Raw genomic sequence first — 49,930 nt, forward strand, 5'->3', positions numbered from 1 at the left:
CTCAAGCTCGACACCCACCGACGCCTGCTCGATGAATACGGCGGCTGCCAGGACCTGGCCCGCCAGGTGCAAATGGCCGCGCAGCGCTGGCGCCAGACCCGACAGACGCTTGAGCGACTGAGCAACAGCAGCGATGAGCAGCGCGCACGCCATCAGCTCCTGAGCTATCAGCTCGAAGAGCTGGAAACCCTGGCGCTTGGCGAAGAAGAGCTGGAGCAACTGGAAAGCGAGCATAAGAATCTCGCCAACGCTGAGCACCTGCTCGGCGCTTGCCGCCAGGTTATCGACCTGTGCAGCGAGAGCGATGCAGGTAACGTGTTATCGGCACTGACCTCGAGCCTGCAGCGCCTCACCGGATTCCAGAACCAGCCCGGAGCGCTTGGCGAAGCGGTCAACCTGCTTTCCAGCGCGCAGATCCAGGTGGAAGAAGCGGTTGGCGAACTGAACCGTTTCCTCGACCACTTCGACTCCGATCCGCAGCGTCAGCAGGCGCTGGAAGAACGCCTGGACAGCATCTATACCCTGGCGCGCAAACACCGAGTGCAGCCACAGGAGCTTCCAACACTGCAACAGAGCCTGTTCGAAGAACTGGAAAGCTTGAATGCAGACGACGATGCTCTGGAGCAGCTGAGTGAAGAGCTTGAAGCCTATACGCGCCACTATCAGGAAAAAGCTGGAGAGCTGAGCAGCGCTCGCCAGCAAGCGGCCGAATCCCTTGCCACCGCAGTCGAAGCAGAGATACAGCGGCTGGGCATGCCTGGCGGCAAGTTCAGCGTGGTACTCAAACCCTCATCGGCTGGCGATCTTATGCCGCACGGGCTGGAACAGGTGGAGTTTCTCGTCAGCGCCAACCCGGGGCAACCACTGCGCCCGTTGGCGAAGGTCGCGTCCGGCGGTGAATTGTCGCGTATCAGCCTGGCGATCCAGGTCATCACAGCGCAGACCTCGCGAACACCGACACTGGTATTCGACGAGGTGGATGTTGGCATTGGCGGGCCGACGGCCGAAGTGGTCGGACAGTTGCTGCGCCGTCTCGGTGAGCGGGGCCAGGTGCTTACCGTGACTCACCTGCCCCAAGTGGCCGCGCAGGGGCATCACCATTTATTCGTGCACAAAGCACGCGGCAGTGACGAGACGCACACGGCAGTGGCAGCCCTGGAAGGAGGCGAACGGGTAGAAGAAATCGCCCGGATGCTCGGCGGCGTCGATCTGACTGAGCAAGCCCTGGCCCACGCTAGACAGATGATAGGCTCGGCCCAGACTTCTTAAGCAGACAAAAAAGGCGACCCACGGGTCGCCTTTTTGTTTCGGTGCCGACAGTCAGTCGGTCTTCTTGCGCACGTAGAGCACCAAGTTATGGTCGACCAGCTCATAACCGTGGCGTTTGACGATTTCTTTCTGAAGCTTTTCGATTTCGGAGTCGAAAAACTCGATCACATCGCCACTGTCGACGCAGACCATGTGATCGTGATGGCCGCTATCAGCCAGCTCGAATACCGCATGACCGCCATCGAAATTGTGCCGAACCACAAGACCGGCCGCCTCGAATTGAGTCAACACTCGGTAGACCGTCGCCAGGCCGACATCCTCGCCGGCCTCCATCAGGGCCTTATAGACATCCTCGGCGCTCATGTGGCGCTGATCAGTGGTATCCAGCATCTGCAGGATCTTGACCCGCGGCAGGGTTACTTTGAGGCCAGCTTTGCGTAGTTCGCTATTTTCAACCATGGTTGGCTTTCTCGCTGCTGCTGTTTCGCAGCCTCCTTCAATACGGGTATGATCCGGGCTTTGCCCAGCCAAGATAGTGGAAGTCACCTACCGATGCAAAACACCAAGCTCATGCTGTCCAGTCTCACCCTCGTGGGCCTGTTCGCACTCGCCGGTTGTTCATTCCCCGGGGTTTACAAGGTCGATATTCAACAGGGCAATGTCGTTACGCAGGACATGATAGACCAGTTACGCCCGGGAATGACCCGTTCGCAAGTACGGTTTATCATGGGCAACCCGCTAATCACCGATACCTTCCACGCTAATCGCTGGGATTACCTGTACAGCATCCAGCCAGGCGGCAGCCAGCGCCAGCAGGAGCGGGTCAGCCTGGTCTTCAACGCCAACGACCAACTGGCCGGCCTCGCTGGCGATTTCAAGCCAGGCGTGAGTCGCGACGAAGCCATTCTCGGCACCGATCGCCCAACTAGCGAGACGCCGGTCCGTACCGAACCAGAGACGCCCGAACCCGGCTCACTGCTCGAAGAGATCCAGCGCGACGTCGATGCCGCCGAGCCTGTCCCGGTCCCGACTCCGGGCCGACTGGAAACCGACTAGCGAATACATTGACCACACATGAAAAAGCCCGGCGTGCCGGGCTTTTTGCTATCCGCGATGGTTATTCAGCCGACCCGGCGGCCTTGCTCTGCGCCGCCTTTGCCGCACGCTGCTTGCGCACTTCCTTGGGATCGGCGATCAACGGGCGGTAAATTTCCACTCGCTCGCCCTCTTCAAGCACACGCTCTTCGGCTTTGGGCACCGCCTTGCCGAAGATGCCAAGCGGGGCGTTCGCCAAATCCAGGCCGGGAAAAAAACTATCCATCTTCGAGCGCAACGCGGCCTGGCGCACCGTTGTGCCCTGCGGAACCGTCAGACGCAGCAACTTCTGCTTGTCGGCCAGGGCATAGACCACCTCGACCGCTATGACCGACTCCGGTTTATCCATAAAGCTGCTTCGCCCTGTCACAGAATGCATCGACCAAGGTGTTGGCGGCCTGATTGAACAACGGCCCCAGGGTGGCGCGGACCAGGGGCCCGGCGTAATCGAAGGTCAGATCGAGGCTGATTTTGCAGGCCTTTTCGCCCAGTGCCTTGAACTCCCACACACCGTGCAGGTGACTGAACGGGCCCTCTTTGAGCGTCATCTCGATGCGCTTGCCCGCCTGCAGCTCGTTGTGCGTGAGGAAACGCTGACTCATGCCGGCTTTCGCCACCGTCATGCTGGCCTGCATCTCAGTTTCGCTGCTGGACAGAACTTCGGTCGCCGAACACCAAGGGAGAAACTGTGGATAGCTGGCAACATCATTGACCATGTCGAACAGCGCGCGCGCCGGATAGGGCAGCAGCGCCGAGCGTTGAATATGCGTCGTCATTCGGTCCTTCTAGTTCATTTCGACATCGGCAACCGAAGCCGCTAATGGCAATAGCGCTTACCGAGAGCAAGTGATCACGCAGCTCCGCCACAGAGCGACTCCAGTGGCCGAACAGACGTAAAGATTGGCATATTGTCGAGGATAAGCGCACCCCTCTCAAGTTTCACACAGTCGCAGCGCACTGCTTATCGCCAGCCGCAACGCGACTCCCTATAATGCGCAGCCTATGGCCAAACAGAAGAAACAGTCCCCCGGGACCATCGCGCTGAACAAGAAGGCGCTACACGACTACTTCATCGAACAGAAATTCGAGGCCGGCCTCGTTCTGGCCGGCTGGGAAGTGAAAAGCCTGCGCGCAGGCAAAGCCCAACTGGTGGACAGTTACGTCCTGCTCAAGGATGGGGAAGCCTGGTTGATGGGCTGCCACATCACACCGCTGACGACGGCCAGCACCCATGTGATCGCAGACCCGACACGCACCCGCAAGCTGCTACTGAACAAGCGTGAGCTAGGCAAGCTGTTCGGTGCCGTGCAACAAAAGGGGTATGCGTGCGTTGCCCTGGCGATCTACTGGAAAAAGCATCTGATCAAATGCGAGATCGCCTTGGGCAAGGGCAAGAAGGAGTTCGATAAGCGCCACACCGAAAAGGAGCGTGACTCCGACCGCGAGATTCAGCGCGCCATGCGCACCAAGGGCAAGGAAGACTGAGCTGCCCTTGGCGTGGAGCGGAAAACCCTCCGTTCCACGCTCACGACTTCACACCTTTCCTACCTTGATCATTCCACGCCCCCGGATTTCCCCGCCGTGCCTTGCCGTCGCTGCGCCCTCGCCAGCCGCTGCGCCTCCTGCTGCCCTTCGGCGAGCACTTCCTGCACATAACTGATGTGGCGATGGATCACCTCGCGCGCCTCATTGGCCTGCCGGGCGATGATCGCGTCGTAGAGCTCCTGATGCTGCTGCATGAGCATGGTGCGGGTTTCCTTGCGCAGCGCATACATGCCACCGATATTGGTCACCACATTGCGCTTGAGCAGATCGAACAAGCCGCGGATGGTATGCAGCAACACCGCGTTATGGCTGGCCTCGGCAATGGCGAGATGAAAGCGCGCGTCCGCAGCGCCTTCTTCAGCCCGAGTAACCGTCCCCTCGCGCACATAGCAGTCCTGCAGCACCGCGAAGGCCTCGCCGAGCCGCTGTTGGTCGACATCTGTCGCCCGCAGCGCTGCGTAATAGGCGCAACTGCCTTCCAACGTATGGCGAAACTCGAGCAGATCGCGTTGTGCATCGGCATTATTTTCCAGGAGATGCAACAGCGGGTCGCTGAACGTCGAGCCCAAGGATTCGGCCACGAAATTACCACCGCCGTGACGGCTGACCAGCAGGCCCTTCGCTGCCAGCTTCTGGATCGCCTCGCGCAATGAAGGACGGGACACACCGAACTGCTCAGCCAGCAATCGCTCCGCCGGCAGCCGCTCGCCAGCCTTGAGCGTGCCTTCGAGAATCATGCCTTCGAGTTGCTCGACAATGTTATCGGCCAGCCTCCGCTGACGCACCACTCCCACTTCCATGACAACCTCGATTGGTTTGACCACTATACGAATTCAAGCGTAGCCAGCCGCCCGAACCACCGCAACATGCATCGCTGCGACCAAAGTCTATAGCTTGCTAATTGACGCAGACAGGACAGAGCTCTTACGCTGGCCGAACTTCGCTGTAAATTGGTAATACCATTTTACATCGAAGCGCATCCAACAATAAGAGGACTACTGAATGCGGTCTCCAGCCATCTGCTCATCACCGGTCCGCTCGGGCTTCCGTTCGTTCAACTCGACCATGGGAGCCTGACATGTCCAACGGACTGCTCGCCCTATTCGCCTTTACCCCGATTCTGCTCGCTGCAGTGTTGTTGATAGGTCTGCGCTGGCCGGCCAGCCGCGCCATGCCTGTTGTATTTATCTTCACGGCCGCGATCGGCCTGTTCATCTGGAATATGAGCTTCACCCGCATCATCGCTTCTACCTTACAAGGCCTGGTCATTACTCTCGGCCTGCTATGGATCATTTTCGGTGCGATCCTGCTGCTCAATACCCTGAAGCACTCCGGCGGCATTACCGCCATCCGCGCGGGCTTCACCACCATCAGTCCCGATCGTCGTATCCAGGCCATTATCATCGCCTGGCTGTTCGGCTGCTTCATCGAGGGCGCATCCGGCTTCGGCACCCCTGCCGCCATCGCGGCGCCGTTACTGGTCGCCGTCGGTTTCCCGGCTATGGCCGCGGTGCTGATGGGCATGTTGGTGCAGAGTACGCCGGTCTCGTTCGGCGCCGTGGGTACCCCCATCATCGTCGGCGTTAACAGTGGCCTGGACACCGCCACTCTCGGCGCACAACTGACCGCCCAGGGCTCCAGCTGGCCGATCTTTCTGCAACAGATCACCAGCAGCGTCGCGATCACCCACGCCATCGTCGGCACGATCATGCCGCTGATCATGGTGATGATGCTGACGCGTTTCTTCGGCAAGGAAAAAAGCTGGAAAGCCGGATTCGAGGTGATGCCCTTCGCAATCTTTGCCGGCCTCGCCTTCACGCTTCCTTATGTGACAACCGGCGTATTCCTCGGCCCTGAGTTTCCATCGCTGCTCGGTGGCCTGGTCGGCCTGGCCATCGTTACGACGGCTGCTCGCTTCAATTTCCTGGTCCCGAAAAACACTTGGGATTTCGCCGACGCGAAAGATTGGCCCGCAGAGTGGATCGGCACCATCGAGATGAAGCTCGACGACCTTGCCGCACGTCCGATGAGCGCATTCCTTGCCTGGCTGCCTTATGTGCTGGTCGGCGCGATCCTGGTGATCAGCCGCGTCTTCCCACAGGTGTCCGCCGCGCTGAAGTCGGTGTCCATCGCCTTCGCCAACATCCTCGGTGAGACCGGTGTCAGCGCCAGCATCGAACCGCTGTATCTGCCTGGCGGCATTCTGGTCGCGGTCGTGCTGATCACTTTCTTCATGCATGGCATGCGAGCAGCCGAGCTCAAAGCCGCCGTGAAAGAATCCAGCGGCGTGCTGCTCAGCGCCGGGTTCGTGCTGCTGTTCACCGTGCCGATGGTTCGCATCCTGATCAACTCCGGCGTCAACGCCAGCGATCTGCCAAGCATGCCGATCGCCATGGCTCGCTACGTCGCGGACAGCGTAGGCGGCATCTATCCACTGCTGGCACCTTCAGTCGGTGCGCTGGGCGCCTTCCTCGCCGGCTCGAACACCGTCAGCAACATGATGTTCAGCCAGTTCCAGTTCGGCGTGGCGCAATCGCTGGGCATTTCCGGCGCCATGGTCGTGGCCATTCAGGCGGTCGGCGCCGCAGCAGGCAACATGGTTGCGATTCACAACGTGGTTGCGGCCTCGGCTACCGTCGGCTTACTGGGCCGCGAGGGCGTCACCCTGCGCAAGACCGTTTGGCCTACCCTGTACTACGTGCTGGCCACAGGCGTAATCGGCTTGGTGGCGATCTACCTGATGGGCGTGACGGACCCGCTCGTCGGCGTCTAACCCGGTACAACCGTTGCCCCGACGAAATTCGGGGCAACGGCGCTTCGAACCCGCCCGACGTCACCGCGCACTTCGCGCAAAGCGCGATCAGGGCAAAAAGCCAGACCCGACAACCATGCCCCTCGTCGACATGGGGAGCATCACGAGACATACCTCGTTTCAACTGGTGAGAACAACGATGATCATCTCTGCCTCCACGGATTACCGCGCTGCCGCGAAACGCAAGCTGCCGCCGTTCCTGTTCCACTACGTCGACGGCGGCGCCTACGCCGAGTACACGCTGCGGCGTAACGTCGACGATCTGGCCAGCATCGCTTTGCGCCAGCGGGTGTTGCGCAACATGTCCGAGCTCAGTCTGGAAACCCAACTGTTCGGCGAAACCCTGTCCATGCCCGTAGTGCTGGCCCCGGTCGGCCTGACCGGCATGCTCGCGCGTCGCGGTGAAGTCCAGGCTGCCCGTGCCGCCGACAAGAAGGGTATCCCCTTCACCCTTTCCACCGTATCGGTCTGCCCGATCGAAGAAGTTGCCCCGGCGATCCAGCGGCCAATGTGGTTCCAGCTCTACGTGCTGAAAGACCGCGGTTTCATGAAGAACGCCCTGGAGCGCGCCAAGGCAGCGGGCGTCACCACTCTCGTGTTTACCGTGGACATGCCGACCCCCGGCGCGCGTTATCGCGACGCGCACTCCGGCATGAGCGGCCCAAATGCCAGCATCCGCCGCGTACTGCAAGCCATGACCCATCCCTTTTGGGCCTGGGATGTGGGCTTGCATGGAAAGCCACACGACCTGGGCAACATTTCCACCTATCGGGGCAACCCGACCGGACTGGAAGACTACATCGGCTGGCTGGCAGCCAACTTCGATCCTTCGATTTCCTGGAAAGACCTGGAGTGGATTCGCGAGTTCTGGGACGGCCCAATGGTGATCAAGGGCATCCTCGATGCCGAAGATGCCCGCGACGCAGTGACCTTCGGCGCCGACGGCATCATCGTGTCCAATCACGGCGGCCGTCAGCTCGACGGCGTACTTTCCAGCGCCCGCGCGATGCCGGCCATCGCCGACGCAGTGAAGGGTGACCTGAAGATTCTCGCCGACTCCGGTATTCGCAGCGGCCTCGATGTGGTGCGCATGATCGCCCTGGGCGCCGATACCGTCATGCTCGGCCGCGCTTTCGCCTATGCACTGGCGGCCGATGGCGAAGCCGGAGTAACCAACCTGCTCGACCTGATCGAAAAGGAAATGCGCGTGGCCATGGTGTTGACCGGCGCCAAGTCGATCAGCGAGATAACCACCGATTCGCTGGTTCGTGAACTGGGCCAGTACCAGACCACCAAACACGTCGAATGAGCCTCACGAGGCCGCGCGACTCCTTGCGCGGCCCGCTTGAATTCCTGGAGCCTACATGAACGCGCCTGCCGCCCTGCCGAACGACTTCCTCGTCGCCGTCGAACAGTTGATACCGGCACAGCGGCGCTTCGACGACCCGCTGTCCACGCTGGCGTTCGGCACCGATGCCAGCTTCTACCGGTTGATTCCGAAACTGGTGGTGCGCGTGGAGTCCGAAGCCGAAGTGGTGGGCTTGCTCAAACTGGCCCACGAACAGCGTGTTCCGGTGACCTTTCGCGCCGCGGGCACCAGCCTCTCCGGCCAAGCGATCTCCGATTCGGTGCTGATCGTCCTGGGCGACAACTGGAACGGCCGCGAGATTCGCAACGGTGGCGAACGGATCCGCCTGCAGCCGGGCGTCATCGGCGCCAACGCCAACGCGGTCCTGGCACCCCTCCAGCGCAAGATCGGCCCTGACCCAGCCTCGATCAACGCGGCCAAGATCGGCGGCATCGTCGCCAACAACTCCAGCGGCATGTGCTGCGGCACGGCGCAGAACAGCTACAAGACGCTTGCCGGCCTGCGCCTGGTACTGGCCGACGGCACCGTGGTCGACAGCGAAGACCCCTCCAGCGTCGAATCTTTCCGCCAAAGCCACGCGGCGCTGCTCGATCAGCTCGCCGAGCTTGGCCAGTCGACCCGTGCGAATGCCGAACTGGCGGCGAAGATTCGCCACAAGTACCGGCTGAAGAACACCACCGGTTTCTCGCTCAATGCACTGGTCGATTTCGACGAGCCGCTCGACATCCTCAACCACCTGATGGTCGGCTCCGAAGGGACGCTCGGTTTCATCAGCGCGGTTACCTATGACACCGTGCCGGACCACCCGCACAAGGCCAGCGCCCTGGTCGTCTTCCCGGACGTCGAAACCTGCTGCCTCGCCGTGCCGGTGCTCAAGCAGCAACCGGTCTCGGCAGTCGAACTGCTCGACCGTCGCAGCCTGCGTTCGGTGGAGAACAAGGTCGGCATGCCGGAGTGGGTCAAGGGATTGTCGGCCAACGCCTGCGCCCTCCTGATCGAATCACGCGCGGCCAGCCAGTCGTTGCTGCATGAGCAGATCAACCTGATCATGACCTCGATCGCGCATTTCTCGATGGAAAAGCAGGTCGACTTCAGCGATGACCCGGTGGTCTACAACCAGCTCTGGAAGATCCGCAAGGATACCTTTCCCGCTGTCGGCGCGGTGCGCCAGACCGGCACCACGGTCATCATCGAGGACGTGACCTTCCCCCTCGAGCGCCTTGCCGAAGGCGTCAATCGTCTGATCCAACTGTTCGACAAGCACGGCTACCGCGAAGCGATCCTGTTCGGCCACGCCCTGGAAGGCAACCTGCATTTCGTCTTCACCCAAGGCTTCGAAGATCCACAGCAAGTTGCGCGCTACGAAGCCTTCATGCAGGACGTCACCCAGCTGGTCGCCGTGGAGTTCGGTGGTGCGCTGAAAGCCGAGCACGGCACCGGCCGCAACATGGCGCCCTTTGTGGAGCTGGAATGGGGCCACGATGCCTATCAGCTGATGTGGCAGATCAAGCGTTTGCTCGACCCGCAGGGCATCCTCAATCCAGACGTCGTGCTCAGCGAGGATCCGCAGATCCACCTCAAACACCTCAAGCCGATGCCGGCGGCCGACGAGATCGTCGACAAATGCATCGAATGCGGCTTCTGCGAGCCGGTCTGCCCGTCCAACGGACTGACCCTGACACCGCGCCAGCGCATCGTGGTCTGGCGCGACATTCAGGCGAAAAAGCGCGCCGGCATCGACACCGCCGAACTTGAACGACGCTACGACTACCATGGCGTCGAAACCTGCGCCGCCACGGGCCTTTGCGCCCAGCGCTGCCCGGTGAGCATCAACACGGGCGACCTGGTGCGCAAACTGCGGGGTCGTAACGCCGACAAAACTCGCGCGGCCAGCTGGCTGGCCGATCACTTCAGCACCGCCGTGCAAGGCACCCGATTCATGCTGCATGTGGCCAACGGCGCGCACCTGATGATGGGCACGCGGCTGTTGAGCAAAACCTCTGCGACGTTCAGCAATGCCAGTAAAGGGCGCGTGCCGCAATGGACGCCGGCCATGCCGCAACCGTTGCAACGCTTGCACCTGCCCCAACCCACGGCGCAAGACGAACGACCACGCGTCGTCTACTTGGCCGCTTGCGTGTCTCGCGCCATGGGCCCTGCCGCCCGTGACCAGGAACAGGAACCGCTGCTAGACACCACCCGTGTCTTGCTGGAGAAAGCCGGCTATCAAGTGGTCTTCCCAGACAACCTGAACAGTCTTTGCTGCGGCCAGCCATTCGCCTCCAAGGGCTACGCCGTACAAGCCGATCGCAAGCGTCAGGAAACCCTGGATGCGCTGCTCAAAGCCAGCCGCGGCGGACTGGACCCCATCTATTGCGACACCAGTCCATGCACCCTACGCCTGGTTCAGGACCTGGCGGATGAGCGCCTGCAGGTTTTCGATCCGGTACGTTTCATCCGCACCCACCTGCTCGACAGGCTGGACTTCGAGCCACAGGATGGCCCAATCGCCGTGCACGTGACCTGCAGCACCCAGCACCTCGGCGAAGCCCAGGCATTGATCGACATCGCCCGACGCTGCGCCAAGGCAGTCGTGATTCCCGAAGGCATCCACTGTTGCGGCTTCGCCGGCGACAAAGGCTTCACCACGCCCGAGCTCAATGCGCACGCGCTGCGCAGCCTGAAAGATGCCGTACAGATCTGCGACGAAGGCATTTCCACCAGCCGCACTTGCGAAATCGGCCTGTCGCAGCACGGCGGCATCGATTATCACGGACTGGTTTATCTCGTGAATCGCAATAGCCGGGCCAGAGTCGTTGCCGCCCCGACCTGATAGTCCTCGGCCAGCGTCCCTGTCAGAAAGATGAAACGCTCGAGCGCAGCCGCAGTCCGAAGTTATGAGCCCATTTTGCATAGAGGCTCGACTCGCCTCGGCGCTGCCGCGCAATAGCAGAATCAGGCAGGCCCGCCGGGAAGTTAACTCCCTGGAGGATCTCATGAAAAAATTTGCCCTACTTGCTGCAGCCGCTCTGATCGCCAGTCCCGCTGCATTTGCCGCCGACAAAGATCTCTGCCAGCTGAACATGCAGGAAATCGACGACAACATGGCCACCAGCCAGGCGACGCTCGGCGAGCCGGCACGCAGCGAAGTCGAGGACCTCATCAAGCAGGCCCGTCAAGCCCAGCAATCCGGCGATACCGAAACCTGCATCGCGCATTCGACCAAAGCCCTGCAAGAGCTAGAAGGCCCCGGCAGCTCAGGCAGTACCGGCAGCAGCGGCACCGGCTCGGGTTCCAGTAACTGACACCACCCTCGGCAGGGCCACCCGCGGTTGGCCTTGCCAATTTCCCCCTTCCCTTGAATACCGACAAAAGGCCCCCCATCTAAGGGATCAAGCGTTCGACGTGACCAGGCTTTCTGGCGTACACTGCGCAGCACATGAGGCTGCGACACGCTTCATGGGGCCGATTAGGATTCGACGCCGGTAACAAAACTCTAGGTGCATGCCGAGTTGGTAACAGAACTCGTAAATCCACTGTTGCAAACTTATAGTTGCCAACGACGACAACTACGAAGGGTACGCGCTAGCCGCCTAACCTTCATCTGGTCGCTTCGGCGCCAGCGGTCACTAGGGGATGCCTGTAAACCCGAAATGACTGTCAGATAGAACAGGATCGCCGCCAAGTTCGCTGCAGACGTAACGGCTAAAACTCATGCAGCTCGCTCCAAGCACCCTGCCAATCGGGCGGCGCGGAGTTAACTCAGTAGATTTGGCTAAGCATGTAGTACCGACAGTGGAGAGCTGGCGGACGGGGGTTCAAATCCCCCCGGCTCCACCAAATACACATCTAAGGGCGTCCACGGACGTCCTTTTTTGTGCCTGAAATCCAGCAAATACGGGGCTTTCAGCATCATTACAGTCCGATAGCGTCCCGTACCATCTACGGATTCGTGTATTCCACGTGGTATTCCAAGCGTTCCGCTGGTAAATTTTGGAATACACAAACAGCCTTGGAATACATCATGGGTGCCCAAGCCACGCGCCTTTCAGACCTCAAAGTCAAAGCCGCCAAGCCGAAGGAGAAAGACTACACGTTGACTGACGGCAACGGCCTTCAGATGCGAGTGAGAATCAATGGCTCTAAGCTTTGGAACTTCAACTATATCCATCCCGTAACGAAGAAACGGATCAATATGGGTCTTGGCACCTTTCCCGAGGTGAGCCTGGCTCAGGCACGCAAGCGAACCGTTGAAGCTAGGGAGATTGTCGCGCAGGGATTGGATCCGAAGGAAATACGCGATGCTGAGCGTCTGGCCAAGAAAGCAGCTACGGAGCACACATTCAGAAACGTCGCGACAGCATGGTTCGAGCTCAAAAAAGACTCAGTAACTTCAGCCTATGCCGAAGATATCTGGCGCTCGCTCACGCTCCACGTTTTTCCGGATCTGGGCACTACTCCCATCTCCGCCATCACCGCACCAAAGGTCATAAACCTGCTCAGGCCTCTTGAAACCAAAGGCAGCCTGGAGACTGTTAAACGTCTGACGCAGCGGCTCAACGAGATCATGACCTACGGGGTCAACTCGGGACTGATTCACGCGAACCCGCTCAGCGGCATCCGCTCCGTTTTCAAGAAACCGAAAAAGAAAAACATGGCGGCACTGCCTCCCGATGAGCTGAGTGAGCTCATGGTGGCAATTGCCAATGCCAGCATAAAGAGAACGACCCGCTGCCTGATCGAGTGGCAGCTCCACACCATGACCAGGCCAGCGGAGGCAGCGACCACTCGCTGGGCAGACATCGACTTCGAAAAGCGTATTTGGACGATTCCTGCTGAGCGAATGAAGAAACGTCGCACGCACATTATCCCGCTTACGGAGCAAGCTCTGGCGTTGCTGGAGGCAATCAAACCCTACAGCGGGCACCGGGAATTTGTGTTCCCTGCAGACCGCAACCCTCGCACCCATTGCAACAGCCAGACCGCTAACATGGCGCTGAAGCGAATGGGTTTCGAAGGCCGCTTGGTAAGCCACGGCATGCGCTCAATGGCCAGCACCATCCTAAACGAGCATGGCTGGGATCCTGAACTGATCGAGGTGGCGCTTGCTCACGTCGACAAGGACGAGGTTCGCAGCGCTTACAACCGAGCGGATTACATCGAGCGCAGACGCCCGATGATGGCTTGGTGGAGCGAGCACATCCAGCAAGCAGCTACCGGCAATCTTTCGATGTCAGCTATCAAGGAAAATCGGGACAGAACGGTCGTGTCGATACGCTGATTAGTGCCAACTACCGTTAAGCAGACGGTAGTAACAGGCAGCAACCGGCCAAAAGCGGTAGTAGCAAGGAGGATAAATCAGTCCCCCCTTTGTATATAAATTCGTCACTTTCTTCAGCCCTTTAGCCGTTATCAATTTGGCTTGAGGTTCATTCTTGCCTCAAAAATCAATAAATCACTCTCTCCATTTGCGACCATCATGTTGACGAGGCGAGGGCTTACTTCGATCTCGCCTCTGAGTGTTGCCTGCACAGTTTCGGGATATCTTTCAAGCATCAGATCTACCAGGCCATGACTGTACCCATCGCGGATGAGCTTGATCTTGGTGTCATCTGCAGTGCCGTATTTGATGAGTTTGTAGAACCCAGGATCCAAGGCACCGACGCCATTCAGGACCTCGACAAACTTAAAGATTTTGTTGTCGAAGAAATCATCTTCTTCTTTGAGACGGACAATCGCCAGATTGATCCGCTCAGCGTCATCCTTGTTGGAGATCCTGACCCAGCTCTCATGCCTGCTATCACGGTAGGTGGTGTCTCCCCAGCGGCCCACAAATACATAATCGTTGCCACTGCTTTCCACCAGCTTTTTCCAGTACCTGAGCGTCAACCGGATGGTCTGTTTCACACTGTATTTGTTCAGCTTCCAATCCAGCAGCATGGCGTAGAAATTACGAGCAGCTTCTTCCTTCAGACGCCGCAGGTCACTGTATTCACGGTTTTCGTCGAAGTGGTCAACAAAGGATCTTGTGATCGCAAGCATCAGCCTATCAACAGTGCTGATCTGTCCATTCGCCTCAATGCTTTGCTGGATCTTGACATCAATGGCCTCCTCTTCCGAGAACACATCAATTTCACTGACACTGTTCGCGATGAGAAGCTTACCCACCACTGTTTGGACGTACCTGCACTCGCGATCACGAACTACACCAGGGTGAAGGTTTTCGAGACGAGCAACGGCGTCGTCGTACAGCTCAGACACCTTACCCTCAACGATATTGGTGGCCTCAAGCAGAACGTTGCTGACAATATCCTTGTCGACTCTAGAGACGTTGACCGCCTTCTGATAGTAGGCCTCCAGATCAGCTCGCTTGCTTGTATAGCCATCCACCCCCAAGAGATAAACGCTGGATTCCAGCTTCTTCAAAGCAGCCTCTGCGCCAGGCGCAAACACTTCACTGAACCGATTGACACGCCCAACCAGGTTCTTGAACTGGGAAGAAGTCAGGTAGCTCCGCCCCTTGGTGAAATCGAAGACAAAAAGCCGCTCGATCGGCAGGTTCACCCCTTCAAGAAGGGTCGAGTTGCAGACCAGGAATTTCATTTTATTGGAGCTGCTGAAGAGGTTTTCCAGATACAGGCGAATGGTGTCAGGAATCGAACCGTGGTGGTACATGACCCCTTTACGCAAGCAATCGATCAGCCTGTAGCGCCGGTCAAAAATTTCCTCCAGCTCATCACACGCGATTTGGATGAGCTGGCATTTCACAGGTGGCAGCACTGCGGCTAGCTCGACCGCGAACGACTCGATGCTTTTCTTCTTGTTGCCATAGACGATGTTCTTGGACAGCGCCTCGCCCTTGATGAGCTCGAAGCAGTTTGCGTACTTCCTGTCGAAGTCCATCGAATCATTGAGGAAATGGTCATAGAGCTTGAGCTTTGTCTCGCCCCGACCGGTCCTGAAATCCCTAATGTAGTAGCGTTCAGATTTGATGTACTCGTCGATCTTGAACCCGGTGGGGGTCACGTCCAGAAACCGCACCCGGATACTGAGCTCATCGCACAGGAAAGGCGTCAGGAATTTGAAGGACGTCTCGGCGTTACGAGCACCCAGAATGCACAGCATGGTCGCAAGCAACTCACTCCTGCGGTCGCTCTGCAGCAGGTTATGCGCCTCGTCCACGAAGACCATATCGAAGGTCAGACTGACGTTCTCGTTGAGAAGCCTGTTGAGCCGCTCCTGGGTCAGCACAAACGCCCTGTTGTTCAGCTCAACCGAGAACATTTCGGGGTGGGTCACCACCTTGCCCAGCCCCTCGATGTCCGCGTAGATCAAACGCTTCTTCGTCTGGGCCAAGAGTGCCTTCGACGGCACGAGGATAAGCACCCGCTTCTCCGGGTTTTCCCTCACCGATTGAATGATGAGTTCAGACTTGCCGTAGGAGGTAGGAGCCACCACGACTGACGACTTACGGTACTCCGATTGAACGAACGTCCGCAGCGCGTCCTGTTGCTCAGTCAGCACAATGCCTTGGTCGCGGAAGGTATCGACGTAGCTGGCCACGATGTTCCGGATGAACGATTCGCTCCGAGGATCATCTTGGGAGAAATGGCTGCTGATCACAGCTGAGATGGGGTGCAAGCCGCTGTTGAGCGCTACATCGTACAATGCCTGATATTGGCCAGATGCGTTCCCGTAGAACAGGATGATGCGGTAACCCAAACGTCTGATCTCGGGCGTCTTGTGGTTCAGGAGCAGCACCGCGATGGCCAGAAGCTTGACGATCTCCGAGTTTTCCAGCTCATCGCCCTTGAGGAGCTGAAAATACAGTCCTTTGAATTTGGTATTGGCCAGCTTCCGGATAGTCAACTCTTCCATGTTAGTGCCCCGCTTCCGTTTTCAAAAACGCTTCCAGCTTTTCCATGGTTCCTTTGTGAAGGGACAGCACCCACACCGTCTTGAACACCGAGTCCGCCACCAGCTTAGTAGAGAATTTGGACACCGTCTGTTCGGCAATGGCTTGGGATACATCGCTGAACAGGGCGGAGATCAGAAACACGCTGTTGTCCGAGGCAGTGGCACCGTTGTCTTCGGCCAAATCGCCCTCCAACTCTAGGATCTCAATGACAGAGTCTCGGTACTTGGCCTTGTTGTGGATGGCATTTCGAGCGGCATTGATCGCGTTGAGCCAGTGGTTGAGCTCCGGCTCTGCCAGGCGCTTCTTGAGGTCGTCTCTTGCCAGGCGTAGCAGCGCGCTTGTGGCCGCGCATGAGGTCTTGTCCTTCCCCTTGCCGCCCGACTTGACCTCCGTGATCCAGACGTTGTTTTTTGAGGTCTCATACAGCAAAAGGTCGAACCCCTTGCGGATGCTTTTTTCTTCCATGTTGAAGAACGGCGAGACGACGTCGAAATCAGGGAACAGCTTCAGGATGATGACGTGGGAAAGGAGCTCTCCCAGCATACCGATCCGGGTTTCCCAGGTTTTCCGGGAATAGCGCTCTTCCCAGAAGTGTTTGATGGTTGCGGGGTACTTGTAAATCGCCCTGTCTTTGCTTGCTTGATCGGCACCATGGCAGATCCGAGTGAGGTTTTCCCTCAGCGCCTGCTTGAGCTCATCCGAAAAATTTTCGACACAACACATGGCGTATTGATCGACCTGCTTGAAGCTGACGCCATCCATAACACTTCCTACAAGAGCTAGAACCGCAGCGTCCTCGCGCGGCTACTACGAAAATTCGATGGTCCTCCCGCGCCAGAGTAGGTACCAGTAGAGCTAAGACTGGCGTATACCGACGTGAGTCAGGAAACTCACGATGGCGGCAGAGTGCCAGCTCGACTGGAAATTAACGTGATCGAGGGGATAGGTAAACAACAATTAGAGTCGTGCTTGACAGGGCTCTAGAGATTGGAGACGGGAAAGGGATTTATTTCTTTACTCTCGACGTCCGCTATTGGCCCAGCGTGTGTAAAAACACTTGGCCAAAATTAAAGTGTGCGCGTCTACGTTAAATCTGAAATTTATCGGCACGTCAGCAGATGTGGATTTCGCGTAGAAGCGCGATTTCCAGTCCGGTTTTGAGTACCTGTCGCGCTCAAAAACGTTTTTACACAGCCTCGGCCGACTCCAGCCCATTGCTCCATTTGATACGCGCCTGAAAGCCGGCCATTCGATTCAAAAAAATCTCAGCCCTACATAACCGCAATGACATCACCATCAAGAAGGTTCACCTCATGTCGTTGCAATGCCCTCGCTGTCGCTCACCCAAAGTCGCTTCCTTCCACCACGCCATGAAGATCGCCGCTGCTGTCGGCACGGTCGGCGGTGCCGCTCGTGGCATCAGTGCTGCGCTGGCTGGCGGTCAAGCCGGGGCGGCTGTTGGCGCTATTGCCGGCCCTGTCGGTATTACCATCGGCTCAATCTCCGGTGCCATCCTCGGCGGACTGGCCGGCGGCGTCGGTGGCTGCGCGCTCGGCGCTCAGCTTGGCCACAAGCTCGATCGCCACGTCCTGGCTAACAACCTTTGCCTGCTCTGCGGGCATCGCTTCAATCTGCCGACCTGATCAGGCGGCTCCACTCTCTTTCTTTTCTCTGACTCCAGCCGGTGCTGCGCTCTGCGCAGCGCTTTATGCCGGCGCGCACCCAAAGGAATCGTTCTCATGGCTCATCTCGTCGAAACCATGGCCTACGCTGGCGCTACCCCTTGGCACGGTCTGGGCAACAACCTGCCGCAAAAACAACCCATTGAGGTCTGGCAACGTGAAGCTGGAATGGACTGGCAAATCTTGGAAAGCCCCGTTCATTTCAAATCGGACGCCATCGGCCACCTCGGTACGATTCATTCGTTCCCTGAGCAGAAGGTGCTCTATCGCTCGGATACCAAAGCCCCGCTGTCAGTGGTCTCCAAGCGTTATCACACCGTGCAGCCACGCGAGGTACTGGAGTTTTACCGGGATCTAACCGAGGTCTCCGGCTATGAGCTGGAGACAGCTGGCATGCTCAAGGGCGGGCGCAAGTTCTGGGCGCTTGCACGCACTGGGCAAGGTACGGCGATCAAGGGTAACGACCAGGTCAACGGCTACCTGCTGTTGGCTACGTCATGCGACGGTACCTTGGCCACCACCGCAACACCGACCACTGTTCGCGTGGTGTGCAACAACACCCTGACCATCGCCCTGGACGGAACCAGCCGAGCCATCAAGGTGCCGCACAACACTCGCTTCGATCCGAATCTGGTGAAGAAGCAGCTCGGCATCGCCGTCTCGCAATGGGACGACTTCATGTACCGCATGCGCCATCTGGCTGAGCGCAAGGTGCAGTGGCATGAGGCAATGGGCTTCTTTATGAACGTCATGTGCGAGGTCAGTCCGACTGGCCAGCTTCCTGAACAGCTACCCAACGAACGCGCCCTGCGCAAGGTTCAGGAGCTGTACGAAGGCCGTGGCCGGGGCAGTCAGTTGGAGTCGGCCAAAGGCACCGCCTGGGGTTTGCTCAATGCCGTGACCGAATACGTCGATCACGAACGGCGTGCACGGAGCACCGAATATCGGCTGGATTCAGCTTGGTTCGGCCAAGGCGCACAGATCAAACAACGCGCCTTGGACGCTGCACTGCAGCTCGCGGCCTAACCCGTCACCCCATCTCAACCGTATCGCCCGGTCAGCTTCGCGCTGGCTGGGCGTTTTTATGTCTGCAAGGTGGAACAGCATGAAAGCAACCTCATTGAACCGCAGTACCAGCAAACCCCGTCCGGCTTTGCGTCTGATCAGCACCAAGGAATTGCCCCGCGAAGATTGGCTGGCAGTCCGCAAGCAAGGCATCGGCAGCTCCGATGCAGCCGCTGCCGTCGGCCTCAACCCCTACAAATCGCAACTGGAGCTGTGGCTGGAAAAGACCGGGCGCGACACCGGATTACCAAAAACCGATCCCGATGATGAGGACAGCCCGATGTACTGGGGCAACGTCCTAGAGCCCATCGTGGCCTGGCATTACAGCAAGCGCACCAAGAACAAGGTCCGCCGAATCAATGCCGTGCTGCAGCACCCGGATCCTGAGTTGCCCTGGATGCTAGCCAATATCGACCGCGAAGTAACCGGTGCCGACGACGTGCAGATCCTCGAATGCAAGACAGCCGGCATAAACGGGGCACGCCTCTGGAAAGAGGGCGTGCCCGAATATGTACAGCTACAGGTGATGCACCAGCTCGCCGTCACCGGGAAGCAGGCTGCTGATGTGGCGGTTGTGCTCGGAGGGCAGCATCTGGAGATCCATCGCATAGAGCGGGATGAGCAGATGATTGCTCGCCTGATCGAGCTCGAACGGCGCTTCTGGCAGTACGTGGAAACCGATACCCCACCCCCCGCCGACGGCACAGCTTCCGCCGAGACCGCCCTGCGCTGCCTTTTCCCAACGGATTCGGGCGAGACCGTGGATTTCAGCGGTCATGCTGGATTGTCAGCGGCCTACATTGAGCTCAAAGCACTGCGCCAAGCGATTGCCGATAAGGAAAAGCGTGAAGCCCAGCTCAAGCAGATGCTGCAACAGGCCATGGGCGAGGCCAGTCGGGCTGAGTTCACCAACGGGTACATCAGCTGGCGTAAAGCCAAAGACAGCGTCGGCTTCGACGTGGCCCGGCTACTTCAGGAGAGACCGCACCTGAAAGCCAAATACTCGCTGGTTAAACCCGGCGCACGGCGCTTCCTGGTCGGCTGATTCCAACCTCATTTCATCACTCCCTCCCCTTGGCCAGCCCATGCAGTTCGCGCTGCGTGGCTGGCCTTTTTTCATTTCCAGGAGAGCAACCATGCTCAAAGGTCTGGCTATCACCCCGCCTGTGCTCGGGCGGATTTCCATCGGCAAGGTCATCGAGAAAAACGGCAAGCGCCTGCCGGAAAAGGATGATCAGTTCACCATCACTTCCCAGGTACAGAGCCGAGACGGCTGGCTAGTGCATCCGCTCAATGATGAACTGCGCCAAGGCAAGGAAGACAAGCTGCGAAGTATTCCGGTACGCCTTCTATTCAACGAGCCGGAACTGAATTTTCGCGCGGATTACACGCTCTTCGACCGGCAAACCGGGCGCCCCGTATGCGTAGGCAATGGCGAGACCTGCAAGCGGGTTACCCAGGACGGCATGCAGTCACTGCCCTGCCCTTCACCGGATGCTTGCTCGCTGGCCAAAGGCGGTGCCTGCAAGCCTTACGGCCGGCTGAACGTGGTCGTTGGCGATGAGGATCCGCTGGGCAGTTTTGTGTTTCGCACCACTGGATTCAACAGCATACGCACACTGGCGGCTCGCCTGCATTACTTCCAGGCCATATCGGGTAACCGCCTGGCCTGCCTGCCGCTGGAACTCCGTCTACGTGGCAAGTCCACTCGCCAGAGCCATGGCACGCCGATCTTCTACGCCGACCTGACGGTACGCAGCGGCATGGACATGGCTGAAGCACTGGTGACAGCCAGCGAACTCGATTCGCGGCGGCAGGCGGCAGGCTTCAACCAGGCAGCGTTGGACGAAGCTGCACGACGCGGATTCAGCAACGGAGCATTTGAGGATAACGAGGAGGATGCCAGCGCCATAGTGGAAGAGTTTTACCCCGAGGGTGAAGCATCCGCTGCGGCGACTCCATCTCAACTCTACCCCACCAAACCTAGCCTGGCTGAAAAGCTCGATGCACAGGCTGCTCGTCAAACCCCACCCACAGACCAAGACCAAGGAGGCCGCCATGCGCCTGCACAAGCTGAAAGCCAGTGACACGACCGGCACCTACCTGGTCGATTCGCCGGTGACGGAAAGCGACATTCTGCTGATGGCCAAGCAACTGGCCAGCCTGCGTCTGCGCAAAGGCCGTGAACTGACTTCACCGAAGGTGGTATTCAGCCACCTGCAGACACTGCTGGCCGGATACGAGCATGAAGTGTTCGCACTGCTCATGCTCGATAGCAGACACCGGGTGATCGCATTTGAGGAGGTGTTTCGCGGCACGCTGGATAGCGCCAGCGTCTACCCACGGGAAGTCGTGAAGATCGCTCTGGAGTTCAACGCTGCTGCAATCATCCTGGTACACAACCACCCTTCAGGTGATCCGGAGCCCAGCATGGCGGATCGCAACCTCACCACGAAACTGCGGGATGCACTGAATCTGGTCGGAGTCAGGACGCTCGATCACGTTGTGGTAGGCCAGGAAAATTGCGTGTCGCTGGCTGAGCGGGGCTATCTATAAGGAGGTGCCAATGAAACTGCTGTTACGGACTGTGGCCTCGGCATTCATGTTTGCCGGGATTCTTACTGGCTGCCTGGCGGTCTTGCTGCTGGTGATTCTGGTGATGCGTTTTCCGCCACTACTCGCTGCGGTGGTGCTAACGTGCTGGATCCTCAATCGGCTCCAACGAACTTAATTTGATAGCCAATGTTCAGGGAGGCCACATCCAAGCGGCTCTCTCTGAACAGGTGCTTAGCTGTTCTTTTTTTGTCAGTCAGGCAGAATCCACCGTCCATTCAAAAAACTGCCGAGCACCGATGAAACTGCTCAACACCTACGACGACCGTGATGAAGCCGAAGAGGCTGCCGAGAAGCTGACTGGCGACAAGCGCCTCGCCAGCGAGCGCGATGCCACCGTGGTCATCTACAACCTATTCGGCATTCCCAGCTGGGGTAATTTTCATCGGCTTGGCATGTACAACCTGGACGAACTGAAAAGCCTTTTGGAACGCAGAGAACGCTGGAACCCTGCCGATCAAGCACGCCACTCTGAAATCATTGCCACGCTAAATACAGTTGCCAAGAACTACGCCATAGACTTACCCACTCATTGGATTTAACGCTGATACTCAAGGCTGAACGCGCATAGCGACGAACTGGTTACTCGGGCCTTCGGACCGGAGGTCGAGGCTCGGGCTGTTCGACACCACGTAGGCCAGGGGCCGCGTCAAGTTGAACGGGAACAGCACGGGCAGCGACTGCAGACTGGGTACTGAAACGGGCTTACCTGCGTAGCGCACAGCGGCTTCGATCAACCAAGCCGTGAGCTCGTCGCTGACGATCGGTGTTGATGCCAGCCGGATAACACGCTTGCCTTTCTCGACCCGCTCCACTGCGCCCCAGCTCGCCTGGCTCTGGATGACCATGTTGGTCATACGCCGGGTCCCTTCGCGCTCCCCATAGGTTTCACTCATGCGCCGATGGACCTCGGCGGACGCGCAGTCGCCCTGGATGGCGGACAGTCGGCCCACCAGTTCAGCCACCTTGCCAAAGAACGGGTAGGTCGCCACGGACATGCCCCAGCACAGCGCCGCGACGGGAATGTCCGGCTGCGTCTTGTGGATAGCCACGCCGCGATCCGCGTAATCGACCAGTTCGGCGCGCGGCTCCAGCCACAGCCGATTCAATACGGTGCGTGTTTTCTTCTTGGCTTCCACGCCAAGCTCGGCTGCATCAAGCAGTGCATTCAGATCATCTAGCCCAGCCACGCCTGCACGAACATTCAGTGCCGCAGCCGCCCAATCAAGCTGAATGAACCGATCAAAGCCTATTTTTGGGGCTGATGAATTCATTCGGTACCAATCACATAACTGACTTTCACAAAGGGCACGATCAACTCTTCGACCGACACCCCGCCGTGGACCACTACCTGCTCGCCCTCGGGCACAAAGGCGGTTCGTCCGCCTGCGAATAGGGGCATGAAGTTCGCTGGCAGTCCAGCGATGTCCAACCTGACTGTGGTGGGATAGGCCGCAGCGGAATCGGCCAGCAATGGCTCACTCCGGTAGACCCGAACACGCTCTCCGCGCGTCTCGGCAATCGCGCCCTGGCTGGGCCTGCCGACGCCGGTGGACTCAACGTTGCCGTGGTCCGCCGTGAGATAGATGTGGTATCCCTTGTCCAGCAGCAGGGAGAACAGCCGGTCGACGAAACCGGTCGTCAGCCAGTTGCCGATCCACATCGCCACGTCCTTCTTGGAGCGCTCCTTGTGGAGCCGATCGTCCACCTCATCGATGACCAGGCCCACCACCTTCGGGCGCCGGTCGATCAGATCTGCTTCCAGTGCGTCGAGCTGACTGGTCTGTCGCAGCGCACGTCGGTACATCACTTCATTCGAGTTGACGCCTTCATTTTGCCAGAACGTCTTCCACAAAGATTCCTCCTTGTCCGTCCTATCGATGGAGTCTTCGAACTCACGCGGCTTCATGCCGGAGAACAGCGCCTGGCGGGACACGGATGTAACCGTGGGCAGCCAAGCAAACGCTGTTCCTTCATCAAACGCGAAGCGCTTAGTCGTAGAAATCAAGCACTCACGGATCTGCACCCACTGGTCGAAGGCCAACCCATCAAATACCAGTAGGGCTATTTTGGTTTCTCCAGCGGATCGCCGATGGCGCAAGTAGTGTGGAATGTGGTGCACCATTACAGGAGCCCTTGCTGGCGACTGAAGTATCAGGTCGGCGAAATGCTTGGCTCCTACCCAGGCCTGCAGTCGTTCATCCGACTGCACCTGCAGTGCCTTGATGCGGTCCTGAATCACCGACAGGTGTTCGCTGCTTTCCGTGCCTGGCAGACCATGCGTGCGGGCTAGGATCTCACCGTAACGCTTGGCGAACTCGCTCCAGTCCTTGTACGAGGAGGCCACCGTCGGAGTCGTCTCGAACAGGCCATCGATCCCCTTAAGCACCAGAGACTGCAATGCCGCAGGATCCTGAACGATGCCGGCCTTGATCCAACTCGGCATCCCCACCGGAACGCTGTGCACCGCCAACGGATGCAAGCTGCCGTCGAGGAACATGGAATCGACCAGCACCTGCACATCGGAGTGGTCGAACGGAATCTCGATCTTGGCGAGGTAGTCTGGCGGTGGCGGTTCACCCGTACGCGTGCCATCAAGCCCCAGGGTCGTCAGGTAGCGATACCACGCATCCTGTACCACGCGCAGCAGCGCGCTCTTGGATGCCAGCCATGTGGCGACGGGAAGGTCCGGGAACAGTCCCTTGCCCTGGATGATGTTTGCCGCGTGCTGGGCGAACAGGGGTGGCAACGAGCGGTTGGCGAAGTGCATTCGCAGCAGCTCGCGCCAGAAGTCGACCGGGTTTCGAATGGATCTCGGCGTCAGTTGGTAGACGTGCTCGAGAATGAAGTCCTTGGACTCGTTTTCGCCGCGCGCAGACTGCAATTCGGTCTGGTGGGCATGGAACAGCCCGGCAAAATGCTCCGGCTCCACTTGCTGTACCGCGCTGTATGCCAGCCTGGGGAAGAGCTCAGCAAGGCTCAATCGAACCACACGTCCGTGGTTCACGATGTCCCACGGCAATTCATTAGCGTCGGCGCTGCGCAGATGCAGAACCAGCGAAGGCGCTGGCCCTGCCTCACCGCGATCCCAGGCTGCGCGATAGCGTTCCTCGTATTCCGCCCGAAAGGCGAACGGGTCTTCGTACAGCATGACCTCGAAGCCCCGGCTGCGCAGTTCTGACAACAGCTTTTCGTCCAGCAGCACATCGTCGGGGTCGCACGCCACCCACAGCCGAGTGAGATCGGCCGTGAAGTGGCTGAGAATGCGTTCTGACCACTGGCTCATCCCACCTGTCCTCCGGGCATCACATCACCGGAGACGCGCACCATCATCACGGCATTCAAATCCGGCACGCTGGCCTCCATGTCGTCCAGGGCGGCCATGCGTGCATCGTGTTCTTGTTGCAGCCGCTTGCGCCGGTGCTCACGCACGGCGGGTAAGCCAATGCGCCCAATGGCCTGGCCTCGCGCCTCGAACGCATACAGCGCACGTTCGCGCTCTTCTTTCAGCCGGGCGCGGTGTTCGGTCAGCAGCTCGGTGAAGATCCGTTCACCCTGGGTGCTGGCAGCGGAATGCGATGCCTCGAACCACCTCGCCGACTCCTCGGCACCCGTCACGGCATGCACGTCTACGGTTTCAGTGAGCAGCAGATCCCAGACGCGTTTCGCTGTCGGTACGAAGGGGCGACCTTCCTCGTTGATGAACACTGGAAGGAAGCGCTTCCGACTCAAGCCTTCAGCCGCCAGACTGATCTCCCATAGCGACCAGATGCCGCGTACCGAATCCGGAAGACCGGTCACGCGGATCACCGGCAGCGGCTGGCCGGCGACAAAGCGTGGCAGCTCACTGATCACAGCACGGGCGCGTGGGTCTTCCATCGTGACCCATTCCAACTCCGGGTTCTCATCCGCCGTGCGGGCGTCAAAACAAGCCTGTGCCGACTCGCTGCCGTCCGCCCACTTCACGCGCCACGCCTTGCCAACCTTCGTTGCCGAGCCGCCGCGCGCAGCCAACCCGCTGGTGATGGCGCGCTCCAGCCAGAACTGCGCCGGGTGGTCGCGCCACTTGCGTGCATCGTCAGCGTCCAGATCGTGCTCTGTGGTGAGCAGATCGCTGTTCTTCTTTGAGTCCGCCAAGGTGGTTCGCAGCTGCGACACCACCGCGTCGCACTCCTGTTCGATGGCATCCGGGTTCTGCAGACCATGCACGAACAGCTCGTCGAAGATCGGGTCGGCCTCGACCGAATCCATCACGTCGGCCGCCTTGTCGACGCCAAACTCCTGCGCGATGACCTCGAGCTTTGCCTCTAACACCTGGCGCACTCGATGTTCCACGGTGTCTTCGAGCACAAAGTTGATGGCGCGAACCACGTGCTTCTGTCCGATGCGGTCCACCCGGCCAATGCGCTGCTCGATCCGCATCGGGTTCCACGGCATGTCGAAGTTGACGATGACATGGCAGAACTGCAGGTTCAGGCCTTCACCACCGGCATCGGTCGAAATCAGCACGCGCACATCCTTGGAGAACACCTGTTGTGCCTGCGTGCGCGCTTCCAGGTCCATGCTGCCGTTGAGCGTCGCCACCGAGAAACCCCGGCTCTCCAGGTAGTCGGCCAGCATCGCTTGCGTCGGCACGAACTCGGTGAAAATCAGCACCTTGAGCGCCGGATCGCCTTCCTCTTGCTGCAGCTTGTAGATCAGCTCCAGCAGTGCCTCGGCCTTGGCGTCGGTGCCTGCGGCCTCGGTTTCCCGCGCCAGCTCCAGCAACATCTCGACTTCGGACTTCTCCAGCTCCCAGCCACTGGACTGCATGGCCAGATCCACCTGGGACTGGCCATCGAGATCGGCCCACTCGTCCTGGCTGGTGTTCTCAAAGAGATTCGCTTGGGGCTGTGGCGCATCAAGCAGGGCCTGGCGCTTCTCCAGCGTGGTGCGGATGGCCGCCGTACTGGACGTCACTAGCCGCTGCATCAGTATCATCAAGAAGCCGATGTGACGCTGCTTGGCTGCCATCGCCTGGTTGTAGCCGTGGCGAACGTAGTCGGTCACTGCCTCATACAAACGCTGCTGCAAGCCATGCCGCGCCTGCCATGCGACCGCCTGTAGCCGAGTTACGCGTGGTTTGAACAGTGGCTGGCCTTCGGCATTGATCGACAGTCGCTTCTCTGTGCGGATCACGAATGGCCGCACCCGGTCGCGGCTAACACTGCTTTCATCCGGAAATGCTTCCCGGTCCAACAACTGCATTAAGCGCATGAACTGGTCGGTCTTGCCCTGGTGTGGCGTGGCCGACAGCAGCAATAGATAGGGCGATGCTTCTGCCAACGCCGCGCCCAGCTTGTAGCGGGCAACCTGTTCGGTGCTGCCCCCCATACGGTGGGCCTCGTCGATAATAACCAAATCCCATGACGCGGCGATCAAGTCCTCGAAACGCTCGCGATTGTAGGTTTGCAGTTGCTCCAAGCTCCAGCCGCGACGACTCTCCATGGGTTTGACCGAGTCAAGCGAACAGATCACTTGGTCGTGCATGCGCCATAGGTTCTCTTCTTCGCCGACGCCATCGTTGCGCCACTGACGAAAGGCAGCCAACTCGGACGGCTCGATAAACTGTAACTTCTCACCGAAGTGCAGGCGCATTTCGGCCTGCCATTGGCGCACCAGCCCCTTGGGTGCCACCACCAGGATTCGCTTCACCCGGCCACGCAGTTTCAGCTCGCGCAGCACCAATCCGGCCTCGATGGTCTTACCGAGGCCGACCTCATCGGCCAACAGGTAGCGGATGCGATCACGGCTTACCGCGCGGTTCAGCGCGTAGAGCTGATGCGGCAGCGGCACAACGCTAGATTGGATCGGTGCCAGTAGCAGGTTGTCCTCCAGCGCATCCAGCAGCTTGGCCGCCGCTGTGGTGTGCAGGATCTGCTCCACACTCGGGCGAACGCTTTCCAGCGAGGCCAGGTCCACCGCCCGAGCGCGCACCACCGCGTCCTTGGCGGGCAGCCATACGCGATAGGCGACTTCGCCCCAAACGTCCTGCCGCTCGATTACGCGGCAGGGGGATACCTGCCGGGTGAACCAGCACCAGTCGCCGATGGTGAAGTTATGCCCGGATTGAGTCATTCGCCGATCTCTTCGCGCATTGCTCTACCTTGATCAGTCAGCCGATAGCGCTGTTTACTGCTGCTGGGCTTGTCCGGAATGGTCATTGCAACTAGCTCCAATGCCAGTAATGGCAACAGCACCACCTCACGAAACTTACTTCGATTGCTACGCCCAACCCACTGCATCAAGGTGGCGATATCGTGCTCTTCGGCCATTTGCGCTAGCACAATGCGTTGCTCTGCACTGAGCTCACACTTGGTCCCGACTTGATCCCGACCTGGTCCCGACTTAGTCCCGGCTTGGTCTATCGGTTGTGCTTCCACCTCACGAGCAAAGCGCTGCCGAATCGTCTCTCGCACCTGAAACTGCGTGTCGCTGAGTTGATCAAACAGTTGCTGGCGCACTAGATGGTCGGCTACCAACCGGGCTTGCTGGGTGGTTCTGATTCCGAGGCTGCGGATAGCAGTGAGGGTCAGGGGCTCGCCCTCCGGCAGCGACAGTGCCAGGGCTAACGCATCTGCCTGTTCAGGCGTCAAGTTGGTACCCAGGGTTTGACGGAAGCGGAGCATGCCATCGGTGACCAACGGCTTGTTGATCAGCACCAATTCAAATTCCTTGCGGGCCTTGTCGTTCTTCAACTGCGGTGGGGTGCGCCCTAATTCATGCCAGTTGCGGAAGATAGCGCGAATACCGGTACCTGCCTGGTCCGACAAACCAATACGGCGAAAGGCCTTCACGATGGCAGGGTTGCGCACTTCCTTTTCGGTGGGATCCAGCAGCTCCGCTTCTGTGGCGAAGGCATCACCCGGGTTCCAGAACACCGTGCGATCGGTGAACAGTTTTATAGATGCCTTGCGGCCGTGGTCGCCGTAATCCTGGTGGACCAACAGGTTAATGGCGGCCTCCCGAAAGGCCACGTAATCCGGCGGATCATCATTGCGGCGCAACGTCGCCGGGTCGAGTGAGAACGGATGCTCAGCAATACGCATATAGCGCGCCACCAGCCCCTGCCAGGTCTGAAAAATATTCTCTTCAAATACGTAGCGATCATGCCAGCGCTCGTCCGTAGACCATTGATCAGATGGCCTATCAATGCGCTGATAGTCCAGCACCGGTCGGGGCAGAATCTGGCGCACATAGCGGCCGATGCCAAACAACAAAATCCCCGCGCGGGTCGGTAAAACCTGGCCATCCCGCTCAATAAGGAAATTCCAGTTCAGCAAAAACTCGATCGGATCGGTAATCTCGACATGCTCGGGGTTGCGCCTTGCAAACTGAGCCTGATACCACTTGACCGTTGTCTCATCAAAGCACTGATCCACCGGAATGTCGGACAGGGCGATGCCGTCGTAACGATCCTGCGCCGCATCGCGCAGAAATCGCTCCAGTTCACTTTGGGTAAATTGTTCGTCGCCCGCGCCGCGCCGAAGATAACTCTGGCGCGGATCGCCCTTGAGGTAGGCCGGCTTCTCCGAGCGTGACGACTCCGGCACGTGGAAGGCAAACACATGCCTGCCATCGATCTCAAAGCGGTGTGCTTCCACAGCGATCACTCGGTTGAGCTTCTGCCCGCCGCGCAACACCGCCAGAAAATCATTCTGAACTTTGTCAGGCTCCTCGACACCGGTTACTTCCAACTGACCATTAACTTCGCTGACACCAAATACCAACCAGCCACCCGCCGTATTGGCAAAGGCCGACACGGTTTTGTAGGCATCCTCCGGCACGCCGCGCTGAGCACGTTTGCACTCAAAGTCATTCCATTCGATGCCATTTAACCGTGCCAGCAGTTCGTCCTGAGTCATGCTTTCGCTCCAATCAAGCGCATCAAACCCCGTCCTCGGTACGCGTCAGCGCGAGGTCATAGAGGGTGAGCAGCTTCTCGTCCTCTTGAAGCGCCGCGTCGGGCACTTTGGCTGCAATGTCGATGATCATTTGGTAGTCCTTATTGCCCCATGCTGCTCTGAAGCCAGCACGCAACGCTTCCAGACGGAACTCCTTCAGACGACGACCCGTGAACGCTCGGTAGTGGTCAAACTCCTTGAGCAGCGCCCTCTCGCGCTTCTTCTCCAGATCCTGCGCCTTGTTTGGGTCGGGCACGTACCAGCGATCCTTGGCCTTGGCGACAAGGGCCGAGCTGTTCTTCTCCAAACCACGCAGATCCTTGTGGTTGGTCGACAGATAGCTGTGAATCTGGCTCGGAACCTCACCAGTACCGTCGTACTGAATGAAGTTGTCTTCAAGCAAGGCGGCAAGTTCCGGTTTTGATTCGTGTTTCTTCCAGCCAGCCCCGAGCTGGCTGATGAAATCAGTGTGGACTTCTTGGTAGGTGGAAGGCCGACGCCTTAAGAAATCGGTCAACCAATCAATCGCGCTGCGCTCATCGGAAACGAACATCTCCATCTGTGGAGCAATGGCAACCTGCATACGCTTCTTGTCGTACTCAGCCACTTGGTCTGGAAGAAAAACCATCCCGTCACGCTCTATAAATCTTTGAGCCAGGCCAGCCTGAAACTCATGTGTAGACATTGGTACAGGCACGTTGTGCCGGACAAACCAAGCCACCATGCGGTCGAAAATTATCCGAGGATCGCGCTCGGCAATGAACTCCAGCTCGCCACCTTTGACTTTTACTCGAGGTAGATAACCAAGGTGGGTTCGAACGAAATCCCATACAGAATCCTCCGTACCACCCGCGCTAACAAATCGGTCCTCTAGCCCACCGTTCGGCTTGTATGCCGAAATTACCAGATCCTGCTTTACTGCCGTTGTTGTCGTTACTGCTTTGAAGCTTCCCTGCTTTTTATCAAGGGCCGAAACATTTGCGACGACGAAGCCAGCCTCTTGGATAGCAGTCTGGATTGCGTTCCACACACTTGCCTGAGTGTTCGAGAACTCAACGGTTATCCACCGCCCCGGCTTCAAAACACGATGCATTTCTTTGAAGGTTTCCGCCATAAGCATTCGATACTTATCAATCGACTTCCCTTGCGTCTTGCTCTCAACAGCCTCGCTGTCAACTTTCGTAGAAACCGCCAGCCAACACTCCCAAAGATGATTGAGATCTGAATACTGAATATTTGCTCCGAAAGGTGGATCGACGAATATGTAATCGACAGAGTTTGAAGGCAAAGACAGCTTGCTCGCCGAGCCAGTAGTAGTGAATGCGCCACCCGCCAGCGGATGCGAAGCCTTAAGACGAGCCTGTTTGTCGATATGCTCCTTCAACAGCTTTGTGACTGGTATTTCTTTAATTAGGGATGGGATGTATAGGGTACCGCTCATCGGCCCTCCCCCTGCACCAAAACTCCCACCTTGCGAACGAAAGCGATAGAGCTTAGAGGCAACCAGAGCGGTGGATGTCAGATTGACAGCTCGGAAAACTTTCCCATGGCTTTGGCGAAAGACACCGAGCCCAAGAAGGTTTCGGCGAGTAAAGAACTGATGGGTGTGAGTTATTCCAGCCTCGTCGTTTCTTCGCGCTTCATCACCCTCTGGCATTCGTGAAGCTGGGACCCAGACATTGGGATCGATCTCATCAATCTTCTTCAATAGAGCAAAGTCAAACTGATCAGGTGATTTCCCGTATTTGCTACGGCCAACCTTATAGCTAATGTGGACAGGAACCTGTTTGGCCTGTCTTACAGAAAAATTAAGCAGCTGGTCATACTTCGTTTCCCAGGCGCGGTCTAATGAGCGCTTTGCAGTAGATGCGCCACAGTGCGGGCAACTGAACGGCTCGGACACCTGACCTGATTCTTTTTCAACAGCCGCATCCCAGAACACAATCTCACCGACACAACCCCGACAAATGAAAACATCAGACCAGACCACATAGTTAATTCTCCCGACTGGAGCTTTCAGCGTAGATATTGAGCCGCCCTCTTTGTCTAACTCCGCTATGGCGTCATTGATATCTTTCTCAGAGGGCTTGTGTAGCGTCTGAAACATCCATCCAATGCTTTTTTCGACGGAATTAAGCGCGGCGACTGCCTCAACCTCGAACGACGATGCATCAATAGGGCTGTTGTAGTTGTAAGCAATGAATGTAGCCGCAGGAGACAGATCATTTAAGACCGGGCGGCGCCCCCCCATCTTAGAGAAGGGTACCCAGGAATCTTTGCCTTCGACTGTTTCGAGAGAACTGATTGTTCCGTCAGCATCTACTCGATAGCCTAATGACTGCACTTCTGATTTGTCAGCGCAGAGCTGCGAGGCAATTCCAGTCATGCCTGTGCCACAGAAGCTATCTAGAACGATATCTCCCGGATTGGTGTAATGCAGCAGATATCGCATGACCGCCTTGTGTGGCACTTTCGTGTGGTAGCTGTGTGCAAGATAAACAGGATCATTTTTCCCCTCGCTCACATCCGCAACGAAGGGCTCTTTACTGTAAGGCGATGATGAATCGTATAACTTCCCGTACTGCCCCGCGAAATCCTCCAGAAAAGGATTCGGGCAAGCCGTGTAGTAAGGTGGATCAGATAACATCAGGATGTCCTCGTCCGATCCGACAGGAAAACCTTCAATCTTCCGAAACGCAGGATCTTTGAGCTTCTCGGCAAGTAACTGAAGGTAGTGCTCGCGACGAGCCTCATCGCTCGGGAACGTTTGCCCGAGGCACTCAACGGGGCCGGACTTGGTCACCTGATTCTGGAAAAGATCACTCATAATTCTTCCTTGTTTAACTCCCGTTAACTGCAACCCGTTGGTGCAGTGTCGGATATGCATAGTGGTCTGAGGCATCGCGACTGTCGGCAATTCGAGCATCAACAAATGCCTGTCAATGTGGATGGGACGCAGTCAGAAGATCCGAGTAGTGTCGAATAACCGTTTCGATTCTGGGTCACGCACGGCAAGCGCCAACAAATCGATGTCTGTCAGGCCTTGAGCCACGAAGGTGCTCATAACGGCTCCACCTTCGAGCCAGCAGTCTGTTGTTCGGCGTATTTCTTCATGCCGTCGCGCAGAATCTCAAGAAACGTGTGGTTCCGACATTCCGCATCCGCCACGATCGCATCAAAAGACACTACAAATGTTGGCGTGGGAATGATTCGTCCATCGGGGTGTGGGGTTTCGAACTCCTGATAGAAGACTTTGCCCTTCGAGAAAAAAGGCGTCCATTTGAATTGCCGCAACCGAAAGGCAGTCGCTTCATTGATATCCATGATTGCGTAGTACCAAACCCGTTGAATATTCGGGCAGTGCGCCACCAGCTTTCCGGCTCTATCGAGTAGTTGGTTGACTGCATAAAAATTATCTTTTTCTTCGTCAGTCTTCTTTTTTATTTCAACCACCACCACATCGACCGGCGCTGCGTCACTCGGGTCGGCCGAGAAGATCATGGCAATATCCGGCCTGCCGGTATCGCCCACACTTTCATCATCCAGGCGTATGGCGTTGATCACGGCGTCCATACTCTTCTCGCTCAGAATTGTGCGGAACACCATGAATTTGTCGTCCAGCAACCAGGCGTTGTTCTGGTAAATCTCGGAAGACATTGTGTTTTGGGAGAATTCCTTGAACCGTGGAACGATAAGGTTATGTATTTCGGCCTCAGCGTTATCGGCCGTCATTTCTTTCATCTTGCTGATGATCTTGTCGCGATACAGAATGTACTCTGTCAAAGTTCGAGAAGACAGTTCCAGCGATTTTTCATACGCAGCTTCGCTCAACTTTTCACACTGAAGAATTTCTTTTTGAACCCGAAAGAATCGTTGTTGAGCGATTGCCAAAGCATCGTCCCGGTCAATCAGGCCGACGGTATCGTTCTCGAAAAACCCGAGCAAATGCGGAAACTGTTCTTCGAATTTTTCTTTTATTTTTTCGTTTCTTTCAGTGATCTGCGGAATTTTTTCTGCCAGAACTTTGCCAAGCTCACGGCGCAGCACACGAAAAAGACGCGCTTCTTGAATGCCCTCTGGCAACACCAGCTTCTGCCGCGAGCTATCGGCATTTGAGTGAAAGATTTCCGACTCGAATAGAAATACACATAGATAACCCGCCGGAAATGATGCCGGATGTATCAGGTTGGCCGGAATCGTTCGTCCATCGATACTGAACGCGGTAAGCGAACTGCCTCTCCCCGCTACCAATTCGATGTGGTAATACATGTCAATAGCTGAAATCGCGTCCAATGAATCATCTTGGATTGTGATTTTTGTCATCGAAGGCAAGTCATCGGGGGTGATGACTGTTTCATGAGGGAAAAACTCTTTCTGTGCGTTGCTTTCGTTGGTCTTCAGATTAATAGAAATCTTGAATGCCGTGCCTTCGCGCTTGCGCGCATCCAGCGTCGGCAAGAACTGCTCAATCAAAAGTGGCTTTAGTGCATCCGGTTTCAGATCGTCATAAGACTTGACGCGATCTTTGGCGAAACCATTGAACGCCAATGCCGTCTTGGCCGCCTGTTGATCTGTCAGGGCTTCGAGCGGCGCGTTGCCATCAAAACCATCTTTGAAGATAAAGTTTCTACGCCATTTATCGCGAGTGCTGGTAACCTCGACCCGACTGAAGTAGTTGAGGAATACCAGACGACCGATGCCTTTATGGAACTTATCTCTAGGCCTCAGCAGCTTCCTGAAACGCTCAAAATTTTCCTCTGTGAATCCATCTCCATTGTCTGAAACTGTGATTTTCAATGTGTCCGGCTTGTCGAACGCCTGTACATCAATATCAATGGATACCTCGGTCGCACCCGCATCCAACGCATTGGCAAGTGCTTCGAAATAAACCAGTGTCAATGACGGATTGGGGAAAAACAGCCTGATAGCCCCAGAGGTTTCAATGTCCATAATTACACCGCCACTGCCTTATATAGATGAAAGATAATCAGTGCGTCTCTAGTCACGGCATTACTCAATCACAAATCGCAGCTTGCTTGAATCCTTGCCCTTGCAGCGCTCGTTCATGAAGATGTCAAAGCGCTTGCGCAGATCGTCCGGCGTGGCTGGTGAGCCGCCCTGCAGCAGCGCTTGCTTGATCTCGTCGCCTTTGACCGCGATCTTCTCCAGCCCCGACAACGCCTCTTGCACGGCGTTGGCGAACTCGCTGGTCATCGGTTCCGGCAGCTTGCGTGAGGCCAGGAAGGCGTCGATCAGATTCTTGGGCGCGGGCGGCAACAGGCCCAGGCTGTCCTGTGTGAACGGGTCTTCCAGGTTCTCCAGAAGGGTTTGCTGCCAGTTGGCCACCAACTGATCCAGGTCATCGTCCAGCTTGTGCAGGCGGTTGGCCGCCGGGATCAGCTCCAACTGCTCGGCAGACGGGCGGAACTGGCAGTGCGGGCAGACGGCGGCCGTGACCAGCGTCGGCTCATCCAGCGAGGAACAGCTCTTCAAGCCGTTGAGTGACTCCTCGAAGGCAGCGAGTTGGCTGGTGGGCATCAGCGACACGCCGGCCAACACGCGCAGCGCCAGCAGGCGGTCGTCCTTGCGCAGGGCGTTGCGGGTCTTGTCTTCGGCCACGCCGAGCCGCGCCTTGCTGTGGCTGGCGATGTAGGCGGGGATGTAGTCCTTCTTGAGCTGGTTGAGCGTTTGCCGGCCATTACCCAAAATCAGGGCGGCGTGCTCGGCGGTGCGGTCCTGGCTGATTTTTTCGAAGATGTCCTTGCGGGCAGTCTCGGCCTGTTTCACCCACGGGTGCTCGGCGGGCAACACCATCTCGGCCTGCGAGAGGTAGGACGCCGTGCTGCCCAGCTCAACCACCAGCTCAAGCAGACGCTCGACGGCGGCCAGGATCTCCAGATTCTTCTTCTGGGCGTCCAGGTCTTCCTGTGTGACGCGCAGGTTTTTGAGCTTGCCGACGGTGTTGTAAGGCGACAGCGACTCGGTGAACTTCTTCAGCGAATCCAGCCGGGTGTGCCAGTCTTTGGCTTCTTCTTCGCGCAGCAGGTTCTGACCCCAGAAACCGAGCTTGCCTTGCTGCAGGTCGGAACCGGCCTTGAGCACACGCGGCACCAGCGCACTGACTTTCTCCTGCAGCTTGATGACCGGCTCGGTATCACCCTGGCTGGCCTTCTGGGCCAGGCCGGACGGCAGGTCGAACAACTCGAACAAGGCACGCAGCACCGCGAGGTTGATCTCCTTGGGCGCCTCGACGTGCTTAAACTGCTTGAGTTCCTCCAGCGAGCGTTCTGCCAGTTGCGCCAGCTTGCCGGAGTCGATCTTGTCGCCGGTGATCGACAGCACGATGTCGCCGGAGTAGACGAGGCCGCCCAGCACGGTGACCAACAGGTCGGGCTCCAGCCGGTACTTTATCGGCGCGAAATACTCAACGTCAGACGTGCCCGACAGCAGTTCGTTGCGGTTGAGCACTTGGCCGTGGCCCTTGGCCTTGAGCCGATTCAGCACTTCCTGCGCATAGCGGGAGTTGACCGGATCGACGCGGTCGCCATCGAGCAACTCCAGCGCATCGAGCACGGCGAGCGCATCCTTGGTGCGAGTACCACCGGCCAGTGCGCGCAGCGCATTGCCGATCAGTTGCTTGCGGTTGGCCTCGGTGACCAGCACCGAGAAGGTAGGGTATTCCGGCGAGAGATCGACGAAACGCTGGCCCAGCACCAGACCCGAGATGACGTTCACCACGTCGCGGAAGTTGATGCGTTCGTCCGCGCCAAGCCGCGCCCGGTCGCGCAGCGACACGCCTTTGGCCCACTCCTGCAGGTTCTTTTTCTTGCCCTGATAAGTGACCTCGAAGGCGGTCATCTGCTTTTCCTGCAGCCACTTGCTCATGGCGCGCAGGAAGTCTTGCGCCTTGGAGAGGTAGATGGCCTTGGCGCCGCCACTGGCGGTGGAGGCCAGATCGAGCGCCGCCGCGTAGGACGACAGGTGCCGCTTGAGATCGTCGTCAAGCCCGGTGAGGCGGAAGAACACCTCGTCCGACAGGTTGTTGTCGGCGAACTTCGGCTTGTCGAAGGGCTGGATGAAGTAGACGTAGAAGTCGCGCTCGGGCTGGGCTGTGGGGCGATCGTTCGGCGCCCCGAAAAACAGGTAGCCCATGCGTTCGACGCGGCGCTCCTGCCATTCGAGCTGGTACTGCCAGATCTGAAAGCCGGGGTAACGAAGATCGTCGCTGCACTCCATCAGTGCCTTGACGGCGCTGTAGTAGGCGCGGTCGAGCGCGTCGTCGGACAGGGCTTCGGCGCGCTTTTCGATCTGGGCGTCGTAGTCGATGTCCTTCTTGAGGTCGAGGTAGTACTGCTCGGTGTCCGGCGCCTTGGAGATGAACTGGCCGTTGACGGTCTTCAGCACTTCCCGCATGACGGTCTGGACCATCGATAGCAGGTTCTCGGCTGGATCGCCGGGCATGTCCTCCACGCCCGGCTGGAACAGACACAAGGCGTCGCGCAGCTCGGCAGCCGTGGGGCCGATGGGAATGTGAATGTCCCCACCCGTGGTCAGACGGTGCACGGCCAGCGCGTTGATGACGCGCAGCGCCATTGCCTTGTAGGCCGGGCGCGTGAAGGCTTGCTGCACGCGGGACTCCAGCACTTCGGACACGCGCATCACTTCCTTGATGTTCGGGTCAGCGCGCAGGACCGAGTTAGCCTTGATGGTGTTCCAGAAGCTCTCGTAGCTGATGAACAGCGGCTTGTCGGCGGGCACGTCCTGGTCGAGGATGGCCAGCATGGCGGACTCGATGGTCTTGAGCGCGCCGCGCTTCTCGGTGAAGTGGATCTGCTCGAAGGTCTTCAGGTAGTCCGGGTGAACCGGGAACAACCGCACGTACTCGTCCATGCGCTCGTTCATGGAGCCGTAGAACTTGGCGAACGGCGTGAGGTATTCGCGGATCTTGTTCTGCTGGTCGGCCGTTTTCTTAAGCAGGCGCGCGGAGACGACGAAGCTGACGTCCTGGCGGTCGATCAGGATCTGGGTGAAGCGCTCGTTGACCCGCCGCATGCTGTCGGCCACGTGCTGGAAGCGCACGCTGTCGAAGATGGCTTCCTGCACACCGGCCACGAAGCGGAACTTCAGGTGCTTGGTGACTTCGCCGATCTGCCGCAGGATGGCCAGGTCCTGCACCAGCTCGTGGTCGCGGCGGGACTGCAGGTACTCCAGGAACTCGTCGACAACCAGCAGCACACCGTGGTCCGGGAATTTCTCCGCGAACGCGGCCATCATCTCCTCGAAGGAGTCCTTGTTGTTGAGCTCCTTGTCGGCGGTCGGGAAGGTGTAGTCGACGCCGATCTTTTCGAGGAAACGCTCAAGCTGCAGGGTGATGATCTGGCGCAGCGGCATCTGCAGCCCACCCACCTCGATGCGCAGCACCTTGAAGCGGCCAGCGATCGGGGCAACCGCCTCGGCGACCTTGGGGTGGCGGATCATCGGGGCGTAGGCCGCATCCTCGGCCACCAGCGACAGCACCGACATCAAGTGCGACTTACCGGTGCCGTAGTTGCCGACGATCAGCACGCCCTTGTGATCGACCGAGTCGTCAAAACTGAGCTGGGGAACCATGAGCTTGGAGATCCGCTCGGCCATGTCGTCGGAGATGACGTAGGTCGCGACGAGCTTCTTGGCCTCGTCCGGGCGTCCCGCATCGAGCAACTGAATGACTGACTCGATCTGCTCGAACTGGATCAGATCTCCGTATTTCATGTTCTTGGCCATATGGTTCTCTCTTCCCTGCTCTCTATTTTCAAATTCAGGTCAAATTTCAAGTACAACCGCACCGTCGCGGCTGTAGTCACGATGTTCTGGATGGCTCATGTCGGCGTATACCAAGCGATCACCGCGCAGCTCGCCAGGCCAGACGGCCACGACGCGCTCGGAATGAGCCAGTCGCCTGACCAGGTCAAGCGGGTTGATCTGCAGGCTCGGTTCGAACAGCAACTCGAGGTTGTCGAGCAACAGCGGGTCTTCAGTTCGTTCCCCGAATTGTTCAAGCAGAGCGATCTCCCGCAGCAGCTCTCCCGCCGAAAAGCCGCGTTTATTGACAGGCGTGGCGGCCAACCGGCGCCCCAGCTCCAAACCAACGTTGAGCGGTTCGATGCTGAGCTGAGCGCCGAGCTGGCGGAGCAGTTGGGTTTTGCCACTGCGGCGGGGACCGACCAGCAGGATCAACTTGCTGTTGAGGTCGCCGATTTCGCCGATGAGTCGTTCGAGTTTTGCAAGCATGCTCATCCCATCAGTCCGCCTCGGCTTCAAGCCGTTGTTGATCAGGGGACCGGTAGCCCGGCGCCAGCACGGCATTGCGCACGCCGTAGATGGCCAGGTGGTCCTTCAGCCACAACCGATACTCGTGCCCGCGCAAGCTGTGGTCGGGCGTACAGTCCACACTCCATTGGCGAAGGATGTAGCCGGCGGTGGCTGCCCGCAGCTTCATCCGCAGCACGCCACCCTGCATGCTGTAGTCCATCTCGGTGATCTCCGGTCGGGGTTGATCCGGGTGCGGCACCAACTCCAGCTCGACGATCCGGGTCCACTGAATGTCTTGATCGCTCATCTCGTGGGGCGCCACTGGCTGGCCCTTGAGCACCACCGGGCGCTTGATCCGGGTGATGACGAAATCCCGGAACTCCTGGGACTTCCGGTCGAACGCGCGGACGTGCCAGCGCAGGCCTGTATCGATCAAGGCGAAAGGCACGATCTCGCGTTTCGATTTACCACTGGAAATCGAGTAGTACTCGACTGCCATGGGGCAGCCCTGATGGATGGCGCGGGTCACACTCGCAAGCACATCCAAATCGGGATTCGTCAGCCGGGAAGGAGTTTCACTGGGTACCCAAGTTTTGAACTTCAGCGGTTCGCCATCACCGAAGGCCTGTGTCAGCCACGACATGACTCTTTCGGCCGGGTAATCGAACAGCGAACGGAAATCCGCGCCTAGGACATAGGTCTTGCCCTTAGAGTCATAGTCGATGTTACCGGGGGCTAGCTCCCTGTACAGCGCAAGATCACGGGTCGCTGCAGCAGACTGAATGGCAAAACGCTCCACTAAATCCTGCCGCCGAATCTCACCAACGAAGCGCACTCGAAGCTCGATAAAAGCCAGGCGATCACGCTGTGGCTGAGCGAGCTCTGCAAGAGAGTTTATGAGCGTCATATGAGTTAGAGGCACTTGATCTGTGTGTTAGAACGGATCTTATTGCACGCCTTAGGCGCACGTCCATATTTGTATTTTACAAATATAGTGGTACTCATTTTGATTAGTTAATTTTCCGTGCAGCAGGGAATGCAGGTCACGCCATGATCGTGACGATTCGGTATCGTCCAGCTACTGCGCCTAGGATCTTGGCTGCGTCCTGCTGATGGCATTTGCCAATAGATGCCATCAAAGCATGCCCTGCCAAATCTCGTTGCGTTCAATGATCTGAACAAACGCTTGCGGGCTGAACCCATCAGGATACAGCGACGCAGGCTCTTCCTCTTCGTCCTGATCAAACGCTCTCAGGTAGTGCTGTTCATCGCGCAAGGTCACCTCAATGACTTCGCGCGACACGACACGAAAGCCATCAACAACCTCACCATCAAGCTCAATCGACGTGTCGACAATCCAGGCATTTAGGGCTGAAATCGATTCGTGCTCACTGAGCCCAAGTCGAGAGCGCAAGCCTGAGTCAGCCTGAAAGGCCTGGAGTACGGCCGGCTGTTTACGCTCCAATTGCCTGGCAGCTTTGCGCAGGGTATTCGTCCGGTGCAGCCAGATTTCGTGCGGTGTTGAGCGGATAAATCCGGACTTGACCTCTAGCAAGAGCACCACGCCGTCCAGGTATGCCAGCAGATCTATCTCACCGGCGTCAGGCTCTTCACTGCAGAGCGGCTGATAGCCAACAACCACACGGAACCCCCTCTGCCTGAGCGCCTCGGCGAGCTCGTGCTCCACACGCTCGGTTTCGCCGCGCAGCTCAGGCCGACGCTGCTCGACACGACGCAGGTTATTCACCGCAGCCGTCAAACTGTTCTGCCGGCCGGCAACCCAGGGAAACTGAAAGCTGTAGCGGCCGATCTTATAAAATGGCCGTTCGTACAGTCTTGGCGTTGGCATGTTTGGCGTCTGCTTGAGCTGCGCAGACAGCGCCTGCAGATCACTGGTCCAAAACTGCAAAATCGCCTTGGCTGCATCAGCATCACCTGCAGGATGCTCATCACTGACCGTCCATGCGCGGATCCGCCGAACTTTAGCTGGCAACTCTGACCAGGTCATGGGAAAACGATTCTCTCCCTGCAGCAACCCCTCAAAGGCCAAACGCCCGAGTGCTGCTAAAGGGTCCCCCAGGTCATCTAGGTAGCGCTGATAAGGCTGCAGGTATGCCTGTTCGAAAAAAGCCCTGGTCAGCTCGCTGGCGAGCATGGCGTGATGCAGCGAAACTTCAGCGCCATCGTTAAGCCTGACGCGCTCACCTAACCCGAAGACAACTTGTAAGTAGAGCTGGCTACGAACGGACTTTATATAAGCGAGCTGATTGGCCTCATGGTTTTCAGGGCTGCCCATGATCTTCCCCGCCATACCTGAAGCAGCAAACACCTCAACTGCACGGCGCATCCAGTAACACCAGAACAACTGGCTTTTGCGTTCGGTACGCTGCCAACGCTGTGTGCCCTCATCGGTCTTATTGAAGATGACTGACTGTCCAGGCCTGAGTTGGTAATCACACTCACTGTCGTAGCAGAACCAGTCGATGGATCCTTCGTAGTCGATGCGCTCACGCATCGCAGCGACCAATACAGCCAACGTTTCCAAATGAGCTACACATTCAGCTCCCCCGCCAGACTGAGGGAAGAGCATTGGCGATAGGTGCCGTTTCAGCGAGCGCCCGAGTATCTCCTCGGATAGTCGAAAATCAGACTCGGTGCAGACTTTAAGCTTGCGCAGAACGATCCGTTCGTAGACGCCCCAATCCTTGCCAGCAGGATCATCATCTACCTCGCCCAGACGGCCATAGGCCAACACACTGAGATAGGAGAGCAGCTCAAGCAGGGAGAGCGACTTCAGCTGATTTTCAGCCTGAGCAATTGCTTCATCAAAAGGTTCGAGTTGCTGCAGAAGGCGATCACAGACGCCAAAGAATTCTTCCCACGCATCGCCGCTCAGCGTCTCCCGAAGATGCTTCCAAAGCGGTGATCCGCTGCGGGTAAAGAGCTTCGAATAACGAATGGCCCAGCGCAATACATCTGGATGATGAACGGCCAAATGCTCCAGCAGCTCCTTGCTGATCACATCATCGAAATGCAGAGCGCGCGCCAACGCCTGGCTTGCAACCTGAGCCCCCTCAAGGTTGACGGGCTCAAACCAGAAACTAGCAGCAACCAATCCGGCCGCTCGATTGCGTGCGGTGTATTTTCCTTGCGGACGCTGATCCAGAAAATCATGCAGGCACTCGTCGAGCGCCATGCCTGGGGCGAATTGATTCAGATAACCAGTAAAGCGAGTCTGGTAATACTCCTGGCATCGCAGATCCTGGTTCTGCACAACTGATAACCCTTCACCGAATAATGCCGTGATCATACGGGATTGATGTGACCCTATCTTCTTGCGCGCCAGCTCACCGGCTATGATCCGACCGAGCGATGCAAAAGCGTGGAGCATGGATGATGCACGAAAACAAAATTCCTTTTGGCGAGCGTGATGGAGACTTATTCCGCGCCTTTGAAGTCGAGAATGGTCTTCGCTGCAACTGCATTTGCCCAGGTTGCCGGCAGCCACTGAATGCTGCCAACAATGGCGAAAAAGTCGCTCCTCACTTTCGCCATGCCCAATCGAATGATTGCACCACTGGCTTTCGCGAGGGAGTCAGACGCGCCGCAGTTGCACTGATTGTGCAGCACAAGCAGCTCCTGCTCCCGACCTTCGTCGACATGGCTAGAATTGTTACAGCAAGCGGCCGAGCGCTGGAAGAAAAGGTCGAGCTACCGCCGGTGGCAGTCACAGCAGACTCAGTCGAACGATTCGTTGAGCTGGATGGGTTGAGAGGTCATGCGATCCTGCATCTATCTGGCCGAAAGTTGATCGTACGCATCAAGATGTCCTCCAGGATGGAGCATGAGCGTTACCGCCAGTTTCAAGCGCTCGAGCACTCCAGCATGGAGATTGACCTGCACTGCCTAACCCTTGAGCAGATCAATGATGCTGAGAGTTACAAGCATGCCGTGCTGCAGGATCCGTCGAATCGTTCCTGGATCAGATGTCTTCGTGGCGAATCATTAAAAACCTTCAAGGAGCAGCAGCTCCAATCACGGGCCTTTGAGCTGAATGCTACTTGGCTAAAAGAACAGGCCGAGCGTAAAGCTAAAGAACAAGCTCGGCAGCTTGCCATCGCCAATGAGGCTGCCGAGCATGATCTGGCTTTGAAGGCGCATCGAGCAATGCAAGCTGAAATTGCAGCCCATCAGCCAACCCAACTGCAAGACGCCAATGTAAACGGTAGATCCGAGCTCATCGCGGCAACGATGCTGAAAGCTTTGCGCGATTGGAACGGAAAGGCCGCAGAATGCAGAGCCTGCTACCTGCTCAGCCCACCAGGCTCCCGGTTCTGCCCCTACTGCGCTGTCGATGGACGCGGACTAGCTGAAACAACCGTATCGCCCGACCTGCCAGCAACCATTCACAAGCGAATGTACTGCTCAGCCAAGCCGGGCATGTCGATAAGGACAGCCCCTTTGCTGGTTGCAAGACCAGATATCTGACTACCCCCTGCTAGTTCCAAATCCACGCTGACGATCACCGTAGGACTTGGTAGCCACCTTACAGAGGTAGCTGGCTCGGTAGAACAGATCGGTCAGCTCATCGCCCTTACGTCGACGGTTTACTCGATCGATTAGGTACTCAGCATTCTTCGGGATGTGCACCAACCCCCTCATCAGGTCGACCGGTAGCCCCAGAGCACCTGCCCAAGACTCCTCAATGCGGCTGATCATGTTCACCCTATCCGACCCCAGACGCCCAACGGTGTAGTAAGCATCGCGGTTCAGCAGGATCAGCAGGTGATAATGCTGCCGGCCTCCCTGACCGATCTCTCTCGACCAGACGTACCGGACCTTGCAGCCACGCGAGTAGCCACGCTCAGCCACCCGCTCCTGGTGGTACTGGATCTTCTTCGTAAACGATTCGAAGAACCGGCTGATGACCTGGTTCGTATAGGCGTAGTCGGGCAGCTCGACACCCTGAGGCAAACGGAGATCCACTCTGAAGGCCAAGATCCTCGGATACTCAGCCAAAGCCAGCTCGATGGTGTGCTTGAGATCGGACAGGTACTCACGAATGAAAGGCCCTTTGTCGCCCATCAAAGGGAAGCCTTCGAAGGTGTCTCCGTAGTGCAGATGGAGGTTGGTATTAGCAGGATGACGGAGTGGGTAGCGTTGGATGGTGTCAGTATCGTTGAGCATGGTTATGACCTCTCATTGGTTGAGTTTCATAACCAGTGCCTGCTGTGTACTTTTTAACCGTTACCTATCCTCGCCTGATCAGTTGGTTGATCTATCTGCATGCGTTGTACTGCTGGCCCTTCAGGTGGTAGCTCAGTGTTCGACTACCTGTGTAGGTCAGTGAAGGTTGCTACTCGGTTAGGCGTGAACCCTTCGGGTAGCAATAGCTAGTAAAAGCATAATACCCGCACTGCAATTTCCTTCGCCGAGCAGCTCGGGCAAAGCCACCTCAATCGTCCCGCCATGGCGGGCTTTTTGTCGATTTCAAATTTCGGAAGTAAATCAAGTCGAAGAGCCCTGAGCCAGATATCGAAACTGAGGCTGTCGGGGCGGCGGGAGCGACACCGCCACGACTTGCCATGCGGAGCCGAACAGCCAGGGACTGTGAACTGCGGCATAAGCGCCATGACCAGCCGAGGCCGATCATGGCGCTGCAGGTTCTAACTGGCCATGCTCAGGTGGCCGATGGTGCGCGCTGTAGCTCCCTCAGCCTGGTCACGCTCCTCGATCCTGGCCAATATCCAATCGTGCACCTCGCTTTCGACCCAACCGACGCAGCGGTCGCCCAGCGATACCGGCTTCGGGAAGGTGCCTTCCGAGATATATTTGTAAATGGTCGACCGTGCCAGGCCACTGGAATCGATAACTTCTTTTAGGCGGATAATCCTCATGAACGGGGCTCCTTGTATTCGTTCACAGGATTGGCAGAGACGGTAAGAAATAACTCGAAGGTTCGGGCACCTACTTGGTTAGCAAGCCAAACTCGTAGCGGTTCCGCACATGCAGGTCAGCCTCACTGTCGAACTCACGAATGAAGCCGCCACGGACATCCTTGTACACAATGCAGCTATGCTGATTCTCCGGAGCCGGATAGAGGATCAGAGTAACGATCCTCAAAATATCGCCGTTCTCTTTCGGCTCCGGCGCAGGTATCAACCGAACTAATTGTGGCTTGTAACCCTGCCAAGCTATGCCATTGAGCCTCTTCTTCAGGTGCTCCGCCCACTCGAATGCCACCTCGAAGAAGTGCTCGAGCACTCCAGGCCAGTAGTAACCAGCCTCGCTCTGCCCCGGCTTACCGACCTTCAACTGCTCCAACTCTCGCCCGATCATGCCGGCCAGAGACCCAGGAACGACGCCGTACTTCTCACCGGGCTCTCCCCAGGTCAGTGACAGCAGATGCGATGTGTACCTAGCCAGCTTGTGATAGAGCACATCCAGCGCGAAAGGCCCCAAATTGAGGAGAGCCCCTGCAACATCAGGAGCCAGCCCATTAGTCAGCCTTGCGTAGCGGGAGGGTCCAGATTCCGCGTAAACCAGCACGGCACGACGGATGCGCTGCCCACCCAATTGCGGATGGTCGAGGTTCAGGTAGTAGGTACTGGGGACCTTAGCTCCCCGGAAGAAGCCATGGGATACACCCGGCACGTGAATACGCACGAAACCCAGACTGACTAGCCGCTTCACCTGGTGCTTGAGAGCAACCGGGCTCAACCCCGTCATTGCTCGCAGCTTCGCCTCCCCAACCCCGGTCACAACCCCACACTGATCGGCAAAGGTTAATAAGGCAGCCAAAAGAACTCTCGTGGAGGCCCCCAGCCGTCCGCAGGCTCCAGGAGCTGCCGGTCGCCCATCACTGCGTATCTGTTTGCGAGCAGCTTTCTCGTACCCCGTATCAGCCTCGGACAGTGGCCCCTTGGCATAAATATCAGGCTCATTGAAGAGATACAGGATCGGATCCTGGTGAGCAACCGCGCTCCGTCCTGTCTTGGCAAGCAGATCGAGTAGGTACTGCGATGCCACATATTCCTCCCCCGGACGCCCCACCTTATCTGCCTGCTTCTGGGTCACAAGCAGCCCAGCTTCAACCAGCTCGCGTATGGCATCCCTGACCAACCTCTCTGTCAGGCAAAGGAGCTTTGCAATCGGCTTGGTCTTGAACGCGACACCCAAGACGGTCTGCCCTCGAAATACCAACCCTTGAAGAAGAAATCTAGCCTCTGATCCAATCTCTAGACCTTCTGAAAAAACCACCAATTTAGACATCGATTTCGCCAGTGAGCATATAAATTTAGATGAGATTTTATACCCTATATATACTTAACATCTACTTCATGTAACGATTCCAATAACGGTTCGATTAACAGACCTGGTCACACCATCGATAACATGACGTGTTAAGATTCCGTTAACAGGACATTCAACAGATCCGTTAACAAACGCCATAGCCGAGAGCTACCGCAGCCCGGATGTGGGTATTGATTATGAGGTATGGGTATGGAAGAGATAGAGATGGCGCCGAGCTGGCTCAATGAGGAGGACAGCGCTGAGTGGCGGTGGGCTGCTGGCTATCTATCGAACCGATGCTCTTCGTCGCTGCAAAGCAAGCTAAGCTTCCTCGCCGACACCAACTTCAGCTATCTCGTCAGGTCGATCCATGCCCTCGAATCCGAGGCTGAAGGCGTAAAGCTCATTGAGCGATTGAGAAACGCCATCAGACAAAGACGCTATCGCCTAGCGAAAGGAGGCAGAAAGACCTGCTCCTTCACGCTCCCGCTCGCAACCAAGGCCACGCTCAAGACCCTGGCGAAAAGACACAAAACCACTGAAACAGGACTGATCGAACGCCTGATTGAAAGAGCCTCCCAGCAAGCCTCTCTACAGAAAGAGGAAGCGCGGCACGAATCTCAAGCAATGAAAGTCATACGCAACGCGCGCAAGCTCGAACAAGAGCTTGCCAAGATTCGGATTGAAGAGACCAAGAAACAGCTGCAACGTTGCATAAAGCAACTCGCCCTGTGGGAGACATCAATGGGGGATGAGCTGCCGAAACCAAACCCCGACGAGGAGGCCAGGGCAAATGCGCTCACAGAGCAGCGAATGCGTGTAATCCAAGAGGCCATCAGTGCCTCCGTAGCAAAGCATGAGATGCTGAGCCCGAGGTCGACTTGAGCAATTTGCGAGCCCGAAACCTAAACGTGAGCCATGGAGCGTCATCAACGCCCAGCATCCTGAGCTCAAATTCAGAGATGGTATTCCAAACGGTATACCACCTGATTTTTTAACCGGAATTTTTACTTATTTTTCAACTAGATAGGACATCATTTCAGATTACCCCGGCCCACCAATTCGAAACACCTAAACCCCTGATTTTCCTAGTGAATTTCGGGGGTTTTTGCTTTCAGAGGTAGCCAGTGTCGAAGAACTGTCGACGCTGCGTTTCGTGGGCATGAGTACTGGTCCAAAGCGAATAGCATCCTGCAAGTGGTCCGGCGCCAGATGCGCATACCGCATTGTCATGGCCAAGCTCGAATGGCCTAGGATCTTTTGCAGCGTGAGGATGTTTCCGCCGTTCTGGATGAAGTGGCTGGCGAAGGTATGCCGCAGCGCATGGGCAGCCTGCCCTCTCGGTAGCCGGATCGTTGTCCTGGCGAGTGCTCGGCGGAACGAGGTGATCGAATGCATGAACGGGCCGTGCTCCCTCCAGTGCTTCACGATCCGCTTCTCCAGCTCGGCCGAGATCGGCACCGACCGCACCTTTCCGCTTTTCGTCCCGCTGAACGTGATGACGCCATTCCGAACACTGGTTGCCTTCAGCTTTTCCGCCTCAGACCATCGAGCACCGGTAGCCAAGCAGATCAACACAACCGGTTCGACGTGAGCGTTTTCGCAGCCACTACGGATCGAATCGAGTAGCTCAGCAATCTGGTTGTTGGTCAGCCAGGAAAGCTCTCGTTCCTGGATCTTCAATGGCTTCACCAGCGCGAGCGGATTCTCGTACTTGATGACCCCGAGTCCCCTTAGCTCGTTGTATACCGAGCGCAGATAGCCCAACTCATTGTTGAGTGTCTTCGGCGAAGCACCTCCTTCCAGGCGAACACGACGATCATGCGCATAGGCTTGAGGATCGATCCGCGAGGCGATGGGATCTCGCAACCGCTTGGCCAAGGCATCGAGCTTCTTACGACGCCGCAATCCATCCCTTAGCGAGTGGCCGTGCAGGTCATACCAGGATTCGATTAGCCCCGTTAGCCGTCGCGTATCTGCCGTGCTGGGCGACCACTCCCGGTTCTCGATTACCTTTGCTCGACACGTCGCCTCGAACCGCTGAGCTTCGCCCTTGGTCTTGAACGTCTTGCGGAAGCGTTTGCCTTTGATCGGCTCAACATCGACTTTCCAACGACCGTCAGGCAGTTGTTCGATTGCCATCAGACCGCCCTACCCCACCTCACATGACGCTCCTGGAGCAGGTTCTTGATGTGCTTGTACAGATCCCGCTCGCTCATATCCTTGGCGGCGTAGTGATCGCGGATGACCGGCCAGCAATCCCATTGCTTTAGGGTCTCGAATGCTTTGTTAGCGCCCACTCGCTCCCTTGCCAGCAGGCTTACGAAGTTTCCCAGGAACAGTTCCACGTTCTTGCCGGAGAAGCCCCGGCTCGTCTTGTAGTAGCGTTTGTATTCCGTTTCATCGACCAGGGAATCAACCGGCAGATCAACCCGCGCGTCTTCGCGCAACAGCGTCCAGATGGGTTCGAAGTAGCCGGGCCGGGCGAGCAGCTTGAATTGACTCATACCGTAGCGCCATAGGCCTTCCAGATGTGCCGAGAAAGCAGCAAACGAATCGGTGTCGATGGCTTGGCCGGTCTTCACATCGGTCGAGCCGCTGGCGAATTGCTGGATGACCGAATGGTGGTAACGCAGCTCGACGCGCCATACTTCCTGGGTCGGATCGTAGTTGTCCGGGTCTTTGGCATCGAAGGAATCCCGGCGACGCCAGACGCTTTCCCAGTAGTCGAGCTTGTCATGGGCGCGTGCCTGGAGCGTCTTGTTGTAGATCCCGAGCTGTACGCCACCGGCAGAGCCAAACAGGAAGGACTGTCCCTTGCCATAGGTGGCGGCTTCCATGGTCCACTGGATCTCCTTGATGCCTGAAATATCGCGGTTGGCGCGTGCGCGGCAGTGCATGCGGGCCGTTAGGTCGGCGGGAGGCGTCCAGCCTTGCAGATCCAGGGCGAGGTGAACGGCACACTGGTTGCGCTCCCGGTGGGTCATCACGGCGGCTGCATAATAATCCATGCGCTCCTGGAGCCGTTCCGGCGACAGCGCGTCGATCGCGTGCGGTGACACTTCGATTTTCAGGTGCGGGCCAATTTGCTCCAGCTTCGCGTTGAAGTTCTTGATGAGCAGAATGAACCCGAGGTCGGCGTTCTGCAGTTTGTACTGGTAGCCCGAGTCCCGGCCAACACGCCCGGCGTGCCAGATCTCCCCGGCAAACTCGACCATCGCACCCGGCTTCTCGAACAGCGCCATGATCTCGGGGCGAATCAGCCCGCGGTACAGCTGGCGGACCGTATCCACACCGCAACGCAACAAACGGACCTTGGACAGATCGACGAATGCTGCTGTACCCGGATCGACGAACAGACGCCCGTTGCGATCTTCACGGGCAAGCATGTCTAGGCGGAGAAAATCCTTTGGTTTGCTCATTTGGTTTACTTCCTAATGCTGACTAATGCGGGAGTTAATATGGATCTATCTGACGTGCTACAGGGACGTCAGCGCGGAGGCGCGCGCTGGCTGCGCACGCTCACGCGCCTCGTGCCTCCGCGCGTGTGAGAGTGCTCGGCCAGCGCGCAGCAAAGGCTTTCGGTACAGGTCACCGGGTCGATGAATAACGCGGTCGGATCTTCAGGACAGGTTTGGTCCTGGATGAAGGTCATCAGGTGCGGACGGTCAGGCGGCGGCGTGCTGACCCAGGCGATGCAGAGCGCGAGGCTGGCCAGTGCGAGCAGGTGAGGAAGTTTGAGATCGGCGCGGCGCGAGAGGGCGAATAACACCAAGGGCGCCGCCCTTGTCATCCCGCTCTTGCCGCCGAGGGCTCGGGAGCGTGGGGTGGAGAAGCTACCCCACACTCCCAGCGATAGGCTTTTCATAATCGTGCAGGGTCAAGGGTGCGCTGCGCCCGTGCTTCCGTTCGACGGGACGGTGAAGCTGTCCCGACGAGCCGGGAGCGCGGCCCCTGACCGCCCAGCATTAGAGAGGGCGATACGGTCCAGTACGTTGCCGGAACCATGCCGGTCGCGGTGCCGCATCACCCTGA

Annotated in this window: 39 protein-coding genes and 1 other RNA gene (1 of these 40 cut by a window edge); 18 read left to right on the forward strand and 22 right to left on the reverse strand. The window is 57.7% G+C overall.

Annotation, left to right across the window (positions count from 1 at the left end):
- Positions 1 to 1,269, forward strand: the 3' portion of a protein-coding gene (gene recN / locus MCB86_RS11230) for a DNA repair protein RecN (RefSeq protein ID WP_239610924.1). It extends 408 nt beyond the left edge of the window; the window shows 1,269 of its 1,677 coding nt (coding positions 409-1,677); the start codon falls outside the window, past its left edge; it ends in the stop codon at positions 1,267 to 1,269.
- A gap of 51 nt (positions 1,270 to 1,320) precedes the next feature.
- Here recN and fur read toward each other — a convergent pair whose 3' ends face one another.
- Entirely contained in the window at positions 1,321 to 1,728 is a 408-nt protein-coding gene (gene fur / locus MCB86_RS11235; protein ID WP_045160841.1) for a ferric iron uptake transcriptional regulator, read from the reverse strand.
- Positions 1,729 to 1,821: 93 nt separating this feature from the next.
- Here fur and MCB86_RS11240 point away from each other — a divergent pair, with 93 nt between their 5' ends.
- On the forward strand, positions 1,822 to 2,325 hold the full coding sequence (locus MCB86_RS11240) for an outer membrane protein assembly factor BamE (RefSeq protein ID WP_045160840.1): 504 nt from the start codon (positions 1,822 to 1,824) through the stop codon (positions 2,323 to 2,325).
- A gap of 61 nt (positions 2,326 to 2,386) precedes the next feature.
- Here the strand turns inward: MCB86_RS11240 and MCB86_RS11245 are convergent, their stop codons facing one another.
- Positions 2,387 to 2,713 carry an RnfH family protein gene (locus MCB86_RS11245; protein ID WP_045160839.1) on the reverse strand — a complete coding sequence of 109 codons (327 nt, stop codon included), beginning with the start codon at positions 2,711 to 2,713 and terminating at the stop codon, positions 2,387 to 2,389.
- Positions 2,706 to 3,140: a type II toxin-antitoxin system RatA family toxin gene (locus MCB86_RS11250; RefSeq protein WP_045160838.1), complete on the reverse strand. Its 435-nt coding sequence runs from the start codon at positions 3,138 to 3,140 to the stop codon at positions 2,706 to 2,708. The genes MCB86_RS11245 and MCB86_RS11250 overlap by 8 nt, the downstream gene beginning before the upstream one ends.
- Positions 3,141 to 3,366: 226 nt before the next feature.
- Here MCB86_RS11250 and smpB point away from each other — a divergent pair, with 226 nt between their 5' ends.
- Positions 3,367 to 3,849 carry an SsrA-binding protein SmpB gene (gene smpB, locus MCB86_RS11255; RefSeq protein ID WP_045160837.1) on the forward strand — a complete coding sequence of 161 codons (483 nt, stop codon included), beginning with the start codon at positions 3,367 to 3,369 and terminating at the stop codon, positions 3,847 to 3,849.
- Positions 3,850 to 3,917: 68 nt separating this feature from the next.
- Here smpB and MCB86_RS11260 read toward each other — a convergent pair whose 3' ends face one another.
- Positions 3,918 to 4,709 (reverse strand): FCD domain-containing protein, encoded by a 792-nt coding sequence (locus tag MCB86_RS11260; protein WP_045160836.1) that lies wholly within the window; start codon positions 4,707 to 4,709, stop codon positions 3,918 to 3,920.
- A 278-nt stretch (positions 4,710 to 4,987) separates the two neighbouring features.
- On the opposite strand from MCB86_RS11260, the gene MCB86_RS11265 reads away from it, so the two are divergent.
- The 6 genes from MCB86_RS11265 (at position 4,988) to MCB86_RS11290 (ending at position 13,371) form a co-directional block, all read left to right on the forward strand.
- Complete coding sequence (locus MCB86_RS11265) at positions 4,988 to 6,682, forward strand: L-lactate permease (RefSeq protein WP_239610926.1); 1,695 nt, start codon at positions 4,988 to 4,990, stop codon at positions 6,680 to 6,682.
- Positions 6,683 to 6,860: 178 nt separating this feature from the next.
- Positions 6,861 to 8,030, forward strand: a complete 1,170-nt coding sequence (gene lldD, locus MCB86_RS11270) for an FMN-dependent L-lactate dehydrogenase LldD (RefSeq protein WP_045160834.1) — start codon at positions 6,861 to 6,863, stop codon at positions 8,028 to 8,030.
- A 55-nt stretch (positions 8,031 to 8,085) separates the two neighbouring features.
- Entirely contained in the window at positions 8,086 to 10,923 is a 2,838-nt protein-coding gene (locus MCB86_RS11275; protein ID WP_239610928.1) for an FAD-binding and (Fe-S)-binding domain-containing protein, read from the forward strand.
- A 163-nt stretch (positions 10,924 to 11,086) separates the two neighbouring features.
- Positions 11,087 to 11,395, forward strand: coding sequence for a hypothetical protein (locus tag MCB86_RS11280; protein WP_045160832.1), 309 nt, complete (start codon positions 11,087 to 11,089; stop codon positions 11,393 to 11,395).
- 156 nt (positions 11,396 to 11,551) lie between these two features.
- Positions 11,552 to 11,930, forward strand: a transfer-messenger RNA (tmRNA) gene (ssrA, locus tag MCB86_RS11285).
- Between the two features lie 184 nt (positions 11,931 to 12,114).
- Positions 12,115 to 13,371, forward strand: a complete 1,257-nt coding sequence (locus MCB86_RS11290) for an integrase domain-containing protein (protein WP_239610931.1) — start codon at positions 12,115 to 12,117, stop codon at positions 13,369 to 13,371.
- A gap of 131 nt (positions 13,372 to 13,502) precedes the next feature.
- Here the strand turns inward: MCB86_RS11290 and MCB86_RS11295 are convergent, their stop codons facing one another.
- On the reverse strand, positions 13,503 to 15,968 hold the full coding sequence (locus MCB86_RS11295; RefSeq protein ID WP_239610933.1) for a DEAD/DEAH box helicase: 2,466 nt from the start codon (positions 15,966 to 15,968) through the stop codon (positions 13,503 to 13,505).
- Between the two features lies 1 nt (position 15,969).
- Positions 15,970 to 16,770 carry a hypothetical protein gene (locus MCB86_RS11300; protein WP_239610936.1) on the reverse strand — a complete coding sequence of 267 codons (801 nt, stop codon included), beginning with the start codon at positions 16,768 to 16,770 and terminating at the stop codon, positions 15,970 to 15,972.
- Between the two features lie 551 nt (positions 16,771 to 17,321).
- Here MCB86_RS11300 and MCB86_RS11305 point away from each other — a divergent pair.
- From MCB86_RS11305 to MCB86_RS11335, 7 genes are all read left to right on the forward strand, one after another.
- Entirely contained in the window at positions 17,322 to 17,651 is a 330-nt protein-coding gene (locus MCB86_RS11305) for a hypothetical protein (RefSeq protein WP_239610937.1), read from the forward strand.
- A 96-nt stretch (positions 17,652 to 17,747) separates the two neighbouring features.
- Entirely contained in the window at positions 17,748 to 18,716 is a 969-nt protein-coding gene (locus MCB86_RS11310) for a DUF932 domain-containing protein (RefSeq protein ID WP_239610940.1), read from the forward strand.
- Positions 18,717 to 18,795: 79 nt separating this feature from the next.
- Complete coding sequence (locus tag MCB86_RS11315) at positions 18,796 to 19,800, forward strand: lambda-exonuclease family protein (RefSeq protein ID WP_239610942.1); 1,005 nt, start codon at positions 18,796 to 18,798, stop codon at positions 19,798 to 19,800.
- A 91-nt stretch (positions 19,801 to 19,891) separates the two neighbouring features.
- On the forward strand, positions 19,892 to 20,842 hold the full coding sequence (locus tag MCB86_RS11320) for a hydrolase or metal-binding protein (RefSeq protein ID WP_239610944.1): 951 nt from the start codon (positions 19,892 to 19,894) through the stop codon (positions 20,840 to 20,842).
- Complete coding sequence (gene radC / locus MCB86_RS11325) at positions 20,814 to 21,311, forward strand: DNA repair protein RadC (protein WP_239610946.1); 498 nt, start codon at positions 20,814 to 20,816, stop codon at positions 21,309 to 21,311. The genes MCB86_RS11320 and radC overlap by 29 nt, the downstream gene beginning before the upstream one ends.
- A gap of 10 nt (positions 21,312 to 21,321) precedes the next feature.
- Positions 21,322 to 21,486, forward strand: coding sequence for a hypothetical protein (locus MCB86_RS11330; RefSeq protein WP_239610948.1), 165 nt, complete (start codon positions 21,322 to 21,324; stop codon positions 21,484 to 21,486).
- Positions 21,487 to 21,607: 121 nt separating this feature from the next.
- The gene (locus tag MCB86_RS11335; protein ID WP_019341810.1) at positions 21,608 to 21,910 is read left to right on the forward strand and encodes a hypothetical protein; all 303 of its coding nucleotides are present in this window, start codon (positions 21,608 to 21,610) and stop codon (positions 21,908 to 21,910) included.
- A 9-nt stretch (positions 21,911 to 21,919) separates the two neighbouring features.
- Here MCB86_RS11335 and MCB86_RS11340 read toward each other — a convergent pair whose 3' ends face one another.
- From MCB86_RS11340 to MCB86_RS11385, 10 genes are all read right to left on the reverse strand, one after another.
- Positions 21,920 to 22,507: a hypothetical protein gene (locus MCB86_RS11340; protein ID WP_239610950.1), complete on the reverse strand. Its 588-nt coding sequence runs from the start codon at positions 22,505 to 22,507 to the stop codon at positions 21,920 to 21,922.
- 131 nt (positions 22,508 to 22,638) lie between these two features.
- Entirely contained in the window at positions 22,639 to 24,654 is a 2,016-nt protein-coding gene (gene pglZ / locus MCB86_RS11345) for a BREX-3 system phosphatase PglZ (protein WP_239610952.1), read from the reverse strand.
- Positions 24,651 to 27,485 carry a helicase-related protein gene (locus MCB86_RS11350; protein ID WP_239610954.1) on the reverse strand — a complete coding sequence of 945 codons (2,835 nt, stop codon included), beginning with the start codon at positions 27,483 to 27,485 and terminating at the stop codon, positions 24,651 to 24,653. Before MCB86_RS11350 ends, pglZ begins: the two co-directional genes overlap by 4 nt.
- On the reverse strand, positions 27,482 to 29,272 hold the full coding sequence (locus MCB86_RS11355; protein WP_239610956.1) for an RNA-binding domain-containing protein: 1,791 nt from the start codon (positions 29,270 to 29,272) through the stop codon (positions 27,482 to 27,484). Before MCB86_RS11355 ends, MCB86_RS11350 begins: the two co-directional genes overlap by 4 nt.
- A 22-nt stretch (positions 29,273 to 29,294) precedes the next feature.
- Positions 29,295 to 32,138, reverse strand: coding sequence for a DNA methyltransferase (locus MCB86_RS11360; protein WP_239610957.1), 2,844 nt, complete (start codon positions 32,136 to 32,138; stop codon positions 29,295 to 29,297).
- 233 nt (positions 32,139 to 32,371) lie between these two features.
- Entirely contained in the window at positions 32,372 to 34,261 is a 1,890-nt protein-coding gene (locus tag MCB86_RS11365) for an ATP-binding protein (protein WP_239610959.1), read from the reverse strand.
- 60 nt (positions 34,262 to 34,321) lie between these two features.
- Complete coding sequence (locus MCB86_RS11370) at positions 34,322 to 38,074, reverse strand: DUF6079 family protein (protein WP_239610961.1); 3,753 nt, start codon at positions 38,072 to 38,074, stop codon at positions 34,322 to 34,324.
- A gap of 39 nt (positions 38,075 to 38,113) precedes the next feature.
- The gene (brxF, locus tag MCB86_RS11375; protein WP_239610963.1) at positions 38,114 to 38,587 is read right to left on the reverse strand and encodes a BREX-3 system P-loop-containing protein BrxF; all 474 of its coding nucleotides are present in this window, start codon (positions 38,585 to 38,587) and stop codon (positions 38,114 to 38,116) included.
- A gap of 4 nt (positions 38,588 to 38,591) precedes the next feature.
- Positions 38,592 to 39,509, reverse strand: a complete 918-nt coding sequence (locus MCB86_RS11380; RefSeq protein WP_029404809.1) for a WYL domain-containing protein — start codon at positions 39,507 to 39,509, stop codon at positions 38,592 to 38,594.
- Positions 39,510 to 39,737: 228 nt separating this feature from the next.
- Positions 39,738 to 41,993: a nuclease-related domain-containing protein gene (locus MCB86_RS11385; RefSeq protein ID WP_239610967.1), complete on the reverse strand. Its 2,256-nt coding sequence runs from the start codon at positions 41,991 to 41,993 to the stop codon at positions 39,738 to 39,740.
- Positions 41,994 to 41,998: 5 nt separating this feature from the next.
- Between MCB86_RS11385 and MCB86_RS11390 the strand changes: the two genes are divergently transcribed.
- Positions 41,999 to 43,090 carry a hypothetical protein gene (locus MCB86_RS11390; RefSeq protein WP_239610969.1) on the forward strand — a complete coding sequence of 364 codons (1,092 nt, stop codon included), beginning with the start codon at positions 41,999 to 42,001 and terminating at the stop codon, positions 43,088 to 43,090.
- Here MCB86_RS11390 and MCB86_RS11395 read toward each other — a convergent pair whose 3' ends face one another.
- From MCB86_RS11395 to MCB86_RS11405, 3 genes are all read right to left on the reverse strand, one after another.
- Positions 43,091 to 43,789, reverse strand: coding sequence for an inovirus Gp2 family protein (locus MCB86_RS11395; protein ID WP_239610971.1), 699 nt, complete (start codon positions 43,787 to 43,789; stop codon positions 43,091 to 43,093). It abuts the gene before it with no gap.
- Between the two features lie 479 nt (positions 43,790 to 44,268).
- Entirely contained in the window at positions 44,269 to 44,499 is a 231-nt protein-coding gene (locus MCB86_RS11400) for an AlpA family transcriptional regulator (RefSeq protein ID WP_239610973.1), read from the reverse strand.
- Positions 44,500 to 44,569: 70 nt separating this feature from the next.
- Positions 44,570 to 45,874, reverse strand: coding sequence for a hypothetical protein (locus MCB86_RS11405; protein WP_239610975.1), 1,305 nt, complete (start codon positions 45,872 to 45,874; stop codon positions 44,570 to 44,572).
- Positions 45,875 to 46,105: 231 nt separating this feature from the next.
- Between MCB86_RS11405 and MCB86_RS11410 the strand changes: the two genes are divergently transcribed.
- Positions 46,106 to 46,780, forward strand: coding sequence for a hypothetical protein (locus tag MCB86_RS11410; RefSeq protein WP_239610978.1), 675 nt, complete (start codon positions 46,106 to 46,108; stop codon positions 46,778 to 46,780).
- 186 nt (positions 46,781 to 46,966) lie between these two features.
- Here the strand turns inward: MCB86_RS11410 and MCB86_RS11415 are convergent, their stop codons facing one another.
- The 3 genes from MCB86_RS11415 to MCB86_RS11425 all read right to left on the reverse strand — a co-directional run bounded on the left by MCB86_RS11415 (position 46,967) and on the right by MCB86_RS11425 (position 49,763).
- Positions 46,967 to 48,037 carry a tyrosine-type recombinase/integrase gene (locus MCB86_RS11415; RefSeq protein ID WP_239610980.1) on the reverse strand — a complete coding sequence of 357 codons (1,071 nt, stop codon included), beginning with the start codon at positions 48,035 to 48,037 and terminating at the stop codon, positions 46,967 to 46,969.
- Positions 48,037 to 49,317 (reverse strand): hypothetical protein, encoded by a 1,281-nt coding sequence (locus tag MCB86_RS11420; RefSeq protein ID WP_239610982.1) that lies wholly within the window; start codon positions 49,315 to 49,317, stop codon positions 48,037 to 48,039. Before MCB86_RS11420 ends, MCB86_RS11415 begins: the two co-directional genes overlap by 1 nt.
- Positions 49,318 to 49,385: 68 nt before the next feature.
- Positions 49,386 to 49,763: a hypothetical protein gene (locus tag MCB86_RS11425; RefSeq protein WP_239610984.1), complete on the reverse strand. Its 378-nt coding sequence runs from the start codon at positions 49,761 to 49,763 to the stop codon at positions 49,386 to 49,388.
- Between the last annotated feature and the right edge of the window lie 167 nt (positions 49,764 to 49,930).

Origin of the sequence: Pseudomonas sp. KSR10, from assembly GCF_022355455.1 — a bacterium.
GTDB classification, from domain to species: Bacteria; Pseudomonadota; Gammaproteobacteria; order Pseudomonadales; family Pseudomonadaceae; genus Stutzerimonas; species Stutzerimonas stutzeri_E.

Excerpts from the sequence above, each read along its gene's own strand:
- MCB86_RS11355 (WP_239610956.1), bottom strand. The coding sequence starts at position 29,272 with ATGACTCAGGACGAACTGCTGGCACGGTTAAATGGCATCGAATGGAAT.
- MCB86_RS11300 (WP_239610936.1), bottom strand. The coding sequence starts at position 16,770 with ATGGATGGCGTCAGCTTCAAGCAGGTCGATCAATACGCCATGTGTTGT.
- MCB86_RS11280 (WP_045160832.1), top strand. The coding sequence starts at position 11,087 with ATGAAAAAATTTGCCCTACTTGCTGCAGCCGCTCTGATCGCCAGTCCC.
- MCB86_RS11350 (WP_239610954.1), bottom strand. The coding sequence starts at position 27,485 with ATGACTCAATCCGGGCATAACTTCACCATCGGCGACTGGTGCTGGTTC.
- MCB86_RS11385 (WP_239610967.1), bottom strand. The coding sequence starts at position 41,993 with ATGCTCCACGCTTTTGCATCGCTCGGTCGGATCATAGCCGGTGAGCTG.
- MCB86_RS11245 (WP_045160839.1), bottom strand. The coding sequence starts at position 2,713 with ATGGATAAACCGGAGTCGGTCATAGCGGTCGAGGTGGTCTATGCCCTG.
- MCB86_RS11370 (WP_239610961.1), bottom strand. The coding sequence starts at position 38,074 with ATGGCCAAGAACATGAAATACGGAGATCTGATCCAGTTCGAGCAGATC.
- MCB86_RS11410 (WP_239610978.1), top strand. The coding sequence starts at position 46,106 with ATGGAAGAGATAGAGATGGCGCCGAGCTGGCTCAATGAGGAGGACAGC.
- MCB86_RS11260 (WP_045160836.1), bottom strand. The coding sequence starts at position 4,709 with ATGGAAGTGGGAGTGGTGCGTCAGCGGAGGCTGGCCGATAACATTGTC.
- pglZ (WP_239610952.1), bottom strand. The coding sequence starts at position 24,654 with ATGAGCCAGTGGTCAGAACGCATTCTCAGCCACTTCACGGCCGATCTC.
- smpB (WP_045160837.1), top strand. The coding sequence starts at position 3,367 with ATGGCCAAACAGAAGAAACAGTCCCCCGGGACCATCGCGCTGAACAAG.
- MCB86_RS11420 (WP_239610982.1), bottom strand. The coding sequence starts at position 49,317 with ATGAGCAAACCAAAGGATTTTCTCCGCCTAGACATGCTTGCCCGTGAA.
- MCB86_RS11360 (WP_239610957.1), bottom strand. The coding sequence starts at position 32,138 with ATGAGTGATCTTTTCCAGAATCAGGTGACCAAGTCCGGCCCCGTTGAG.
- lldD (WP_045160834.1), top strand. The coding sequence starts at position 6,861 with ATGATCATCTCTGCCTCCACGGATTACCGCGCTGCCGCGAAACGCAAG.
- MCB86_RS11415 (WP_239610980.1), bottom strand. The coding sequence starts at position 48,037 with ATGGCAATCGAACAACTGCCTGACGGTCGTTGGAAAGTCGATGTTGAG.
- MCB86_RS11365 (WP_239610959.1), bottom strand. The coding sequence starts at position 34,261 with ATGGACATTGAAACCTCTGGGGCTATCAGGCTGTTTTTCCCCAATCCG.
- MCB86_RS11250 (WP_045160838.1), bottom strand. The coding sequence starts at position 3,140 with ATGACGACGCATATTCAACGCTCGGCGCTGCTGCCCTATCCGGCGCGC.
- MCB86_RS11265 (WP_239610926.1), top strand. The coding sequence starts at position 4,988 with ATGTCCAACGGACTGCTCGCCCTATTCGCCTTTACCCCGATTCTGCTC.
- MCB86_RS11425 (WP_239610984.1), bottom strand. The coding sequence starts at position 49,763 with ATGAAAAGCCTATCGCTGGGAGTGTGGGGTAGCTTCTCCACCCCACGC.
- radC (WP_239610946.1), top strand. The coding sequence starts at position 20,814 with ATGCGCCTGCACAAGCTGAAAGCCAGTGACACGACCGGCACCTACCTG.
- MCB86_RS11310 (WP_239610940.1), top strand. The coding sequence starts at position 17,748 with ATGGCTCATCTCGTCGAAACCATGGCCTACGCTGGCGCTACCCCTTGG.
- MCB86_RS11315 (WP_239610942.1), top strand. The coding sequence starts at position 18,796 with ATGAAAGCAACCTCATTGAACCGCAGTACCAGCAAACCCCGTCCGGCT.
- MCB86_RS11330 (WP_239610948.1), top strand. The coding sequence starts at position 21,322 with ATGAAACTGCTGTTACGGACTGTGGCCTCGGCATTCATGTTTGCCGGG.
- MCB86_RS11395 (WP_239610971.1), bottom strand. The coding sequence starts at position 43,789 with ATGCTCAACGATACTGACACCATCCAACGCTACCCACTCCGTCATCCT.
- MCB86_RS11320 (WP_239610944.1), top strand. The coding sequence starts at position 19,892 with ATGCTCAAAGGTCTGGCTATCACCCCGCCTGTGCTCGGGCGGATTTCC.
- brxF (WP_239610963.1), bottom strand. The coding sequence starts at position 38,587 with ATGAGCATGCTTGCAAAACTCGAACGACTCATCGGCGAAATCGGCGAC.
- MCB86_RS11290 (WP_239610931.1), top strand. The coding sequence starts at position 12,115 with ATGGGTGCCCAAGCCACGCGCCTTTCAGACCTCAAAGTCAAAGCCGCC.
- MCB86_RS11335 (WP_019341810.1), top strand. The coding sequence starts at position 21,608 with ATGAAACTGCTCAACACCTACGACGACCGTGATGAAGCCGAAGAGGCT.
- MCB86_RS11295 (WP_239610933.1), bottom strand. The coding sequence starts at position 15,968 with ATGGAAGAGTTGACTATCCGGAAGCTGGCCAATACCAAATTCAAAGGA.
- MCB86_RS11405 (WP_239610975.1), bottom strand. The coding sequence starts at position 45,874 with ATGTCTAAATTGGTGGTTTTTTCAGAAGGTCTAGAGATTGGATCAGAG.
- MCB86_RS11400 (WP_239610973.1), bottom strand. The coding sequence starts at position 44,499 with ATGAGGATTATCCGCCTAAAAGAAGTTATCGATTCCAGTGGCCTGGCA.
- fur (WP_045160841.1), bottom strand. The coding sequence starts at position 1,728 with ATGGTTGAAAATAGCGAACTACGCAAAGCTGGCCTCAAAGTAACCCTG.
- MCB86_RS11305 (WP_239610937.1), top strand. The coding sequence starts at position 17,322 with ATGTCGTTGCAATGCCCTCGCTGTCGCTCACCCAAAGTCGCTTCCTTC.
- MCB86_RS11275 (WP_239610928.1), top strand. The coding sequence starts at position 8,086 with ATGAACGCGCCTGCCGCCCTGCCGAACGACTTCCTCGTCGCCGTCGAA.
- MCB86_RS11240 (WP_045160840.1), top strand. The coding sequence starts at position 1,822 with ATGCAAAACACCAAGCTCATGCTGTCCAGTCTCACCCTCGTGGGCCTG.
- MCB86_RS11380 (WP_029404809.1), bottom strand. The coding sequence starts at position 39,509 with ATGACGCTCATAAACTCTCTTGCAGAGCTCGCTCAGCCACAGCGTGAT.
- MCB86_RS11390 (WP_239610969.1), top strand. The coding sequence starts at position 41,999 with ATGCACGAAAACAAAATTCCTTTTGGCGAGCGTGATGGAGACTTATTC.